The 54,717-nt window shown below is 57.1% G+C and carries 58 protein-coding genes, 2 tRNA genes, 1 pseudogene and 1 riboswitch (1 of these 62 only partly in view); of the genes and pseudogenes, 35 read left to right on the plus strand and 26 right to left on the minus strand.

The features are described from left to right. Positions 1 to 78: 78 nt before the first annotated feature. The 9 genes from AC0TOY_RS16385 to AC0TOY_RS16425 all read left to right on the plus strand — a co-directional run bounded on the left by AC0TOY_RS16385 (position 79) and on the right by AC0TOY_RS16425 (position 7,132). A complete protein-coding gene (locus AC0TOY_RS16385; protein WP_061714437.1) occupies positions 79 to 672 on the plus strand; it encodes a recombinase family protein in 594 nt (197 codons plus the stop codon). A gap of 58 nt (positions 673 to 730) precedes the next feature. Then, positions 731 to 1,918, plus strand: coding sequence for a phage tail sheath protein (locus AC0TOY_RS16390; RefSeq protein WP_061714438.1), 1,188 nt, complete (start codon positions 731 to 733; stop codon positions 1,916 to 1,918). Positions 1,919 to 1,929: 11 nt separating this feature from the next. Next, positions 1,930 to 2,448 carry a phage major tail tube protein gene (locus tag AC0TOY_RS16395; protein WP_023309235.1) on the plus strand — a complete coding sequence of 173 codons (519 nt, stop codon included), beginning with the start codon at positions 1,930 to 1,932 and terminating at the stop codon, positions 2,446 to 2,448. Between the two features lie 56 nt (positions 2,449 to 2,504). Then, positions 2,505 to 2,813, plus strand: a complete 309-nt coding sequence (locus tag AC0TOY_RS16400) for a phage tail assembly protein (protein ID WP_024906448.1) — start codon at positions 2,505 to 2,507, stop codon at positions 2,811 to 2,813. A 32-nt stretch (positions 2,814 to 2,845) separates the two neighbouring features. Then, positions 2,846 to 2,965, plus strand: coding sequence for a GpE family phage tail protein (locus AC0TOY_RS16405; RefSeq protein ID WP_023616176.1), 120 nt, complete (start codon positions 2,846 to 2,848; stop codon positions 2,963 to 2,965). Continuing rightward, positions 2,958 to 5,231 (plus strand): phage tail tape measure protein, encoded by a 2,274-nt coding sequence (locus tag AC0TOY_RS16410; RefSeq protein WP_473722180.1) that lies wholly within the window; start codon positions 2,958 to 2,960, stop codon positions 5,229 to 5,231. The genes AC0TOY_RS16405 and AC0TOY_RS16410 overlap by 8 nt, the downstream gene beginning before the upstream one ends. Positions 5,232 to 5,248: 17 nt before the next feature. Further along, the gene (locus tag AC0TOY_RS16415; RefSeq protein WP_473722181.1) at positions 5,249 to 5,713 is read left to right on the plus strand and encodes a phage tail protein; all 465 of its coding nucleotides are present in this window, start codon (positions 5,249 to 5,251) and stop codon (positions 5,711 to 5,713) included. Next, a complete protein-coding gene (locus tag AC0TOY_RS16420; RefSeq protein ID WP_473722183.1) occupies positions 5,710 to 6,864 on the plus strand; it encodes a phage late control D family protein in 1,155 nt (384 codons plus the stop codon). Before AC0TOY_RS16415 ends, AC0TOY_RS16420 begins: the two co-directional genes overlap by 4 nt. Positions 6,865 to 6,931: 67 nt before the next feature. Further along, positions 6,932 to 7,132 carry an ogr/Delta-like zinc finger family protein gene (locus AC0TOY_RS16425; protein ID WP_029741756.1) on the plus strand — a complete coding sequence of 67 codons (201 nt, stop codon included), beginning with the start codon at positions 6,932 to 6,934 and terminating at the stop codon, positions 7,130 to 7,132. Between the two features lie 82 nt (positions 7,133 to 7,214). On the opposite strand, the gene AC0TOY_RS16430 is transcribed toward AC0TOY_RS16425, so the two are convergent. Beyond that, a tRNA-Ile gene (locus AC0TOY_RS16430) sits at positions 7,215 to 7,368 on the minus strand. An 8-nt stretch (positions 7,369 to 7,376) separates the two neighbouring features. Then, a complete protein-coding gene (locus tag AC0TOY_RS16435) occupies positions 7,377 to 7,628 on the minus strand; it encodes a DUF2542 family protein (protein WP_148768800.1) in 252 nt (83 codons plus the stop codon). A 72-nt stretch (positions 7,629 to 7,700) separates the two neighbouring features. On the opposite strand from AC0TOY_RS16435, the gene AC0TOY_RS16440 reads away from it, so the two are divergent. Continuing rightward, complete coding sequence (locus tag AC0TOY_RS16440; protein WP_081112021.1) at positions 7,701 to 7,874, plus strand: PerC family transcriptional regulator; 174 nt, start codon at positions 7,701 to 7,703, stop codon at positions 7,872 to 7,874. A gap of 150 nt (positions 7,875 to 8,024) precedes the next feature. Here AC0TOY_RS16440 and AC0TOY_RS16445 read toward each other — a convergent pair whose 3' ends face one another. After that, on the minus strand, positions 8,025 to 8,516 hold the full coding sequence (locus tag AC0TOY_RS16445) for an Hcp family type VI secretion system effector (RefSeq protein ID WP_473722184.1): 492 nt from the start codon (positions 8,514 to 8,516) through the stop codon (positions 8,025 to 8,027). Positions 8,517 to 8,810: 294 nt separating this feature from the next. Here AC0TOY_RS16445 and AC0TOY_RS16450 point away from each other — a divergent pair, with 294 nt between their 5' ends. The 6 genes and pseudogenes from AC0TOY_RS16450 (at position 8,811) to AC0TOY_RS16475 (ending at position 12,359) form a co-directional block, all read left to right on the plus strand. Continuing rightward, on the plus strand, positions 8,811 to 9,113 hold the full coding sequence (locus tag AC0TOY_RS16450; RefSeq protein WP_228117504.1) for a polymorphic toxin type 44 domain-containing protein: 303 nt from the start codon (positions 8,811 to 8,813) through the stop codon (positions 9,111 to 9,113). Beyond that, positions 9,091 to 9,564, plus strand: coding sequence for a hypothetical protein (locus tag AC0TOY_RS16455; RefSeq protein WP_473722186.1), 474 nt, complete (start codon positions 9,091 to 9,093; stop codon positions 9,562 to 9,564). The genes AC0TOY_RS16450 and AC0TOY_RS16455 overlap by 23 nt, the downstream gene beginning before the upstream one ends. A 218-nt stretch (positions 9,565 to 9,782) precedes the next feature. Continuing rightward, positions 9,783 to 10,514 (plus strand): annotated as a pseudogene (locus AC0TOY_RS16460) (hypothetical protein); the annotation flags it as partial. A 186-nt stretch (positions 10,515 to 10,700) separates the two neighbouring features. After that, positions 10,701 to 10,916 (plus strand): hypothetical protein, encoded by a 216-nt coding sequence (locus AC0TOY_RS16465; protein WP_407820989.1) that lies wholly within the window; start codon positions 10,701 to 10,703, stop codon positions 10,914 to 10,916. Between the two features lie 305 nt (positions 10,917 to 11,221). Continuing rightward, positions 11,222 to 11,671, plus strand: coding sequence for a hypothetical protein (locus AC0TOY_RS16470; RefSeq protein ID WP_407820990.1), 450 nt, complete (start codon positions 11,222 to 11,224; stop codon positions 11,669 to 11,671). A 76-nt stretch (positions 11,672 to 11,747) separates the two neighbouring features. Then, a complete protein-coding gene (locus AC0TOY_RS16475; RefSeq protein WP_407820991.1) occupies positions 11,748 to 12,359 on the plus strand; it encodes a BRO family protein in 612 nt (203 codons plus the stop codon). A 94-nt stretch (positions 12,360 to 12,453) separates the two neighbouring features. Here AC0TOY_RS16475 and AC0TOY_RS16480 read toward each other — a convergent pair. Further along, positions 12,454 to 12,529: transfer RNA gene (locus AC0TOY_RS16480), tRNA-Ile, on the minus strand. Positions 12,530 to 12,654: 125 nt separating this feature from the next. Between AC0TOY_RS16480 and mug the strand changes: the two genes are divergently transcribed. Then, the gene (gene mug / locus AC0TOY_RS16485; protein ID WP_024906471.1) at positions 12,655 to 13,161 is read left to right on the plus strand and encodes a G/U mismatch-specific DNA glycosylase; all 507 of its coding nucleotides are present in this window, start codon (positions 12,655 to 12,657) and stop codon (positions 13,159 to 13,161) included. A 96-nt stretch (positions 13,162 to 13,257) separates the two neighbouring features. Here mug and rpoD read toward each other — a convergent pair whose 3' ends face one another. The 3 genes from rpoD to rpsU all read right to left on the minus strand — a co-directional run bounded on the left by rpoD (position 13,258) and on the right by rpsU (position 17,336). Then, entirely contained in the window at positions 13,258 to 15,105 is a 1,848-nt protein-coding gene (gene rpoD, locus AC0TOY_RS16490) for an RNA polymerase sigma factor RpoD (protein WP_023309228.1), read from the minus strand. Between the two features lie 154 nt (positions 15,106 to 15,259). Further along, positions 15,260 to 17,005 carry a DNA primase gene (dnaG, locus tag AC0TOY_RS16495; RefSeq protein WP_023294585.1) on the minus strand — a complete coding sequence of 582 codons (1,746 nt, stop codon included), beginning with the start codon at positions 17,003 to 17,005 and terminating at the stop codon, positions 15,260 to 15,262. A 115-nt stretch (positions 17,006 to 17,120) separates the two neighbouring features. After that, on the minus strand, positions 17,121 to 17,336 hold the full coding sequence (rpsU, locus tag AC0TOY_RS16500; RefSeq protein WP_001144069.1) for a 30S ribosomal protein S21: 216 nt from the start codon (positions 17,334 to 17,336) through the stop codon (positions 17,121 to 17,123). Between the two features lie 236 nt (positions 17,337 to 17,572). Between rpsU and tsaD the strand changes: the two genes are divergently transcribed. Beyond that, on the plus strand, positions 17,573 to 18,586 hold the full coding sequence (gene tsaD, locus AC0TOY_RS16505) for a tRNA (adenosine(37)-N6)-threonylcarbamoyltransferase complex transferase subunit TsaD (protein ID WP_032650276.1): 1,014 nt from the start codon (positions 17,573 to 17,575) through the stop codon (positions 18,584 to 18,586). An 87-nt stretch (positions 18,587 to 18,673) separates the two neighbouring features. Here tsaD and ureG read toward each other — a convergent pair whose 3' ends face one another. From ureG to plsY, 10 genes are all read right to left on the minus strand, one after another. Continuing rightward, positions 18,674 to 19,291 (minus strand): urease accessory protein UreG, encoded by a 618-nt coding sequence (gene ureG, locus AC0TOY_RS16510; RefSeq protein WP_024906473.1) that lies wholly within the window; start codon positions 19,289 to 19,291, stop codon positions 18,674 to 18,676. Between the two features lie 9 nt (positions 19,292 to 19,300). After that, the gene (locus tag AC0TOY_RS16515) at positions 19,301 to 19,975 is read right to left on the minus strand and encodes an urease accessory protein UreF (protein ID WP_473722188.1); all 675 of its coding nucleotides are present in this window, start codon (positions 19,973 to 19,975) and stop codon (positions 19,301 to 19,303) included. Next, positions 19,975 to 20,514 (minus strand): HupE/UreJ family protein, encoded by a 540-nt coding sequence (locus AC0TOY_RS16520; protein ID WP_473722190.1) that lies wholly within the window; start codon positions 20,512 to 20,514, stop codon positions 19,975 to 19,977. The genes AC0TOY_RS16515 and AC0TOY_RS16520 overlap by 1 nt, the downstream gene beginning before the upstream one ends. Positions 20,515 to 20,523: 9 nt before the next feature. After that, complete coding sequence (ureE, locus tag AC0TOY_RS16525; protein ID WP_045909994.1) at positions 20,524 to 20,988, minus strand: urease accessory protein UreE; 465 nt, start codon at positions 20,986 to 20,988, stop codon at positions 20,524 to 20,526. 9 nt (positions 20,989 to 20,997) lie between these two features. After that, a complete protein-coding gene (gene ureC / locus AC0TOY_RS16530; protein ID WP_407820992.1) occupies positions 20,998 to 22,701 on the minus strand; it encodes an urease subunit alpha in 1,704 nt (567 codons plus the stop codon). Beyond that, entirely contained in the window at positions 22,694 to 23,008 is a 315-nt protein-coding gene (locus tag AC0TOY_RS16535; protein WP_267215636.1) for an urease subunit beta, read from the minus strand. Before AC0TOY_RS16535 ends, ureC begins: the two co-directional genes overlap by 8 nt. Positions 23,009 to 23,018: 10 nt before the next feature. Next, positions 23,019 to 23,321, minus strand: coding sequence for an urease subunit gamma (locus AC0TOY_RS16540; protein ID WP_006811999.1), 303 nt, complete (start codon positions 23,319 to 23,321; stop codon positions 23,019 to 23,021). Positions 23,322 to 23,331: 10 nt separating this feature from the next. Beyond that, entirely contained in the window at positions 23,332 to 24,159 is an 828-nt protein-coding gene (locus AC0TOY_RS16545; RefSeq protein WP_473722192.1) for an urease accessory protein UreD, read from the minus strand. Between the two features lie 117 nt (positions 24,160 to 24,276). Next, on the minus strand, positions 24,277 to 25,743 hold the full coding sequence (locus AC0TOY_RS16550; RefSeq protein WP_473722194.1) for an MFS transporter: 1,467 nt from the start codon (positions 25,741 to 25,743) through the stop codon (positions 24,277 to 24,279). An 84-nt stretch (positions 25,744 to 25,827) separates the two neighbouring features. Then, positions 25,828 to 26,448 carry a glycerol-3-phosphate 1-O-acyltransferase PlsY gene (plsY, locus tag AC0TOY_RS16555; protein ID WP_023309216.1) on the minus strand — a complete coding sequence of 207 codons (621 nt, stop codon included), beginning with the start codon at positions 26,446 to 26,448 and terminating at the stop codon, positions 25,828 to 25,830. Positions 26,449 to 26,555: 107 nt separating this feature from the next. Between plsY and folB the strand changes: the two genes are divergently transcribed. Together folB and bacA are read left to right on the plus strand one after the other, a co-directional pair. Continuing rightward, positions 26,556 to 26,924 carry a bifunctional dihydroneopterin aldolase/7,8-dihydroneopterin epimerase gene (folB, locus tag AC0TOY_RS16560; RefSeq protein ID WP_032645073.1) on the plus strand — a complete coding sequence of 123 codons (369 nt, stop codon included), beginning with the start codon at positions 26,556 to 26,558 and terminating at the stop codon, positions 26,922 to 26,924. A 105-nt stretch (positions 26,925 to 27,029) separates the two neighbouring features. Further along, positions 27,030 to 27,851 carry an undecaprenyl-diphosphate phosphatase gene (bacA, locus tag AC0TOY_RS16565; protein ID WP_290093947.1) on the plus strand — a complete coding sequence of 274 codons (822 nt, stop codon included), beginning with the start codon at positions 27,030 to 27,032 and terminating at the stop codon, positions 27,849 to 27,851. A 10-nt stretch (positions 27,852 to 27,861) separates the two neighbouring features. On the opposite strand, the gene AC0TOY_RS16570 is transcribed toward bacA, so the two are convergent. Beyond that, positions 27,862 to 29,103, minus strand: coding sequence for a multifunctional CCA addition/repair protein (locus AC0TOY_RS16570; RefSeq protein ID WP_473722196.1), 1,242 nt, complete (start codon positions 29,101 to 29,103; stop codon positions 27,862 to 27,864). Positions 29,104 to 29,163: 60 nt separating this feature from the next. Continuing rightward, complete coding sequence (locus AC0TOY_RS16575) at positions 29,164 to 29,784, minus strand: TIGR04211 family SH3 domain-containing protein (protein ID WP_024906484.1); 621 nt, start codon at positions 29,782 to 29,784, stop codon at positions 29,164 to 29,166. Between the two features lie 229 nt (positions 29,785 to 30,013). Here AC0TOY_RS16575 and AC0TOY_RS16580 point away from each other — a divergent pair, with 229 nt between their 5' ends. The 3 genes from AC0TOY_RS16580 to hldE are packed head-to-tail and all read left to right on the plus strand — an operon-like array spanning position 30,014 to position 35,663. Next, entirely contained in the window at positions 30,014 to 31,315 is a 1,302-nt protein-coding gene (locus AC0TOY_RS16580) for a CYTH domain-containing protein (protein WP_473722197.1), read from the plus strand. 21 nt (positions 31,316 to 31,336) lie between these two features. After that, complete coding sequence (glnE, locus tag AC0TOY_RS16585) at positions 31,337 to 34,192, plus strand: bifunctional [glutamate--ammonia ligase]-adenylyl-L-tyrosine phosphorylase/[glutamate--ammonia-ligase] adenylyltransferase (RefSeq protein ID WP_473722198.1); 2,856 nt, start codon at positions 31,337 to 31,339, stop codon at positions 34,190 to 34,192. Between the two features lie 40 nt (positions 34,193 to 34,232). Further along, entirely contained in the window at positions 34,233 to 35,663 is a 1,431-nt protein-coding gene (hldE, locus tag AC0TOY_RS16590) for a bifunctional D-glycero-beta-D-manno-heptose-7-phosphate kinase/D-glycero-beta-D-manno-heptose 1-phosphate adenylyltransferase HldE (RefSeq protein WP_061714460.1), read from the plus strand. Between the two features lie 80 nt (positions 35,664 to 35,743). Here the strand turns inward: hldE and ubiK are convergent, their stop codons facing one another. Continuing rightward, positions 35,744 to 36,040, minus strand: a complete 297-nt coding sequence (ubiK, locus tag AC0TOY_RS16595; RefSeq protein WP_014071796.1) for a ubiquinone biosynthesis accessory factor UbiK — start codon at positions 36,038 to 36,040, stop codon at positions 35,744 to 35,746. Positions 36,041 to 36,159: 119 nt separating this feature from the next. After that, positions 36,160 to 36,310: riboswitch (FMN riboswitch) on the plus strand. Positions 36,311 to 36,416: 106 nt separating this feature from the next. Here ubiK and ribB point away from each other — a divergent pair. Beyond that, entirely contained in the window at positions 36,417 to 37,070 is a 654-nt protein-coding gene (gene ribB / locus AC0TOY_RS16600; protein ID WP_010435670.1) for a 3,4-dihydroxy-2-butanone-4-phosphate synthase, read from the plus strand. Between the two features lie 32 nt (positions 37,071 to 37,102). Here the strand turns inward: ribB and zupT are convergent, their stop codons facing one another. Next, a complete protein-coding gene (zupT, locus tag AC0TOY_RS16605) occupies positions 37,103 to 37,876 on the minus strand; it encodes a zinc transporter ZupT (protein WP_024906487.1) in 774 nt (257 codons plus the stop codon). A 196-nt stretch (positions 37,877 to 38,072) separates the two neighbouring features. On the opposite strand from zupT, the gene ygiD reads away from it, so the two are divergent. After that, positions 38,073 to 38,861 carry a 4,5-DOPA-extradiol-dioxygenase gene (ygiD, locus tag AC0TOY_RS16610; RefSeq protein ID WP_473722200.1) on the plus strand — a complete coding sequence of 263 codons (789 nt, stop codon included), beginning with the start codon at positions 38,073 to 38,075 and terminating at the stop codon, positions 38,859 to 38,861. 93 nt (positions 38,862 to 38,954) lie between these two features. On the opposite strand, the gene AC0TOY_RS16615 is transcribed toward ygiD, so the two are convergent. The 3 genes from AC0TOY_RS16615 to tolC all read right to left on the minus strand — a co-directional run bounded on the left by AC0TOY_RS16615 (position 38,955) and on the right by tolC (position 42,468). Continuing rightward, complete coding sequence (locus AC0TOY_RS16615) at positions 38,955 to 40,115, minus strand: glutathionylspermidine synthase family protein (protein ID WP_473722202.1); 1,161 nt, start codon at positions 40,113 to 40,115, stop codon at positions 38,955 to 38,957. Positions 40,116 to 40,117: 2 nt separating this feature from the next. Then, complete coding sequence (locus tag AC0TOY_RS16620) at positions 40,118 to 40,786, minus strand: DUF1190 family protein (protein WP_024906490.1); 669 nt, start codon at positions 40,784 to 40,786, stop codon at positions 40,118 to 40,120. Between the two features lie 194 nt (positions 40,787 to 40,980). Further along, a complete protein-coding gene (gene tolC / locus AC0TOY_RS16625) occupies positions 40,981 to 42,468 on the minus strand; it encodes an outer membrane channel protein TolC (protein ID WP_024906491.1) in 1,488 nt (495 codons plus the stop codon). Between the two features lie 204 nt (positions 42,469 to 42,672). Between tolC and nudF the strand changes: the two genes are divergently transcribed. The 5 genes from nudF to parE are packed head-to-tail and all read left to right on the plus strand — an operon-like array spanning position 42,673 to position 47,080. Continuing rightward, positions 42,673 to 43,305, plus strand: a complete 633-nt coding sequence (gene nudF, locus AC0TOY_RS16630) for an ADP-ribose diphosphatase (protein WP_024906492.1) — start codon at positions 42,673 to 42,675, stop codon at positions 43,303 to 43,305. Then, the gene (locus AC0TOY_RS16635; RefSeq protein ID WP_014833293.1) at positions 43,302 to 43,724 is read left to right on the plus strand and encodes a DUF1249 family protein; all 423 of its coding nucleotides are present in this window, start codon (positions 43,302 to 43,304) and stop codon (positions 43,722 to 43,724) included. The genes nudF and AC0TOY_RS16635 overlap by 4 nt, the downstream gene beginning before the upstream one ends. Positions 43,725 to 43,751: 27 nt before the next feature. Continuing rightward, the gene (gene cpdA, locus AC0TOY_RS16640) at positions 43,752 to 44,579 is read left to right on the plus strand and encodes a 3',5'-cyclic-AMP phosphodiesterase (RefSeq protein WP_024906493.1); all 828 of its coding nucleotides are present in this window, start codon (positions 43,752 to 43,754) and stop codon (positions 44,577 to 44,579) included. Then, positions 44,579 to 45,160 (plus strand): esterase YqiA, encoded by a 582-nt coding sequence (gene yqiA / locus AC0TOY_RS16645; protein ID WP_473722204.1) that lies wholly within the window; start codon positions 44,579 to 44,581, stop codon positions 45,158 to 45,160. The genes cpdA and yqiA overlap by 1 nt, the downstream gene beginning before the upstream one ends. Positions 45,161 to 45,187: 27 nt before the next feature. Continuing rightward, a complete protein-coding gene (parE, locus tag AC0TOY_RS16650; protein WP_032650257.1) occupies positions 45,188 to 47,080 on the plus strand; it encodes a DNA topoisomerase IV subunit B in 1,893 nt (630 codons plus the stop codon). A gap of 83 nt (positions 47,081 to 47,163) precedes the next feature. Here the strand turns inward: parE and AC0TOY_RS16655 are convergent, their stop codons facing one another. After that, entirely contained in the window at positions 47,164 to 49,305 is a 2,142-nt protein-coding gene (locus AC0TOY_RS16655; RefSeq protein WP_208763261.1) for a TonB-dependent siderophore receptor, read from the minus strand. A gap of 382 nt (positions 49,306 to 49,687) precedes the next feature. Between AC0TOY_RS16655 and AC0TOY_RS16660 the strand changes: the two genes are divergently transcribed. From AC0TOY_RS16660 to AC0TOY_RS16680, 5 genes are read left to right on the plus strand one after another with little or no spacing between them, the layout of a single operon-like run. Next, positions 49,688 to 50,500 (plus strand): ABC transporter ATP-binding protein, encoded by an 813-nt coding sequence (locus AC0TOY_RS16660; protein ID WP_473722205.1) that lies wholly within the window; start codon positions 49,688 to 49,690, stop codon positions 50,498 to 50,500. Next, complete coding sequence (locus AC0TOY_RS16665; protein WP_473722207.1) at positions 50,497 to 51,480, plus strand: FecCD family ABC transporter permease; 984 nt, start codon at positions 50,497 to 50,499, stop codon at positions 51,478 to 51,480. Before AC0TOY_RS16660 ends, AC0TOY_RS16665 begins: the two co-directional genes overlap by 4 nt. Then, positions 51,477 to 52,517: a FecCD family ABC transporter permease gene (locus tag AC0TOY_RS16670; protein ID WP_473722208.1), complete on the plus strand. Its 1,041-nt coding sequence runs from the start codon at positions 51,477 to 51,479 to the stop codon at positions 52,515 to 52,517. The genes AC0TOY_RS16665 and AC0TOY_RS16670 overlap by 4 nt, the downstream gene beginning before the upstream one ends. Positions 52,518 to 52,526: 9 nt before the next feature. Continuing rightward, positions 52,527 to 53,477 (plus strand): iron-siderophore ABC transporter substrate-binding protein, encoded by a 951-nt coding sequence (locus AC0TOY_RS16675; RefSeq protein WP_473722209.1) that lies wholly within the window; start codon positions 52,527 to 52,529, stop codon positions 53,475 to 53,477. Continuing rightward, on the plus strand, positions 53,474 to 54,349 hold the full coding sequence (locus AC0TOY_RS16680; RefSeq protein ID WP_090418692.1) for a MurR/RpiR family transcriptional regulator: 876 nt from the start codon (positions 53,474 to 53,476) through the stop codon (positions 54,347 to 54,349). Before AC0TOY_RS16675 ends, AC0TOY_RS16680 begins: the two co-directional genes overlap by 4 nt. A gap of 88 nt (positions 54,350 to 54,437) precedes the next feature. On the opposite strand, the gene AC0TOY_RS16685 is transcribed toward AC0TOY_RS16680, so the two are convergent. Next, positions 54,438 to 54,717: the 3' portion of a putative quinol monooxygenase gene (locus AC0TOY_RS16685; protein WP_032640570.1), read on the minus strand. Its footprint extends 35 nt past the window's final position; only the last 280 of its 315 coding nucleotides appear in the window; its start codon lies off the right edge, out of view; its stop codon occupies positions 54,438 to 54,440.

Below are 54,717 nucleotides of genomic sequence, written 5' to 3' on the forward strand. Positions count from 1 at the left end.
CTCCCAAACCAAGGTTTTCGAAAATGCGTGTTTATCAATTAAGTGGCATGATTTCCGGTTTTGACGGAGAGAAAGACCATGCTTATTGGATACATACGCGTGTCAACAAATGAACAAAACACCGCCTTACAGCGTGACGCGCTGCAGCGTTCAGGATGTGAGCTCATTTTTGAAGATAAAATCAGCGGTAAATCGACAAACAGACCAGGGCTCAATCGTGCCCTCAGACAGCTGAATGCGGGCGATACTCTCGTTGTATGGAAACTCGATCGGCTCGGGCGCAGTATGCGCCACCTTGTTTCAATGACCGAGGAACTACGCCAGCGAAGCATTAATTTCCGCAGTTTGACTGACAGCATTGATACCTCAACGCCAATGGGGCGTTTCTTCTTCCATATTATGGGAGCGCTTGCTGAAATGGAGCGTGAACTCATTGTCGAGAGAACGTGCGCCGGGCTGGCCGCAGCGCGGGAACAGGGACGTATTGGTGGCAGACGCCCTAAATTGACGCAGGAGGAATGGGCTCAGGCTGGAAGACTGATTGCTGCCGGAGAATCCCGGCAGCGCGTTGCGTTAATTTTTGATGTGGGTGTTTCCACGCTTTATAAAAAATTCCCCGCCACGGTAATCGGACAATCGTTGTGCCAGTCACCGCTGGACGGTGACAGTTAGCCCATAACAACTCCAACCGCGACAATATCACTCACCAACTAACCAAGGAGTTAAACGGATGAGTGATTTTCACCACGGCGTGGAAGTTATCGAAATCAACGATGGCACCCGCACCATTTCCACCGTCTCGACGGCAATCATCGGTATGGTCTGTACGGCCAGCGATGCTGACGACAAGACATTTCCTTTAAACGAGCCCGTGCTCATTACCAACGTGCAAGCTGCGATTGCGAAAGCCGGTAAGGCGGGGACGCTGTCCGCTTCTCTGCAGGCGATCGCTGACCAGTGTAAACCGGTTGTCGTTGTTGTTCGCGTGGCTGAAGGCACCGCTGAAACACCGGAAGAGGCGCGCAAGCAGACCGTTTCCAACATCATCGGTACCACCGACGAAAACGGTAAATATACCGGCCTGAAGGCGCTTCTGACTGCGAAAACGGTAACCGGCGTTAAGCCACGTATTCTCGGCGTCCCGGGGCTGGATTCTCAGGAAGTGGCGACCGCACTGGCCGCGATGTGCCAGAGCCTGCGCGCGTTCGGCTACGTCAGCGCATGGGGCTGTAAAACCATCTCTGACGCGATCAACTACCGCAAAAACTTCAGCCAGCGCGAGCTGATGGTTATCCATCCTGATTTTCTGGCATGGGATACCACCACGAACGCAACGACGACGGCCTGGGCAACCGCCCGCGCGCTTGGCCTGCGCGCCAAAATCGACCAGACAATCGGCTGGCATAAAACCCTGTCAAACGTTGGCGTCAACGGCGTTACGGGCGTAAGCGCCTCTGTCTCCTGGGATCTGCAGGAACAGGCTACCGATGCGAACCTGCTTAACCAGGCGGGCGTCACCACGCTGATTCGCAACGACGGCTTCAAATTCTGGGGTAACCGTACCTGCTCAGACGATCCGTTATTCGTCTTTGAAAACTACACCCGTACCGCGCAGGTGCTGGCCGATACCATGGCGGAAGCGCACGCGTGGGCGATGGATAAACCCATCACGCCAACGCTTATCCGCGACATCGTTTCTGGTATTAATGCCAAGTTCCGCGAGCTGAAAACCAACGGCTATATCGTCGACGGCTCCTGCTGGTATGACCCTGAGTCTAACGATGCATCAACCCTGAAAGCGGGGAAACTGTATATCGATTACGACTACACCCCTGTCCCGCCGCTGGAAAATCTGACCCTGCGCCAGCGCATCACCGATACCTATCTGGCAGACCTGTCAGATTCGGTTAATAGCTAAGGAGCTGCAGCATGGCGTTACCACGCAAACTTAAATACCTGAATATGTTCAACGATGGCCTGAGCTATATGGGCGTTGTTGAGTCTGTGACCCTACCGAAGCTTACCCGCAAGCTGGAGAAGTATCGCGGCGGCGGTATGCCGGGCTCGGTCTCTGTCGACCTCGGTCTGGACGATGATGCCCTGGCGCTGGAGTGGACCGTTGGCGGTCTGCCGGACGCCGCGCTGTGGGCGCAGTATGCCTCTCCGGGCGCGGACAGCGTGCCGCTGCGCTTTACCGGCTCTTATCAGCGCGATGATACCGGCGAAATCTCCGCCGTCGAAATCGTCATGCGCGGCCGTCATAAAGAGTTCGATGGCGGTGAAAACAAGCAGGGCGAGAGCGGCACCACCAAGATGTCCACCGAGTGCGCGTACTACCAGCTGACCATTGATGGCAAAGAGATCATCGAGATCGACATCATCAACATGGTGCTGAAAGTCGACGGCGTCGATCGTCTGGCAGAACACCGTAAGGCCATCGGCCTGTAACCCTTTAACCGGCCGGGATTACCGGCCGGTGAGTTAACTTTCTGAAGAGTAAAGAAATGGAAAATATCAACGAGACCGCCATGCACGAAAGTGAAAACCCACATATCGTCACGCTTGATAGCCCCGTTCAGCGCGGTGAGCAGAAAATTGAACAGGTGACGGTTTCTAAACCCAATGCGGGAACCCTGCGCGGGGTATCGCTGGCGTCGCTGGCGCAATCTGACGTCGATGCGCTGATTAAGGTGCTGCCGCGAATGACCTCTCCGGCCCTGACCGAGCATGAGGTTGCGCGCCTGGATGCCTGCGATCTGCTCTCTTTTGCAGGTAAGGTGATCGGTTTTTTGTCACCGGCTTCGGCTCGCTGAAATTTCCAGAAAATCTGTCGGTCGACGATCTGATGGCGGATATCGCGGTGATCTTTCACTGGCCGCCGTCAGAACTGTACTCCCTGAGCGTGACCGAACTCCTCTTATGGCGCGAAAAAGCGCTGCAGCGAAGCGGAAACCACCATGAGTAATAATGTCAGTCTTCAGGAGCTGCTTAAGGCAGTCGACCGGGCAACCCGACCGCTTAACGCTCTCCAGAACGCCAGCGTCACTCTCGCAAGCGATATCCACGATTCGCAGACGGCGTTGGGGGCGCTTGATGAGCAGGCGGGGCGTATTAACGGCTTCAGGAAAGCAAACGCCCAGCTCTCCGTGACGGAGCAGTCGCTTGCTCAGGCGAAACAGCAGGCAGCGGCGCTGGCGGTGCAGCTTAAAAACACGCAAAACCCTACCCAGGCACAGGCTGATGCGCTGTCCGCAGCCCGAAAATCGGCGGCCGACCTTAAGCTTGAGTACAACAGCTTACGCTATTCGGTACAGCGCCAGCGCACTGAACTTGCCCAGGCGGGAGTCAACACGCGTACGCTCTCGTCGGATGAGCGTCGTTTACGAACTCACATCAGCGAAAAAACGCAGCAGCTTAACCGACAGCGTGATGCGCTGGCCCGCGTCAATCAGCAGCAGGAGCGGCTGAGTACCGTTCAGAATCGCTACGAGTCAGGCAAACGCGTTACCGCGCGGGTGCGCCAGCTTGCGAATGCGGGGGTGGGAATGGCCAAAGCGGGCTTTGACCAGACGTCCCGGTTTATGGCGCCAGGCATCAGCGTTGAAAAGCAGATGTCGGCCATTCAGGCAAACCTTGGCCTGGCGAAGGGGGATTCCCGGCTTGAGGCGATTCGCCAGCAGGCGCGGGAGGTCAGTGCCAGGACCGGAGTACCTGCAGATACGGTCCTCCGGGCACAAACCGAACTGACTCGTTCAGGCTTTGATGCCGATGGGCTGCTTGCGGCCACCGCGCCAACGGTCAACCTCAGCCTGGCGGGGAATGTCGACGCGGTTAAAGCGGCCGATATGATCGCCAGCACGCAGGCCGCGTATAGCCTGGCCGATGCGGATGCGGGACGCATCGCAGATGTGCTTACACGCGGTTTTACCTCCTCGAATACTAGCCTCGCTGAGATGGTGGCGGCAGTCACCTCTGCAGCGCCCGCTGCGGATGCCGCCGGTATGGGGATTGAAGAGACCACCGCGCTGCTGGGCGTTCTGGCGGAAAAAGGGATGAAAGGCGCCGCCGCCGGGGACGCGCTCAGCGCGATGTTGCGCCATGTTCAGACTCCGGATGCCATAAAAGCCTCGGGGGCGCTGGCTTCCGCCGCGGGTGATGGATCGCTTGATGAAAAACGCCAGCAGTTGCGGGGGGCGAAGGGGAGTACCGCGCTCGCGGCTTCCGTGCAGACCGATAATCTTGACGGCGATATCAACCGATTCCAGGCCGCGTGGAACGGGTTGAAGATTGATGTATTTGATAAAGCGGATGGCGCTCTGCGTAACCTGATAACAACCGCAACCGGCTGGCTTGGCACGGCCTCCTTTTGGGTGAATGCCAACCCTGAGCTGACGCAGACCCTCGCCAGCGTTGTTGTCGGCGCGCAGGCGTTTGCTGGCGTACTGGGTGGCGTAGGCACGCTTCTCGGCCCGGTTCTGACGGGCGTCAATATGGTTATCACCGCGGCCGGGATGTTAGGAACGGTATTCAGCGTGGTGGGCGGCGCCATCATGACGGTGCTGGGTGCCCTTAGCTGGCCGGTGATTGCCCTTGGCGCGGCGATTGCCGCCGGCGCCTTACTGATTTTCAAATACTGGGAGCCCATCAGCGCCTTCTTTGGCGGAGTGATGGAAGGGCTTTCAACGGCTTTCGCACCGCTGGGTGCGCTGTTCTCACCGGTGATGGCGGTATTTGACGCTATCTCGGAGAAGCTGGGCGGTATCTGGCAATGGTTCACCGACTTAATCACGCCGATCAAGGCGACGCAGGAAACGCTGGATGGCTGTAAAAACGCTGGCGTGATTTTTGGACAGGCGCTGGGTGATGCGTTAATGGCACCGCTTAATCTCTTTAACAGCCTGAGCGGCAAGGCTAGCTGGCTGCTGGAGAAACTCGGTCTTATCAAAAACGAGTCGGGTAATCTCGATGCCGCGGCGGAAAAAGCAGGCGCGACATCCTCTTCTGCGGGCAGTTCGTCCATTCCGGTGGCGGGGATCTCTGGCGTCGGCCTGGGGTATCAGCCAACCCTCGTGCCGGGAGGACGCTCTTACGTCGATCAGAGTAAAAGCGAATACAACATCACGCTGCAGGGGGGCACGGCTTCAGGAACGGATCTGACGCGTCAAATCCGGGAGACAATAGATAGCATTGAACAGGATAAAGCGAGACGGCAGCAAGCCAGCTTTATGTAAGGTTGAGGAGAGAGAAAATGTTAATGGTGCTGGGTCTGTTTGTCTTTGAACGACGAACCTTACCCTATCAGACAATGCAGTTTACAAAGGATTATCGCTGGGCGTCCAACAATCGGATCGGGAAACCTAAAGCCTGGCAGTACCTTGGCGAAGGCGAGACATCTTTTACCCTCTCCGGACTGCTTTACCCTGAGCTCACGGGAGGGCGGCTTTCCCTCAAGGCGGTTGAGCTGATGGCGAATGAGGGGCGGGCATGGCCGTTGATAGACGGTACCGGCATCATTCACGGCATGTTTATCATTGAAAAAGTCACGCATACGCATTCGGATTTTTACAGTGACGGTACCGCCCGAAAAATTAATTTTACGCTGGAACTGAAACGCGTGGACGAATCGCTGATGACGATGTTTGGCGATCTGAGAACCCAGGTCGAAGAGCTGGTGACGAGCGCACGTAATAGCATTGGAGGGCTGGTGGGATGATTACGGAAATGAATATCCGGGCGGGTGGGAAAATCACCCCTGATTTTATGCTTAAGCTTGACGATCGCGATATCACACAAAATTTCAGCCATCGTCTTATCAGTCTGAGCATGATCGACAAACGTGGACTGGAAGCCGATCAGCTGGATATTCAACTGGATGATTCCGACGGGCTGTTAAACTTGCCGGCCCGGGGGGCAAAGCTCTCCTTATGGCTGGGATGGGAGGGAACCCCGCTCCAGCCGAAAGGGAACTTTACGATCGATACAATTGAATTTCGGGGCGCGCCGGACACGCTGACCATTCGGGGATGCAGCGCTGATTTTCGTGGAAAGCTAAACGTGCGGCGCGAACAGTCGTGGCATGACACGACGATCGGCGCGATAGTCAATACTATCGCTCAGCGTAACCAGTTAACTGCCAGCGTTGCGGCGGGACTTTCATCGATTGCTATTTCTCATATCGATCAGTCTCAGGAGACCGACGCTGCATTTCTCACCCGACTGGCCGAACGTAATGGTGCCTTTGTTTCAATCAAAGCCGGCAAGGTTATTTTTATGAAATCGGGGCACGCCGTGACGGCCAGCGGTACGCCGATTCCCTTAATGATGATTGAGCGTGGGGACGGCGATAAGCACCTTTTTTCCGTCGCAGACCGTGAAAACTATTCCGGCGTGACGGCCAAATGGCTGCAAACGCGCGACCCAAAACAGCAAAATCCTCAATTGAGTATTTTCCGTCAGTCAGGGGGGCAGCCGATAGAAGCACTTCAGCACCCGGATGCCGCCGCACCGGTAGCGGGAGCTGAAGGCAAGGAGCAGAAACCGCAAGAGAGGCTGGTGGGATCGGCGGAAAACGTATTTGAGCTCACCACGGTGTATGCCTCTGAAGAGCAGGCTCTCAGGGCCGCAGAGGCGAAGTGGCGCGCGCTGCAGCGGGGTACCGTGAATTTTTCTATCCAGCTGGCGCTGGGGCGAGCCGATCTGTACCCCGAAACGCCGGTATTAGTAAACGGTTTTAAACGCGTCATTGACGAGCAGGCGTGGATCATCAGCGAGGTGGTGCATACCCTCAACGATAGCGGATTTACCACGCAGCTTAAGCTTGAACTGAATGCCACTGACGAAAAATTTATTGTTGATAGTGAGTAATACAGTTGCTATTGGTTTTATTTTGGGTATTATCGATTCACAAAATGTGAATCAAGTGGAGGGGTACATGTTTCATTGTCCTAAGTGCAAGCATTCAGCGCATGCGCGTACCAGTCGCTATTTAAGTGAAAATACCAAAGAGCGCTATCACCAGTGCACCAACGTGGACTGCAGCTGTACGTTCGTGACGATGGAGTCCGTGGAGCGCCTGATTGCGACCCCCGGTGCCTCTGAACGTGTCCGAACGGCTTCGCTGAACCACGGTTAGCGGCTGCGTCATCGGCTCAAAAAAGCCAATAAAAAAGCCACTCAATTGAGTGGCTTAATCATATGATTCTAAAACTAAAATTTGGTGGCCCCTGCTGGACTTGAACCAGCGACCTGGCGATTTTGAGTCCCAATTTAAAGACTTATAAAACAAGAAATTACTTTTTAATGGGTTTTTGCATCGAATAATTTCAAATATGAAAGCATAGTGAATAGGTCTGCTGCCATTTTGCTGCCAATGATGCCTATAAAAAATGATAATCGCCATTCAAGAGGTAGAGGGCTAAACCAATCATAAAGGAGCCGAACAGCGAAAACACAGTGTTATACCAGTAGAAGTAGATAGGTGTTTCGGATCGGTAGATGTAGTAATTTTCATATGTGCCTTTATACCAGCCGACGAAGACCCCACTTCTAAGAGCTTTTGCTGAATGAAAAATCATCCACAATCCGCAAAGAAGTACACAGGTCAATACTAATAATGTATCCCATTCCATAGCTTGTCTTATAAAAATAACGCCTTAAAAAAGTGTTAGTGGGTTGAGCAATGTCGCTTCATTCAGGTGGTCATGTGCAAAGTGAGCGTAGCCGAGAAACTCGAAAATTTGGAGCTATGGAGACGCGCAGCAACGCGCTGGCTTGAGGTGATGTATTTGCCAGACCAGACCGATAAAACGCGCGCAGCGGCAGCGGTACGCCGCAATAACTGCCAGAGAATGCTTAACAGCATAAAGCATGATTAAAATACCCCAAACGTATAAGAAGTGCGGGGAGCCGGCACCGGGTGATCGAGCGGGGTATTGCTATCGAGGGAGGCTACGTGCTGGCAGACCCAGGGGGCGAGAGAATTGGCACTAAAAACAATATAGGGCGGATTAACCGCCCCCTTTTTTTTACGCTGTTACACGCTCGTTCCATGCGTCTGAATATTGGACGTTCCCATCGCAATACTTCCAGGTGATCCGCTCATAGCGCAGCTGTACGCCCTCATTATGATTATGCATCTGTAAACCTGGCTCTTTGCAGTTATGCATAACTGAGTTAATGCTGACTACCCGCACATTCTCAAGCAGCATGTTGAAATACTCGACCTCTTGCCCCGCGTCGTTGATTCTGTACCACTTAATTTCAACGCTTTTAAGCGTCTGGCCGGTTGCTACCGCTTTATAGAGATACGGGCTGGAGCTATCAAATTCTTTCTCGATCATAAGCGGCGCATGTAAGCGTGTACCCGTGATTTTGCCCGTGTTGCTATCGGTTGGAACAAGCAAGCCGTGACTAAAAGAGAGAATTTCTACGCTACTTTCACGATCCTGAACATCTACAGACCCCCTGATCAGGTTGCCGCCATCGTCTTTAAGCCACATGTAAGCTGGAATAGCCATTTTAAAACTCCATTTTATGAGGGTAAACCCTCATTAAACGGCTAAAACCGGATCGCAGGTGATACAAATTGTGTTATCGGTATGAGTGATTAAAACGCGTTAAGCATTGATATTAATAATAAAAATGATTGATTGATCTCAAACAGTACCGTGCAGCGCCGTTGCTCTTATGTTGCTGGTTTTGCCAGGCAAAAGGGAATAACGATGGCATGTATACCGATTTACCCGCCCCGCGGGCTGGAAATTTTGCGCGAACACATTAGGCTCGCGCGGGCGCGTCACGGAGTCCAGGATATGGCTACCCCGCTTACGTATACGTGGTTTTATGAGCGAGTAAGAAACGGCGGGGTGTGGGATTACAAACAACAAAAACGGGCTTACGCTGACTTCGGGAATTTTCATTACGGCGCAGTGGGTTATGCAGCGTGCATACCTGCAAAGATTTTGCTTATTGCCGCCGGCGCGGCGCAGTGGAAAGCCGGCACATCAAGACCAGAGTGGGGGAATTTCACGGGGGCCCCGCCGTTTGGTGATGATCCGATGGACCAATTTTGGATAAAGCAAGGCATAGACTATGTTAAGCAGCACCACTATTAAGGCGTTTAAGGCGTTGCATTGGGTGGCTACAATTACGATGGCCATCGTGATCGCTGGGTACTGTTATTTCCAGCATATACAGCGTTTAACTGTTAGTGATCGGCTTTATGAAGTTCGCCAGCTCACGCCCCGGACCTGGTTATACATTACTGAGTATGACGGCTCGAACATGACCACGGGGGAAGTGTATCGTTATTTTTTAGCGAGCAAGATTGACGGCGATCCGCTGGTGGCTCTCGAAAAACAACATATCGCGCCCACGCTTACAGCGAACACCGCCCGCGCGAAAGTTGACGGCATAGGCAACAATATCTCATTTACTGTTTATGGCACCGTGTACAGCTTTACAACGTCCGCATTTTTTTATGATGCTGAGGGAATAGCGGCCGCGCCGTCAATCGACTTAACGGCCCGTGGCGAGGGCTGGGACAAGGGGAAATTTAGTCGATAGTAAAAATCCCTTGCAGTCGGGTCAATGACCCGATTAGCCGCGTGTAAGTTTTCACGGCGTACCCGTAGCGGTTCATGGATCAAAAGTACATTGTGATTGCCCGCCGGGCACAAATTGGGTTATTGCCCCGGCAGGTCAATGGCTGGGGTGTGGGTGAGATCCGGTTGATGTTGCCAGGGAAGAACTTCCCTGCAAAAATTACAGCCAGAATCACCCATAACGATTCAGGGATGTTCCAGTTTCCCCCTGAAGGGACGCTGCTTGAAGTTGCTTTTACTGGCGGAAGGCCGGATAAGCCCTTTGTGCGGCAGACCGTGCCGGAGGGAACCAGCTTACCGGATATCCAGCCAGGCGAGCAGCTGCAACAGCAGCGTGCGGAAGTGTCGCAGCGCGTCACCCAGGCGGGCGACTGGGTGAGGCAGACAGACCAGACGATCAGTGAAACATCTATGACGCGGATGGTTAAGGCCGATACGGAACAGCGGGAGCTGGTGAGCCGGAAAACTACCATTAAGGCAACGGACAAAGTTACGGTGCTGGGCACGTCTACGCTGATGGCCGGAGCCATTCAGCAGGTATGTACAGGCGATTACAGCCAGGCAGTCAATAACCGCGTTGCGAGTATCGGCGGCAATGATGAAACGGACATTGCCGGGAGCCATACAGTCACAACGGGTAAAGACCTGATCGAGAAAATTGGCCAGATACGTAAAAGCGTGGCGGCAGTACAACAGCAGATTATTGCCCCGGTAGTGTGGATTGGCTCTGGCACAATCAACGTGGCGCAGTTGATGCTCGACACGCTCGATGTGGTGAAAGAGCTGGCAGAGCAAACGGCAAGCCACACGCACAGCAATACGGGAGCACCGACCAACGCGGGAGCCATCCGGAACACCGGAACGAAAGCGGACACGCTGAACGGTAAATACTCCCCGGTGATTGGCAAATAAACCATTTAAGACCTGAGCCCGCGCAAGCGGGTTTTTTTATGCCCTTCATCCCCTGGCGGGGCGTCTCTTCTCTATCCTCACAAACAGACTTTACCACGCGCACCCAGTAGCGCTCTGTCGTGTTCCAACCTTTCAGGCAGTCAGCGCCACCCTTAAAGCAGATCGCACCCACAGCAGGGCGCTGGCGTGTCACAGCATGGCAAAAAAAATCTCTCGCAGACAAAAATCGCACTACACCGCACCCGCCTGCGGTTTTTGGATCGTAAAAATTTTTCAGTTGGATTTTTTTACAAACGACCCCGCCAGCCCGCGCCGCTGCTGGGGCGTTGCAGTGAGGTGCAAACTGAAAAGTGTGAAAAGAATTTCAGTTTTTTCAGTGAAAAGGATCTGCGGAGGATCTAATGAAAACTACAACAAACAGATAAATAAGGATATTTTGTGTTTTATGTGAGTCGAAAAGATCAAATTGTGTGAGAGTCGACAGACAAAGAAAAAAGCGAAAAGCCTTGGCTGGCGTGGGTTTCAGAAGATGCAGATGCTTATCAGATAATGAAATTTGTTTCTGTGTAGTTCTGTGTGTAGTTCGCAAAGTATGAACTACACGCAGAGCTACACGGTAAGCAAGGGTCTATAGATTCGTTATTGTCTTGTGGTGAGTGATAGGGTATAACAGCAAGCGTAAGGTTAATAAAATAGAGAGGTATCAGATGAATAGTGGTTTCTTTATATCTCGCTCCGACTTCCAAAAAATGTCGGAACGAACACAAGATGAAATTTTGAGTGCAGTAACTGGCGAGGATAGCTCTCAACAACCAACCACTGACTATAGCGGTCTGGCTGCTGATCTTTCTTCTTTACAGGCAACCCAATTTGTTAAAGGTTTAAGTGGTAAATCCAGAAGTGTTTTGAAAGCGATACTTGAAATTAAAGGTGTTGAATCAGGATTTTGGATGTCCACACTCGCCTTAACCTTAATGGTTAGCGCTGACTCATTAACAGGAGTTTGGTCGGGGCTGACTCGCAGAAGCAGGACTGTGACTGGAGATGAAAACGCCTATCTGATTGATTGGGTGTGGCATGAGGCTGAAAGTGATTACTTTGGCACTCTTAACACGGTGACGATTAAGAACCTTAAAAAAGCGATGAATATTCGATGAATATAAATGGTGAAGCCCCGACTGTTCGAGCAGTCAGGGCTTCGGTTTTGCTAAATCCCCAGCAAGGAATTCAGACATGCACAATGTATCAAAGAAGGAACTGACTTTCCACGAAACCCCGCTTGCCGCTATTAATCGGAACGGTCAAATCTGGTTTACATCCTCTGATATAGCAAAAGCATTGGGATACAGCAGCGATGATTCGGTGAGTCGGATTTACCGGAGGAACATAGACGAATTTTCAGCGGGTATGTCTCAGACGGTCAAATTGACCGCCTCAGGAAATTACCAGAAGACGGCGCGAATATTTACCCTGCGCGGCACACATCTGCTGGCTATGTTCGCTAGAACGCCAGTTGCGAAAGAGTTCCGCCGTTGGGTGCTGAATATTCTTGATCGTGAATGCCATCCGCGAAGACTGCCCACACCGGAAATATTGACTGCTATTTGTCCGTGCTGTGGAAGGTCAGCAACCATTATTGACAGCAGATACATTACCCGGCATCGCACAGAAATTATTGCGCGGTGTGATCAAGCGGATTGTCCAGACCAGCAATTTAAATCTGAGGTTACTTTCTCACATTACATTGAGAAAAATGGTAACGACCAGACTCTGAGGGGCATGATTCGTTCGTTATCAATGCATCAAAAGCAGACCCTCATCCGAATGCTGTCTGACTCTGCCTGATCCTTGAGGGGACAAAAAGGGGACACTGGCAAATCAGCTAACAAAAAGGCCACTCGCAAGAGTGGCCTAACTTTATGTATTTACTGCTTAAATTTGGTGGCCCCTGCTGGACTTGAACCAGCGACCAAGCGATTATGAGTCGCCTGCTCTAACCACTGAGCTAAGGGGCCGTGGCGGTGAATTATAAAGTAACTCCCCGCAGCAATCCAGCCATTCACACCTGCCTGCTGTTTTTATAAACAACGCATAATCAATCCTTTATACTTCCCTGACGATGTATCGAGCGGGAGTAAAGATGATCAACGATATTCTGGCCCCAGGCCTGCGGGTGGTGTTCTGCGGAATCAACCCGGGCAAGTCCTCGGCGCACACCGGTTTTCACTTCGCCCATCCGGGCAATCGCTTCTGGAAGGTAATCTACCAGGCCGGGTTTACCGACAGGTTACTCAAGCCCGAAGAGGAGCAGCATCTGCTGGACACGCGCTGCGGGATCACCATGCTGGTCGAGCGGCCGACGGTGCAGGCGAGTGAGGTCAACCTGCATGAGCTGCGCAGCGGCGGGCGGGAGCTGATCAAGAAGATAGAGGATTATCAGCCGGCCGCGCTGGCGATCCTCGGCAAGCAGGCCTACGAGCAGGCGTTTAGCCAGCGCGGGGCTAAGTGGGGTAAGCAGAGCATCATGATTGGCGTTACGCAGGTGTGGGTGCTGCCAAATCCAAGCGGGCTCAACAGGGCGACGCTGGATAAGCTGGTAGAGGCGTATCGGGAGCTGGATGAGGCCCTGATGGTTCGGGGGCTTTAATCCTCTGCGGCCTGATGCCCTCACCCTGGCCCTCTCCCACAGGGAGAGGGAATAAAAAAAGCTCCCCGAAGGGAGCTTTTTCACGGTCAGGACAGGTTAGTCGTCCAGGAAGCTACGCAGCACTTCAGAGCGGCTTGGATGACGCAGCTTACGCAGCGCCTTCGCTTCGATCTGACGGATACGTTCGCGGGTAACGTCGAACTGTTTACCCACTTCTTCCAGCGTGTGGTCGGTGTTCATATCAATACCGAAACGCATACGCAGGACTTTCGCTTCACGGGCGGTCAGGCCGGCCAGGACGTCGTGCGTTGCGGCACGCAGGCTCTCGGTGGTGGCAGAGTCCAGCGGCAGCTCGAGGGTGGTATCCTCGATGAAATCACCCAGATGCGAATCTTCATCATCACCGATTGGTGTTTCCATGGAGATTGGCTCTTTGGCGATCTTCAGCACTTTACGGATCTTGTCTTCCGGCATCAGCATGCGCTCGGCCAGCTCTTCCGGCGTCGGCTCGCGGCCCATCTCCTGCAGCATCTGGCGGGAAATACGGTTGAGCTTGTTGATGGTCTCAATCATATGCACCGGAATACGGATGGTGCGCGCCTGATCCGCGATAGAGCGGGTGATCGCCTGACGGATCCACCAGGTTGCGTAGGTGGAGAACTTGTAACCACGACGGTATTCAAACTTATCTACCGCTTTCATCAGACCGATGTTGCCTTCCTGAATCAGATCCAGGAACTGCAGACCGCGGTTGGTGTATTTCTTGGCGATAGAGATAACCAGACGCAAGTTCGCTTCAACCATCTCTTTCTTCGCACGGCGGGCTTTTGCTTCACCGATGGACATACGACGGTTGATATCTTTAACCTGCTCGATGGTCAGGCCGGTCTCTTCTTCAATCTGATGCAGTTTCTGCAGGCCGCGATGCACATCGTCCTTCACGTCGTGCAGTTTTTCAGACCATGGCTTGTTCATCGCGATAGCCGCGTTGAACCAGGTTTCGCTGGTTTCGTTGCCGGTGAAGAGGGTGATGAAGTTCTTCTTCGGCATTTTGCACTGCTCAACACACAGCTTCATGATGATGCGTTCCTGGGTACGTACGCGATCCATCATCACGCGCATGCTGTTTACCAGGTAGTCGAACTGTTTTGGCACCAGGCGGAACTGTTTGAATACTTCAGACAGTTTCAGGATCTCTTCCTGTGCGGCAGCATGGCTGCGGCCTTTCGCTTTGATGGTGTCACGCGTCACTTCGTACTGGGTACGCAGCTCGGCAAACTTCTCACGCGCCAGCTCCGGGTCGATGCTGTTGTCATCGTCCGCAGTATCGTCGTCGCTCTCTTCCTCATCTTCGTCTTCGTCATCATCCATCTCTTCCTGAGACAGTTCAGAACCGACGTGAGTGGCGGTAGGCGCCATATCTTCTTCAGCGTTCGGGTCGACAAAACCGGTGATCAGGTCAGACAGGCGCGCTTCTTCCGCTTCAACGCGATCGTACTGCTCCAGCAGATAGGTAATCGCTTCAGGGTACTCGGCAACAGAGCACTGAACCTGGTTGATCCCGTCTTCGATGCGTTTTGCGATGTCAATTTCGCCTTCGCGGGTCAACAGTTCAACGGTACCCATTTCGCGCATGTACATGCGGACCGGGTCAGTGGTACGCCCGATTTCAGATTCCACGCTGGACAGTACCTGTGCAGCAGCTTCTTCCGCATCTTCGTCAGTGTTGTTGGAGGTTTCAGCCAGCAACAGATCATCGGCATCCGGTGCTTCTTCCATCACCTGAATGCCCATGTCATTGATCATTTGGATGATGTCTTCGATTTGATCTGAATCGACGATATCTTCCGGCAGATGGTCATTGACCTCGGCATAGGTCAGATAGCCTTGCTCCTTACCACGTTGGACAAGAAGTTTCAGCTGTGACTGCGGGTTTTGCTCCATAAGACGGTATCCACACTTAATTCGTTTGATTGGTGTCGGCGATGGGGCTGCCAACCTTTAAAGCGAGGGCGTACTTATATTTTTGCCGCTGCCTCTCAGTGCGGCTGCCGGGGGCTTCCCGATCGATATTCGGCACTTAAGCCGTTAAATTTCTTTATTTCTTCGCCAGTTCCTGGTTAATCATCCAGAGCTCCCGGCGTTCTTCGCTGCTTAAACCGTGTGTGCGCTCGCGAGCTATCAACTCTTCCTGGCGCAGCTCAAGCATCGAATCAAACATATGGTTGAGTGAGTCGGTGAACGTTTTTTCTGCAATATCCTTATCTGCTATATCGTCCCACATCGACAATTTTTCAAGGGTAGCGGCCTCTTTTGTACCGCGATAATGTTCTAAAAGTTGTCCGGTGGTCAGACCTGGCTGTGATAAACACGTGTTGACCAGTTCTGAAAATAAGCCAAGTCCGGGCAATTTTTCGTGGTTCAAACCCGCCAGCGACGGCACCTGTGGCGCCAGTTCGGGGTTTTGCACCAGTAACCCTATCAGTATACGCATGGTTGTGCGTTTTAGCTGAGGCGCGGGGCGAACCGCGCCGTTTTCAGCCTGTTTAGGCATTAAACGTTCAAGCTGGCTGTCATCCAGAATGCCGAGCTTGTTGCCTAACTCCTGACGCAGGTAAATGCGCAGCGTTTCGCCGGGCACCTGGCTGATTAACGGCAGCGCCAGCGTGCTGAGCTGCGCGCGCCCGTCAGGGGTACTCAAATCGACCTGCGGCATCAGGCTGTTAAACAAAAACGTGGAGAGCGGCTGAGCCTGCTCCATCCGCGCTTCAAACGCCGCTTTGCCCTCTTTACGCACCAGCGTATCCGGGTCTTCACCGTCGGGTAGAAACATAAAGCGTAGCTGACGCCCGTCGGTCATATAGGGTAGCGCGGTTTCCAGCGCGCGCCAGGCGGCGTCGCGTCCTGCGCGGTCACCGTCGTAACAGCAGATGACGTTGTTGGTCACCCTGAACAGCAGTTGAATATGATCGGCGGTGGTGGACGTTCCTAACGATGCAACCGCGTAGTTGATGTCGTACTGCGCCAGTGCCACGACGTCCATATACCCTTCGACGACCAGAAGACGCGGAGGTTCCGCGTTATCCTGCTGCGCCTCATAAAGACCGTAAAGTTGGCGGCCTTTATGGAAAATATCGGTTTCCGGGGAGTTGAGGTATTTCGGCAGGGCATCACCCAGCACGCGACCACCAAAACCAATTACCCGGCCTCGCTTGTCGCGGATTGGGAACATCACCCGTTCGCGGAAGCGGTCGTAGCTTCGTCCCTGGTCATTGGTGACCAGCATGCCTGCATCGATAAGAGACTTACGATCTTCGCTATTGCCGCCAAAACGCTTTAACACGTTGTCCCAGCCGGGCGGGGCGTAGCCAATAGCGAAACGCGCAATGACATCGTCGCTCAGTCCGCGCTTGTTCAGATACTGACGCGCAGGCTCAGCCGCAGAGTGCTTAAGAGACTGTTGGTAAAACGAATTCAGGCCATCCATCAGTTGATACAGCGTTTGCCGTTGATGGCGCTCGATCTGACTTGGCCCACTGCCTGCTTCATACGGCACTTCAAGGTTATGCATCGCCGCCAGCTCTTCGACGGTTTCAACGAACTCGAGCTTGTCGTAGTTCATCAAAAAATCGACGGCATTACCGTGTGCGCCACAGCCGAAGCAATGGTAGAACTGCTTTTCACCGTTTACGGTGAAGGAGGGGGTTTTTTCGTTATGGAACGGACAGCACGCATGGTAGTTCTTGCCCTGCTTTTTCAGCTTTACCCGCGCGTCGATGAGATCGACGATGTCGGTTCTGGCAAGCAGGTCATTGATGAAAACGCGTGGGATTCTTCCGGCCATATGCCCCAAAATTTTAAGCGACTTATAAACGAAAACAAGCCGCGCATTCCTTCCGGAAGCACGGCCTTACGACTATTACTCTGTCTGTCAATTGAGGGCTGAGGCCCTCAACCAATTAGTACAGACGAGTACGGCGTGCGTTTTCGCGAGCCAGTTTCTTCGCGTGACGTTTCACAGCGGAAGCTTTAGCGCGCTTACGTTCGGTCGTTGGTTTTTCATAAAACTCACGACGACGAACTTCAGCCAGAACACCTGCTTTCTCGCATGAACGTTTGAAGCGACGCAGTGCTACGTCGAACGGCTCGTTTTCACGTACTTTAATTACCGGCATGTAACTCTCACCTTTAATAAATTCGGTTTGCCGCTGGCATCAACGCCAGCTTATTTCAAAATGGTGCGGAATTTTACTGCAAATGCTGCTGCTTTGTAAAGCACCGATGCGATTTTGAAAGGGACTTTAATAAGGGTGAGGAGTATACACGAGCCTTCTTCCTGGGGCGAACAAAGTTTTACATCAACCCGCCCAGGCTCTACACTGCGCGGTATTGAAACGAGGTAAAACAAGTCATGCGTGTACTGGGTATTGAAACATCCTGCGATGAAACCGGCATCGCCATTTACGACGACGAAAAAGGGCTTCTGGCCAACCAACTGTATAGTCAGGTGAAATTGCACGCTGACTACGGCGGCGTCGTGCCTGAACTGGCCTCTCGTGACCACGTGCGTAAAACGGTTCCCCTGATTCAGGCGGCGCTGAAAGAAGCAGGATTAACGGCAAAAGAGATTGATGCAGTGGCGTATACCGCAGGCCCGGGCCTGGTCGGTGCGCTGCTGGTTGGCGCAACGGTTGGCCGTTCGCTGGCGTTCGCGTGGGATGTGCCAGCGATCCCGGTTCACCATATGGAAGGGCACCTTCTGGCGCCGATGCTGGAAGAGAATCCGCCTGAATTTCCGTTTGTGGCGCTGCTGGTCTCCGGCGGTCACACGCAGCTGATTAGCGTAACGGGCATTGGCAAATACGAGCTGTTGGGCGAGTCGATCGACGACGCCGCCGGCGAAGCCTTCGACAAAACCGCCAAGCTGCTGGGACTCGATTACCCTGGCGGGCCGATGCTGTCGAAAATGGCGTCACAGGGAACGGAAGGGCGCTTTGTCTTCCCGCGCCCGATGACAGACCGTCCGGGGCTGGACTTCAGCTTCTCCGGGCTGAAAACCTTCGCGGCCAACACGATCCGCAATAACGATGACAGCGAGCAGACCCGCGCCGATATCGCCCGCGCGTTTGAAGATGCGGTGGTGGATACGCTGATGATCAAGTGCAAGCGCGCGCTGGATCAGACCGGCTTCAAGCGTCTGGTGATGGCGGGCGGCGTGAGTGCCAACCGTACGCTGCGCGCGAAGCTCGCCGAGATGATGCAAAAGCGTCGCGGGGAAGTGTTCTATGCCCGTCCGGAATTCTGTACCGATAACGGGGCAATGATCGCCTACGCGGGTATGGTGCGCCTGAACGCTGGCGCAACGTCCGACCTGAGCGTGTCCGTGCGTCCGCGCTGGCCGCTGGCGGAACTGCCTGAGGCGTGAGTTTTTTTGTCCGGTGGCGCTGCGCTTACCGGGCCTACGGTTTTGTAGGCCGGGTCAGGCGAAGCCGCCACCCGGCAACAAACCGCACTACACCCGCAGCATCCCTTTCTCTTCCAGAAACGCAATAATCGTCGCTAAACCGTCCCCCGCCTTCAGGTTGGTAAACGTCCACGGACGCTCGCCGCGCATGCGGTTGGTATCGCGCTCCATCACCTCCAGCGACGCCCCCACGTACGGCGCGAGATCGGTTTTGTTGATCACCAGAAAATCGGACTTAGTGATCCCCGGCCCGCCCTTGCGCGGGATTTTTTCCCCTTCGGCCACGTCGATCACGTAAATAGTCAAATCCGCCAGCTCCGGGCTGAACGTCGCGCTCAGGTTATCCCCGCCGCTTTCAACGAAGATCAGATCCAGATTGCCGAACTTCTCACTGAGCGCTTCCACCGCCGCCAGGTTCATTGAGGCGTCTTCGCGGATAGCGGTATGCGGACAGCCGCCCGTCTCCACGCCCACAATGCGCTCCGGCGCCAGCGCGCCCGCCTCGGTCAGAATGCGCTGATCCTCTTTGGTGTAGATATCGTTGGTCACCACCGCAAGATGATAGGTATCGCGCATCGCCTTGCAGAGCGCTTCCAGCAGCGCGGTTTTGCCCGACCCTACCGGGCCGCCTACGCCCACGCGCAGGGGATGTTTGTAATCAGCCATATTGACTCCTCAGGAACGGAATAGTCGAGAATATTGGGTTTCGTGGCGCGCGGAGGCGATGGCGGACAGCGGCGTTGCTGCCCCCAGCGCGTCGTCGCGACGTAAAAATGCCTGTTCAAAACCAGCGGCGTAGTGGTCGCTCAGTTCGATAATCAGCTGCTGTGCGGCCTGCTGCCCAAACGGCACCAGCTTGACGCCTGCCATCACCGCGCTCTCAATCCAGCTGTAGCCAAGGCTCAGCGCCAGCTCGCGCACGCTAATGCCCCAGCGTACGCCGAGCCAGGCCATGCCGCAGAGCTGGCTTTGCATAAACAGCGGCAGCCATTCGGGCGGACAGTCAGGTTCCCAGCTCTTAATCAGTCGCGTAAAGGCCGCCCCACGGTTGCGCTCCTCTTCGCGCAGCTCGCGCGTTTCACGGCAGGCGAGCAGGTATGCCGTCCAGCGTTTGGCCGTTGCCAGATCGTGCCGATCGCAGGCCTGACAGAGACGGATAAACAGCGGCAGATCGACGCAGAAAAAGCTCTGCTCCATCTGCTGTATTTGCCAGCGTTTAAAGGCCCCGGCGTCCGTGACCCAGCCCGCCTCAACGGCCCACTCCAGCCCCTGGGACCAGGTAAACGACCCGACCGGCAGGCTGCTGCTGGAGAGCTGCATCAGGCGCAGCCTCTGGCGAGCGTGCTCCATCAGCTCATCAGCGCCAGCAGGGCGGAGACAATCAGCCCGCCGCCGAAGGTTTTACGCAGGCCGTCGTGACGGCGCAGCAGCAATCCTGCGGCGAAACTGGCGCACAGCACCGCGGCGCTGGCGAACATAAACCCGCTGGTGAAGAGCCAGAAGTTATGGCCGGACATCTCCACGCCGTGCGCCCAGCCGTGGAACATCGCCAGGGCAGGCACCGCCAGCAGCAGGCGATTTTCGGTTTTAAACATCATCACGCCGCTGACCGCCAGCGAGGCAATAATCAGCATCTCCATGCCGCTAAAGCCGCCGAGCAGACTGCCCGCAACGGCACCGACAAGCATCATCCCGAGGGTGGCAAACGGCAGCAGGAGCTTGCGGCCGCTCAGCGCCGACAGCACGCCTGCACCGGTCAGCATCAGGAGATGATCGAGCCCGGTCAGCGGGTGGAAAAAACCGGCCTGAAAGCTGTCGGCGCCGTGGCCGGGATGCGCGAGCGCGGGAACGGAAAAGGCCAGCAGTAACAGGGGGAGTAACTTGCGCATGATGGATCCTTAATGTGAATGGGTATGAGCGTGGCTATGGCTGTGGGCATCGCTGGCATACGCGCCCGCTTCCGGTTCAAACGGCAGGCTGGCGTAGGTTACCTCCAGCCCAAACTGGCGCAGCATGTCGTCGAGAACGTGATCGTGGTGATAGCGCAGTTCGCCGGGCATGACCTGCAGCGGCACGTGGCGGTTGCCCAGGTGGTAGCAGGCGCGGGCGAGCAGGAACGGATCGGCGCAGCGCACCACGGAGACCGACTCCGGGGCGGCGATCACTTCAATCACCTCGCTGCCGTCGTCGGTAGTCAGCAGGTCGCCCCCGCGCAGCAGCAGGCCGCGCGGCAGCATCAGCCCGGCTTCGCGGCCGTCGTTCAGCGCCACGCGGGCGCGGCTTTTCACCCGCACGTCAATCGGCAGCGTGACGCTGGCGGTAGTCTGATGCGCATGGTCCAGGCGTTGGGTTAAATAGATCATCATCACTCCTCAAAACAGGAAATAGCGTTGCGCCATCGGCAGAACGTCAGCCGGTTCGCTGGTAATCAGTTCGCCGTCGACGCGCACCTCGTAGGTTTGCGAGTCGACGGTGATATTCGGCTGCAGCCCGTTGTGGATCATGTCCGCCTTTTTCACCGTCCGGCAGCCTTTTACCACCGCGGTGGCGCTTTGCAGGTTGAGCTGCTGCGGGATACCGTTCGCACTGGCCGCCTGCGAGACAAACGTCAGTCGGGTGGCGTGGCGCGCGGCGCCCAGCGCGCCAAACATCGGGCGGTAATGCACCGGCTGCGGCGTGGGGATTGAGGCGTTGATATCCCCCATCGGCGCGCAGGCGATCATCCCGCCCTTGACGATGGTGGCGGGTTTGACGCCGAAGAACGCCGGAGACCAGACGACCAGATCCGCCAGCTTGCCCGCCTCAATCGAACCGACCTCATGGGCGATACCGTGGGTCAACGCCGGGTTGATGGTGTATTTGGCGACATAGCGCTTCACGCGGAAGTTATCGTTCTCGCCGGTCTCTTCCGGCAGCGCGCCGCGCTGGACCTTCATGCGGTGCGCGACCTGCCAGGTGCGGATAATCACTTCCCCGACGCGGCCCATGGCCTGAGAGTCTGACGAGGTGAGCGAGAACGCGCCGATGTCGTGCAGCACGTCTTCGGCGGCGATGGTCTCCCGGCGAATGCGGGATTCGGCAAACGCCACGTCCTCGGCGATATCCGGATCGAGGTGATGGCAAACCATCAGCATGTCGAGATGCTCGTCGATGGTATTCACCGTGTAGGGCAGGGTCGGGTTGGTGGAGGAGGGCAGAATATTCGGGTGCGCACAGGCAGTGATGATATCCGGCGCGTGGCCACCGCCCGCCCCTTCGGTGTGGAAGGTGTGGATTGTGCGCCCGCCAATGGCGGCCAGCGTATCTTCGACAAACCCGGACTCGTTCAGCGTGTCGCTGTGCAGCGCCACCTGAATGTCCATCTCTTCGGCCACCTCCAGCGAGCAGTTGATCGCCGCAGGCGTCGCGCCCCAGTCTTCGTGGATTTTAAGCCCGATGGCACCCGCGGCAATCTGCTCGCGCAGGGCATCCGGACTGGAGCCGTTACCTTTGCCGAGCAGGCCGATATTCACCGGCAGCGTATCGGCAGCCTGCAGCATGCGGGCGATATACCACGGCCCCGGCGTACAGGTGGTGGCGTTGGTGCCCGCCGCCGGTCCGGTGCCGCCGCCGATCATGGTGGTGACGCCGGAGACCAGCGCCTCTTCCGCCTGCTGCGGGCAGATCCAGTGGATGTGGGTGTCGATCCCGCCGGCGGTGACGATCTTCCCCTCGGAGGCAATCACTTCCGTTGCCGCGCCAATCGGGATCGTCACGCCGGGCTGAATGTCCGGGTTTCCGGCTTTGCCAACGGCGAAGATCCGCCCGTCCTTGACGCCGATATCGGCTTTTACGATCCCCCAGTGATCGACGATCAGCGCGTTGGTGAGAACCAGATCCACGCAGCCGTCAGCGGTCATCTGCCCCTGGCCCATTCCGTCGCGGATCACCTTTCCGCCGCCGAATTTGACCTCTTCGCCGTAGACCGTGAGATCGTCTTCCACTTCGATCCACAGCTCGCTGTCGGCCAGCCGCACTTTATCCCCGGTGGTGGGGCCAAACATATCGGCATAGGCCCGGCGCGAAATCTCAGCCATGTTTCACCTCGCCCATCACCTCGCCGCGAAAGCCGACAATGCGCTGCGCCCCCGCGACCTGAACCAGCGTGACTTCCCGCTTCTGGCCGGGCTCGAAGCGCACGGCGGTACCCGCCGGGATGTTCAGCCGGTAGCCTCGGGTCACCTCACGATCAAACTTCAGCGCCGGGTTGACCTCGTAAAAGTGGTAGTGCGATCCGACCTGGATCGGCCTGTCGCCGTGGTTTTCAACAATCACGGCTTGGGTTTCGCGCCCGACGTTGATCGCAATCGCGCCGGGCTGGATCTGATATTCGCCAGGGATCATCATGTGCTCCTTAGACGATCGGGTTATGGACGGTGACGAGCTTCGATCCGTCCGGGAAGGTGGCTTCGACCTGAATATCCGGGATCATCTCCGGCACGCCCTCCATCACCTGGTCGCGCCTCAGGACGTGGCGGCCTGCCTCCATCAGCGAGGCGACGGTTTCACCATCGCGCGCGCCTTCCATGATGAAGGCGCTGATCAGCGCGACTGATTCCGGGTAATTGAGCTTTACCCCGCGCGCAAGGCGGCGTTCGGCAACCAGCGCGGCGGTGAACAGCAACAGCTTGTCTTTTTCTCTGGGGGTCAGTTCCATAACGTTTCTCTTATGTCTGCCAGATACGCGGCGAACAGGCGGTTTTGGTGGTGAGAAGCGGGCGAAGCGACTGCCAGACGTCGCGCATCACCCGCTGACAAATCAGGTTATCGTGGGAGAGAAAACGCACCGACAGCAGGCCATCGGTGAGCGTTGCACCTGCATAATTTTCCAGCGGTGCGAGGCGTTCACGCACCGCGTCGAGATGTTCTTCCCGGGCAGGGTAGAACAGCAGCGTGCCGAGCCACGGATGCCCGGCGACGGGCGTGAGATCGCCGTCGCCAAGGTGCTGACGCTCAATCAGGCGCGGCTCGTCATCTACCCACACCTCAAGACGGCTCTCCAGCGTGCCGTGACTGAAGGTTTCGTTTATCACCGGGCGGCCCAGGCAGTACAGCTCCCACGCCAGCAGCGTGCTGGAGGCCTTCAGATGAAAAACGGAGCGCAGCGCGGCATTCGCGCCGGGAAAAATAATCGTGTCCTGCGGCAGCCACTCCAGGGTGGAATTTTCCTCGAGATAAAAATGCTGATTCAGGCGAGCCTGTGGGCCGCTGCTGCGATAGAACTTGCTGGCACCGGGCATGGTGATAAGCGCATGGCTTTTGGCGTCCAGACGCACGGTGATATCCAGCGTATCGCCGCCCACAACCCCGCCCGGCGGGTGCAGCAGATAAAGGTGGCAGGTTTCCCCTTCGGGGTAAAACGGACGTTGAACGGTGAGCGGCCCGACGTGGTGGGCGGAGTGCAGGAGGGTTTTCTCAGAAGTGTGACAAAACTGCAGGGCAAGCGATGCCTGCCAGCCTTTGTACGAATTATCAGTGACCTGAGCTGCTAACATGCTGCATCCATTTCCACACCATCGGGATACGTTTCAGTATGCCCTGGCGGAAATGAAGGCTGTCATATGAGTCGCTTATGGATAAAAAAGCCGGCTCTTGTGAGCCGGTTTGCGGGACTAGCGGTAATCCTCCGCATCCACATCATACCCGGACGGCTCCCAGCGGATTGCCAGCAGCGATGCCAGGCCAATAAACGGCGCCAGCGCAATTACCCAGAACACGGCGGTATCCAGCGAGGCGACCAGTAGCGGGAACAAGAACAGCGACAGCGTCGAGCTGCTGCGCATCAGCGTCTGGTTAAGGCCGACGCCAACGCCGCGCAGCGAGGTCGGGTAGCTCAGCGAGGCGAACGTCATGGTATGCGCGCCCGGGCCAAAGCCTTGACCGAACAGGAATAGCGCCAGCATCGCCACGGCGAGAACGCCCGCGGTGGCGCCTTCAGGGCGACCAATCAGCGCCAGTCCCAGCAGCGCGACCAGCTGGCAGGCATAACCCGCAAGCGACATCCGCCAGGCGCCGAAGCGCGGTACGTAGCGTACCGCCAGCAGTCCGCCAACGAAGGCAAACAGCAGGTTAAGCGCCAGAGATATCAGGATGGTGGTGAGCATCGACTGGACAAAGAAGCTGGAGATGATCACCGGCAGGCCAAACGCCACGGCGTTATAGGCAAACGAGGAGACGACGGACAGCAGCGTGGCGAGCGTCGTGCGGCGTAAGTAGATGCCGCGGAACAGGTTCAGATAGTTTGACCATTTCGCTTTATTCACGACAGGTGCGGGCTGGCTGAGCGCGTCCTGCGGCACGTGGGCATTGATGTTATACGACTGGCGTAAAATGGACGCCGCCTCTTTCAGGTTGCCCTGATTCGCCGCCCAGACCGGCGATTCGCTCATGTAGCGGCTGCGGATGGCGATAATCACCAGCGCGGGCACCGCGCCAAAGCCGAGAATCAAACGCCACAGCCAGTCGCTGTGGCTTTCCGGCAGCACGGCGTAGAAGAAAAGCACCAGCAGGTAGGAGATGCTGATGGCGGCATACCAGGTGGGGCACCACATCGCGACGCTGGAGGCCTTATTACCGGGCCCTTTCAGCCTGGCGAACTCGCTTAAAAACGCCATCGCCACGGGAAGATCGATCCCGACCCCGAGCCCCATCACAAAGCGGGCGCCCGCGAGCACATATTCGTTCGGGGCCAGTGCACAGGCGATGGCGGCCACCACGAAGAACACCATATCAGCCATAAAAACGCGGTAGCGCCCGATTTTATCCGTGAGATAGCCGCCAAGCAGCGCCCCGACAATGGCGCCAAAGGTAATCGCCGAGGCCACCATACCGGTACCGGTGGGCGTCAGGTTAAATTCGCGGGTGATGTCTTTAATGCCAAATGCCAGCGCGCCCAGATCGTAGGCATCGAGGAAAATGCCGCCCAGCGCGATACCGACTACGATACGGGCGTTTGCCCGGCCCTGAGAACCGTCATTAACGAGGCGTGATACATCCGATGCACTGCGCACCCACTGGATGTCGCCATCAGGGGGAATACCTGCCGTTGAAAGGGGAGTAGATTCTGTGATTTCAGTCATTTTTTTCTTATGTGGTTGTGTTGTGTTCCTAACAGTTACCACAGGCAGAAGGTGACCAAAATCACATTTGGCTATAAGGCATAACTAACCCTTCGGAGCGTCTTTTTTCTTTCTCTTGAGCTTCGTCCAGATTTTGGTCTCCTGACGACGCCACAGGCGCTGGATATTGTCGTGATGACGCAGCAGGATAAGGCAGGAGAGCATCGACACCGGGAAGGTAAACTGGGGTTTAAACCACCAGACGTAGAATGGGGCGATCAGCGCGCTGACGATGGCGCCCAGCGACGAATAGCCGCTCAGAAGAATGGTCAGAAGCCAGGTCCCGGCCATCACGCCGGTTAAGTCCCAGCCAATGGGGGCAATGGCACCAAAGGCGGTCGCCACACCTTTACCACCTTTGAAGCCGAAGAATACGGGCCAGATGTGGCCGACGCAGGCAGCAATAGCAATGAGCCCCAGCCAGAACGGCGTGACGCCCAGCGCATACGCGCCCCAGACGGGTAGCATCCCTTTCAGAACATCAAAAATCAAAACCGCTACGGCTGCTCCCTTGCCGCCAATTCGTAGTACGTTGGTCGCCCCCGGATTCCCGGAACCATTTTCACGCGGGTCAGGTAACCCGGCAATGCGGCAGACCAGAATGGCGCTGGAGATTGAGCCGCAAAGATAGGCGAGGAGGATCATTCCAGGCGCGATTGCACTCATAACGCTGTTCCGTTTTGAAAATGTATCTGTATTCTCAGCATCTGTGGATAATACGCATAATTCGCCGGAAGTGGTATCCGGTTTAGCCAAAAAGCAGGCAGGTCGTGATGGATATTGTATTTATAGAGCAACTTTCGGTAATCACCACTATTGGTGTTTACGACTGGGAACAGACCATCGAGCAGAAACTGGTGTTCGATATCGAAATGGGCTGGGATAACCGCAAATCGGCAAAAAGCGATGACGTGAACGACTGTCTGAGCTATGCCGACATCAGTGAAACGGTCATCAACCATGTGGAAGGGCAACGTTTTGCGCTGGTCGAACGGGTGGCTGAAGAAGTCGCAGAATTGCTGCTGAAAAAATTCAACTCACCGTGGGTGCGCATCAAGCTGAGCAAGCCGGGCGCGGTGGCGCGCGCCGCCAACGTTGGCGTCATCATTGAGCGTGGCACAAATCTGAAAGGCAAGAATTAACGTCATAATTGCTAAACCAATTTAGGTTATACCGGTCTCAGGACTGTATCTTATCGGTTGTCCATATGGGACACCGTTTTTTTATATCTTTTTAGGGGTTTATAGATGAGCGATATGCACTCGCTGCTGGTGGCGGCAATACTGGGTGTGGTCGAAGGATTGACGGAGTTTTTGCCGGTGTCCAGTACGGGCCATATGATTATCGTTGGCCATCTGCTGGGCTTTGAAGGCGATACCGCCAAAACGTTCGAAGTGGTGATCCAACTGGGGTCTATTCTGGCGGTGGTGGTGATGTTCTGGCGCCGTCTGTTTGGTCTGATCGGCATCCATTTTGGCCGTCCGCCGCAGCACGAAGGGATGAGTAAAGGTCGCCTGTCGTTGGTCCATATTCTGCTCGGGATGGTCCCGGCGGTGGTGCTGGGCCTGGTTTTCCACGACGCTATCAAATCGCTGTTTAACCCGATTAACGTGATGTACGCGCTGGTGGTGGGCGGCTTCCTGCTGATCGCTGCGGAAGTGCTGAAGCCAAAAACGCCGCGCGCGGAAGGTCTGGACGATATGACGTATCGTCAGGCGTTTATCATTGGCTGCTTCCAGTGTCTGGCGCTGTGGCCGGGCTTCTCGCGTTCAGGTGCAACCATCTCCGGCGGGATGCTGATGGGCGTAAGCCGTTACGCCGCGTCAGAGTTCTCGTTCCTGCTGGCGGTGCCGATGATGATGGGCGCCACCGTACTCGACGTCTATAAGAGCTATCACTTCCTGACGGCTGGCGACATTCCGATGTTCGCCGTTGGCTTCATCACCGCGTTTATCGTGGCGCTGATTGCCATCAAAACCTTCCTGCAGTTGATTAAGCGTATCTCGTTTATTCCGTTCGCGATCTATCGCTTTATCGTGGCGGCTGCGGTGTACGTGGTCTTCTTCTGACCGATGGCCCTCAGTCTTTTGGCTGAGGGCAATGCTTTTCTTTCCAGTCAGACACCGCCTGAATTCGCCGTTTCGTGAGTTCTTCGCGAATTTCCGGTCCTTTGAATCCCGCCTCGACAACGTCCTTCGTGGGCACCGCTTTCGCCACCTCCCAGGCTTTACGCAGTAAACGTCCCTGCGGGTAGTCGCACGCTTCAAACCCGGTACGCCCGCGCACGTCAGCTTCGCTGGTCAGCGCGATTTGCTCTACGCGCTGGGGTTTGCGCCAGGCGTCGATGTTATCGAAAAGCTTAACGATGGTGGCCGGTTTCAGGATCGGGAAGGTGTGGATCAGATCGTGGAATTCGGCCACCAGTTTCGCCAGATCGCGGATCTCGTTCGGCACGCGCAGACGCTGGCACAGCCCCTCGACCAGCTTCACCCCTGCCGGACCGTGTCCGTGGTGGCGAGGCCAGAATTCTTTTGGCGTTAAGCCTTTGCCGAGATCGTGGCACAGGGTGGAAAAGCGCACGTCCACGTCAGGGCTGAGCATGGCCGCCATGCTCAGGGTCATCAGCGTGTGTACGCCGGTATCAATTTCCGGGTGCCATTTTGCCGGGGCAGGTACGCCAAACAGCGCGTCTATTTCCGGGAACAGCACCTTCATCGCGCCGCAGTCGCGCAGGACCTGGAAAAAGACCTGCGGGTTACGCGTGGTGAGCGCATTTTCCGTCTCTTTCCAGACGCGCTCTGGCGTCAGGTGTTCAAGCTCGCCCGCCTCGGTCATGGCGGTCATCAGCGTCATTGTCTCATCGGCAATACGGAAACTGAGATGGGCGTAACGCGCGGCAAAGCGTGCCACGCGCAGCACGCGGAGCGGATCTTCAGAAAACGCCGGGGAGACGTGACGTAAAAGACGGTTGCGCAGATCGTCCTGACCGCCATAGGCGTCAACGATCTGCCCGTGCTCGTCCTGCGCCAGCGCGTTGATGGTGAGATCGCGGCGCAGGAGATCTTGCTCCAGCGTCACGTCCGGCGCGGCATAGCAGGTGAAGCCCGTATAGCCCGAGCCCGATTTCCGCTCGGTACGCGCCAGGGCATACTCTTCACGGCTTTTCGGGTGCAGGAACACGGGAAAATCGCGGCCTACCTGCTGGTAGCCCGCGTCGAGCATCTCTTCAGGGGTGGCGCCAACCACCACCCAGTCTTTATCTTTGACCGGCAGACCTAACAACGCATCACGTACCGCACCACCGACCAGATAACTCTTCACGCCCAACTCTCCCGTTTTCTCTTTTCCAGAATGATACGTAAGTCTGGCAGAGAAGACGAATTAGTTCATCCAGCGGTCTTTACGCTTACGGCTTGGGATCAGATGCGGCAGGACCAGACCCAGTACCAGACCCACGCCCAGCACGCCACCGCCATACATAAACCACTGCATGATAATGGTGCGCTGTTTGTCGTCGAGCTGCAGGTTGGCGGCATTCACTTTCTTCTGCGCGACAATCAGCTCGTTTTTCAGTTTCTGGTTCTCTTCTTTCAGGCCGTTAATCACACCGTCGCTTTGCGCCACTTTCTGCTGCATTTCAGCGGTGCGCTGGTTCCAGGTGCCGTCGATGTTGTTCAGCTTGTCGGTCAGGGTCTTCACCTGGTTTTCCAGATCCGGCACGCGCGTGCGCAGGCTTGGCACGGTGCTCAACTCTTTCAGCGGGATCCAGGAAGTACGACCGGTACTGTCGCGAACCTGACCGTAGTTGGTGTCCGCATTGGTTTGTAACAGGGTGACTTCCTCGCCGGCATTTACCGTGCCCACGAGGCGATAATTATCTCCGGGGCCACTGCGTACCCAGGTGTTCAGTTCGTCAGAAACGTAACGCTTTTCTTCAGCGTGCACGGCGGTTGCGGCGCTAAAAGCGAGTAAAGTAAGTCCAATCAGGCGTAATTTAAGCATCATTAGTCGTTATTTTCATAAATAGTGGAACGATAGTAGTGGCAACAGTGTCTCTACGCAAAGCATTCGTCAGCAATCAGAATCATCTGTGTCACGACTCTACACATTTACGCCCGACAAATTGCTCATTGCATGGCAATTTGGCGCAAAATACTATGTACTGACAAACAAATGGCGAGGAAGTTCGCCCTCATTGACGCGTCTGTGACGCACGCAAAAGTACAAGGCTATGGCACAAGAAATCGAATTAAAGTTTATCGTCGAAAAAGACAGCGTTGACGCACTCCGCCAGCATCTGCATACGCTTTCCGGCGAACACCATGCACCGGTACAGCTGCTTAATATCTATTACGAAACGCCAGACAACTGGCTGCGCCGCCACGATATGGGGCTGCGTATCCGGGGCGCGGGCGGGCGCTACGAGATGACGATGAAAATTGCCGGCCGCGTGATCGGCGGGTTACATCAGCGCCCGGAATACAATATCGACATCAGCAAGCCAGAACTTGAGCTGGAACGTTTCCCGGCGGAAGTCTGGCCGGAAGGCGAGCTGCCTTCCACGCTGGCGGAACAGGTGCAGCCGCTGTTCAGCACCGATTTCTGGCGCGAAAAATGGCTGGTGACGGAAGGTAAAAGCCGCATCGAAATTGCCCTCGATCTGGGGGACGTGAAGGCGGGTGAGTTCCAGGAACCGATTTGCGAACTGGAGCTTGAGCTGCTGGAAGGGGACGCCAACGACGTGCTGAAGCTGGCGCGCAGGCTGGTGAACCAGTCCGGATTACGTCAGGGAAGCCTGAGTAAAGCCGCGCGAGGTTACCATCTGGCCGCCGGAAATGCGCCGCGCGTGCTGAAAGAGACGACCATTTTGCACGTTGCGCCGAAAGCCAGCGTTGAACAGGGTCTGGAAGCCGCGCTGGAGCTGGCGCTTTCTCAGTGGCAATACCATGAAGAGCTGTGGGTGCGGAATGTGAAAAACGCCAAATCCCACGTGCTGGCGGCGATTGCTCTGGTGCGCCATACCCTTGCGCTGTTCGGCGGTATTGTTCCTCGCAAAGCGAGCGCTCACTTACGTGACCTGCTGACGCAGACCGAAACGCTGATGCTCTCCGATGTCTCGGCGCAAACGGCGATCTACAGCCCGCAAACCGCCACGGCAAAACTGGCGCTGACCGAGTTTCTGGTGACGCGCGGCTGGCGCGCCTTCCTGGATGCGAAAGCAGAGGCCAAAATCGCGGAAAACTTTAAGCGTTTCGCGGATATTCATCTTTCCCGTCATGCCGCTGAACTGAAGAGCACCTTTGCCTATCCGCTCGGCGATAAGTATGGCGATCAGCTTCCCCGTCTGTCGCGCAACATCGACAGCATGCTGCTCCTTTCCGGTGCCTACGACGGGCCACAGGCGCAGGCGTGGCTGGAAAACTGGCAGGGGCTGAAGCATGCCATCGAAACCCGCCAGCATATTGAGATTGAGCATTTCCGTAACGAGGCCATTTCGCAGGAGCCGTTCTGGCTGCACAGCGGAAAACGTTAACTCTGGCAAGGAACCCCTAAAATGCCGCTTTCTTCACCTTTACAGCAGCAGTGGCAGACCGTGTGCGAACGTCTGCCTGAGTCATTACCGGCGTCATCGTTAAGCGAGCAGGCGAAAAGCGTACTCGCCTTCAGTGATTTTGTGCAGGAAAGCATCACCGCCTACCCGGACTGGCTGATGGAGCTTGAGAACGCACCGCCGCAGGCGGACGAGTGGCGGCACTATGCCGGCTGGCTGCATGCCGCACTCGAAGACGTAGCGGATGAGACGACGCTGATGCGCGTCCTGCGTCAGTTCCGCCGTCGGGTGATGGTGCGCATTGCCTGGGCTCAGGCGCTGGAGCTGGTGAGCGAAGAGAGTACGCTGCAGCAGCTAAGCGAGCTGGCGCAAACGCTGATTGTCGCCGCGCGCGACTGGCTCTACGCCGCCTGTTGTAAAGAGTGGGGCACGCCGTGCAGCGAGGAAGGGGTTCCTCAGCCGCTGTTGATTCTGGGGATGGGCAAGCTGGGTGGCTGCGAGCTGAACTTCTCCTCCGATATCGACCTGATTTTTGCCTGGCCCGAGAACGGCTCCACGCGCGGCGGCCGTCGCGAGCTGGACAACGCCCAGTTCTTTACCCGTCTCGGGCAGCGTCTGATTAAGGCGCTGGATCAGCCCACGCAGGACGGCTTTGTTTACCGCGTGGACATGCGCCTGCGGCCGTTCGGTGACAGTGGCCCGCTGGTGCTGAGCTTTGCCGCGCTGGAAGATTATTACCAGGAGCAGGGGCGCGACTGGGAGCGTTATGCGATGGTTAAAGCGCGGATCATGGGCGACAGCGACGACGCCTACGCCAACGAGCTGCGCGCCATGCTGCGCCCGTTCGTGTTCCGTCGCTATATCGACTTCAGCGTCATCCAGTCCCTGCGCAATATGAAAGGGATGATCGCCCGTGAGGTTCGCCGTCGTGGGCTGAAGGACAACATCAAGCTTGGCGCGGGCGGCATTCGCGAAATCGAATTTATCGTCCAGGTCTTCCAGCTGATTCGCGGCGGGCGTGAGCCGTCGTTACAGTCCCGTTCACTGCTGCCGACGCTGAGCGCCATCGAGCAGCTGCACCTGCTGCCGGACGGCGACGCGCAAACCCTGCGCGAGGCCTATCTATTCCTGCGTCGTCTGGAAAACCTGCTGCAAAGCATCAACGACGAACAGACCCAGACCCTGCCGGGGGATGACCTTAACCGGGCGCGTCTGGCCTGGGGGATGCGGGTGAACGACTGGTCAACGCTGACCGAACGGCTCGATGCCCATATGGCAGGCGTGCGCCGCATCTTTAACGAACTGATCGGTGATGACGAAAGCGAATCGCAGGACGATGCGCTTTCCGAGCACTGGCGCGAGCTGTGGCAGGATGCGCTCCAGGAAGATGACACGACCCCCGTGCTGGCGCACCTGAGTGACGATGCCCGGCATCGCGTGGTGGCGCTGATCGCTGATTTCCGTCTCGAACTGAACAAACGCGCCATCGGCCCGCGCGGCCGTCAGGTGCTGGATCACCTGATGCCGCACCTGCTGAGCGAGGTCTGCTCGCGAGCGGATGCGCCGGTGCCGCTGTCGCGCATGATGCCGCTGCTGAGCGGGATCATCACGCGTACCACGTACCTTGAGCTTTTGAGCGAGTTTCCGGGGGCGCTGAAGCATCTGATTACGCTCTGCGCCGCCTCGCCGATGGTGGCCAACAAGCTGGCGCGCTATCCGCTGCTGCTGGATGAACTGCTCGACCCGAACACCCTGTATCAACCCACGGCGACGGATGCCTACCGGGACGAGCTGCGTCAGTATCTGCTGCGCGTGCCGGAAGAAGACGAAGAGCAGCAGCTGGAGGCGCTGCGCCAGTTTAAGCAGGCCCAGATGCTGCGCGTGGCGGCGGCGGACATCGCCGGAACGCTGCCGGTGATGAAAGTGAGCGATCACTTAACCTGGCTCGCGGAGGCGATCATCGACGCGGTAGTGCAGCAGGCGTGGGTGCAGATGGTGGCCCGCTACGGCCAGCCGAAGCACCTTGCTGACCGTGAGGGGCGAGGGTTTGCCGTGGTCGGTTATGGCAAGCTTGGCGGCTGGGAGCTGGGATACAGCTCCGATCTGGATTTAATCTTCCTGCACGACTGCCCGGTTGACGTGATGACCGACGGCGAGCGCGAAATTGACGGGCGTCAGTTCTACCTGCGCCTGGCTCAGCGCATTATGCACCTGTTCAGCACCCGCACCTCGTCGGGCATTTTGTATGAAGTCGATGCGCGCCTGCGTCCGTCCGGCGCGGCGGGCATGCTGGTCACCTCAACGGAATCCTTCGCCGATTACCAGAAGAATGAAGCCTGGACGTGGGAGCATCAGGCGCTGGTGCGCGCCCGCGTGGTGTATGGCGATCCGCAGCTCAAAACGCAGTTCGATGCCATTCGTAAGGACGTCATGACCACCCAGCGCGAGGGCAGTACGCTGCAGACCGAAGTGCGCGAGATGCGCGAGAAAATGCGTGCGCACCTGGGTAATAAACACCGCGATCGCTTTGATATCAAAGCCGACGAGGGCGGGATTACCGATATTGAGTTCATTACCCAGTATCTGGTGCTGCTCCACGCGCACGACAAGCCGAAGCTGACCCGCTGGTCCGATAACGTGCGCATTCTGGAACTGCTGGCGCAAAACGACATCATGGACGAGCAGGAGGCGCAGGCCTTAACCCGCGCCTACACGACGCTGCGCGACGAGCTTCATCACCTGGCGCTGCAGGAGCAGCCGGGACACGTGGCGCTGGACTGTTTTGTCGCAGAACGCGCTCAGGTAACGGCCAGCTGGCAGAAGTGGCTGGTGGAACCGTGCGTAACAAATCAAGTGTGATATTATCGCGCGCAAATTGTGAATCTTTCTGGAGTCAGGAATGAAAGTAACACTGCCAGAGTTTGAACGTGCTGGGGTAATGGTTGTTGGGGATGTGATGCTGGATCGCTACTGGTATGGGCCGACCAGCCGCATCTCTCCGGAAGCACCGGTACCGGTGGTAAAGGTCGACACCATTGAAGAGCGTCCCGGCGGCGCGGCAAACGTGGCGATGAACATTGCCTCTCTGGGCGCGCACTCGCGTCTGGTTGGCTTGACCGGCATCGACGATGCGGCGCGCGCGCTGAGTAAGTCGCTGGCGGACGTGAACGTGAAGTGCGACTTCGTTTCTGTTCCGACCCACCCGACCATCACCAAGCTGCGCGTGCTGTCTCGCAACCAGCAGCTGATCCGCCTCGACTTTGAAGAAGGGTTCGAAGGCGTTGATCCCGAGCCGCTGCACGAGCGCATTAACCAGGCGCTGGGCAATATCGGCGCGCTGGTGCTGTCCGACTACGCGAAAGGCGCGCTGGCGAGCGTGCAGACGATGATCCAGCTGGCGCGTAAAGCCAGCGTGCCGGTGCTGATCGACCCGAAAGGCACCGACTTTGAGCGCTATCGCGGCGCGACGCTGCTGACGCCAAACCTCTCCGAGTTTGAGGCGGTGGCGGGCAAGTGCAAAACCGAGGAAGAGCTGGTTGAGCGCGGCATGAAGATCATTGCTGACTTTGAGCTGTCCGCGCTGCTGGTGACCCGCTCCGAGCAGGGGATGACGCTGTTGCAGCCGGGCAAGGCGCCGCTGCATATGCCAACCCAGGCGCAGGAAGTGTACGATGTGACCGGTGCCGGTGATACGGTGATCGGCGTGCTGGCGGCGACGCTGGCCGCAGGAAACTCCCTGGAAGAGGCGTGCTACTTCGCTAACGCCGCGGCGGGTGTGGTCGTTGGTAAGCTCGGTACCTCAACCGTTTCCCCAATCGAGCTGGAAAACGCGGTGCGCGGCCGTGCGGACACCGGTTTTGGCGTCATGACCGAAGACGAGCTTAAAGTGGCCGTTGCCGCCGCGCGCAAGCGCGGTGAGAAAGTGGTGATGACCAACGGCGTGTTTGACATCCTGCACGCGGGCCACGTCTCCTATCTGGCGAATGCGCGCAAGCTGGGCGATCGCCTGATTGTGGCGGTCAACAGCGATGCGTCGACGAAACGCCTGAAGGGTGAAACGCGTCCGGTGAACCCGCTTGAGCAGCGGATGATCGTGCTCGGCGCGCTGGAAGCCGTGGACTGGGTGGTGTCGTTTGAAGAAGACACACCGCAGCGCCTGATTGCCGGTATTCTGCCGGATCTGCTGGTAAAAGGCGGGGATTACAAGCCGGAGCAAATCGCGGGCAGCGAAGAGGTCTGGGCCAACGGCGGCGAGGTGATGGTGCTCAACTTTGAGGACGGGTGTTCCACCACCAACATCATCAGGAAGATCCAGAAAGACAGTCAGTAAAATAAACGGGCCAGCTGGCCCGTTTATTTTTTCACCCTCTCCCTGTGGGAGAGGGCTGGGGTGAGGGCATCAGGCCGCACTTACTCCTGGTCATCCACCGGTGGAATGGCCGGTGCTGGCTTCACTTCTTCCGGCGCATTGCGGTTTTCCAGCTCGGTCAGACGCTGTTCCAGCAGCGCCAGCTTCTCGCGGGTGCGCAGCAGAACCTGGGTCTGCACGTCAAACTCTTCGCGGCTGACTAAATCAAGGCGAACCAACTGCGCCTGCAGCGTCTGGCGGATTTTCTTCTCAACGTCATCACCAAATTCACGAATGCCTTTTGGCATGGATTCATGAACCTGACGCGCGATCTGCTCAATTTTCTTCGGGTCAATCATTGTCGTTTCCCTTGATGGAAAGGTGTTAGTGTCCATTGTAGCGCGTCATGCCCGGGGTAAACAAAATTGTTTGATGCTTATGCATTGCCCAGGATAATCAATAGCGTTATAGTTATCTCGCTTATTCTCAGGGCGGGGCGAAATTCCCCACCGGCGGTAAATCAGCGTGACGCTGAAAGCCCGCGAGCGCTTTGGGTGAAAACTCAAAGGTCAGCAGATCCGGTGTAATTCCGGGGCCGACGGTTAGAGTCCGGATGGGAGAGAGTAACGATCCAGTCGGGCATGGGCCCGCTCACGTTATCTTTTTGCCGCTTATACGGCGCTCCTAAGACTGCCCTGATTCTGGTAACCATAATGTTAATGAGGTTTTTTTACCATGAATCAGACGCTACTTTCCTCTTTTGGCACTTCAACTCAACGTGTTGAACATGCACTGGATGCACTGCGCGAAGGCCGCGGTGTGATGGTGCTTGACGATGAAAACCGTGAAAACGAAGGCGACATGATTTTCGCCGCCGAAAACATGACCGTTGAACAGATGGCGCTGACCATCCGTCACGGCAGCGGCATCGTATGCCTGTGTATTACCGAAGATCGTCGTAAGCAGCTCGAGCTGCCGATGATGGTCGAAAACAACACCAGCGCCTTTGGTACCGGTTTTACCGTGACTATTGAAGCGGCGCATGGCGTGACCACCGGTGTGTCTGCGGCTGACCGTCTGACCACCGTACGTGCCGCGATTGCTGACGGTGCGAAGCCATCCGATCTGCATCGTCCAGGCCACGTCTTCCCACTGCGCGCGCAGGCGGGCGGCGTCCTGACCCGCGGCGGTCACACCGAAGCGACCATCGACCTGGTGACGCTGGCGGGCTTCAAACCTGCGGGTGTGCTGTGTGAACTGACCAACGATGACGGCACTATGGCGCGCGCGCCGGAGTGCATCACCTTTGCGCGTCTGCACAACATGCCGGTGGTAACGATTGAAGATCTGGTGGAGTATCGCCAGGCGCACGAGCGCAAAGCCAGCTGATAATAAAAACGCCGGGATATCCCGGCGTTTTTTTACCCGATTCCTGCGGTCTGCAGCAGAACCAGGCTTAATCCCATCACCGACATTCCGCACAGCACGCCATAGCTGGGGTTGTTGTTAGGATCTATCTCCTTCGCCAGCGGCATCAGTTCATCCACCGAAAGTGCAACCATGATCCCGGCTACCGCTGCCATAATCGCCGCCATCACTACCGGAGAGACCAGGCTACCAAGGATCAGCCAGGCCAGCACGCCGCCAAGGATTTCGGCCATCCCGGAAATACCTGCCCAGAACACCGCGGTGCGTTTCGAGCCCGTGGCGGCATAGACCGGTCCGGCGACGGCCAGTCCTTCAGGAATATTGTGTAAGGCCACCGCCAGTGCGATGCCAAAGCCCATTTCCAGATTGCTGCTGGCCGTCACGTAGGTGGCGACCCCTTCCGGGAAATTATGCAGGCTGATGCCCAGCGTCAGCAGAACCGCCGTTCGCTTAATATTCCGCGGCATGGGCGTTACGTTTTTCTGCATTAAATCCTGCGGATGCGCGTGCGGCAGCATCCGGTCGAGGGCAAAGTATCCCAGCAGGCCAAAGACAAACATGCCGTAGCCCAGCAGCGGAGACATGCCTTCTGTGCCCAGCGCGGCAGGCAGCATCTCCATCAGGGAGATGAGCAGCATGATCCCGGCAGCAAAGCCCAGCGAGAAGGCCAGCACGCGGTTAGAGGGCTTTTGACCAAGTACGCCGAGGATCGCACCGATAAAGGTCGCAGCACCCGCGAGTATGGTCAGGATCAAGGGGACTGACATGCATAACTCCTTGTGATAATGATTCTCATTAATATAAATGATTCATTTCTGGCAAAGCGAGGGGCGAACCCCGGCTTTACACATTCCTTACATTCAAATTTCCTGATGATGATCTTCACGCTTATCTGCGTTCATCTTTGCCGGATTGCGCGTAATGTAGCACCATTAAATTGACACCTTCTGTAAGGATATCATCATGACTTCTTCCCGTATGCCAGCCCTGTTTTTAGGCCACGGCAGCCCAATGAACGTTCTGGAAGACAACGTCTATACCCGCGCATGGCGTAGCCTGGGCGAGACGTTGCCGCGTCCAAAAGCGATTGTGGTGGTATCCGCGCACTGGTTCACCCGCGGCACGGGCGTGACCGCCATGGAAGCGCCAAAGACCATTCATGATTTTGGCGGCTTCCCGCAGGCGCTGTATGACACGCACTATCCAGCCCCCGGCTCGCCTGAGCTGGCACAAAGGCTGGTGGATCTGCTGGCGCCTGTTCCTGTAACGCTGGATAAAGAAGCCTGGGGTTTTGACCATGGCTCCTGGGGCGTGCTGATTAAAATGTATCCTGATGCGGATATCCCGATGGTGCAGCTGAGCATCGACAGCACCAAACCGGCCGCCTGGCATCTGGAGATGGGCCGCAAGCTGGCAACGCTTCGTGATGAAGGCATCATGCTGGTGGCAAGCGGAAACGTGGTGCACAACCTGCGTACGGCGCGCTGGCACGGTGAAAACACGCCATATCCATGGGCGACCGCTTTTAACGACTACGTTAAAGCGAACCTGACGTGGCAGGGTCCGGCTGAGGAGCATCCGCTGGTGAACTATCTGGATCATGAGGGCGGTTCGCTCTCTAACCCGACGCCGGAACACTTCCTGCCGCTGCTGTACGTGCTTGGCGCGTGGGATGGTCAGGAGCCGGTTACGATCCCGGTCGACGGGATTGAGATGGGAAGCCTGAGTATGCTGTCGGTGCTGGTGGGGTAATAAAAGCAAAACGGCAACTTCAGGTTGCCGTTTTTAGTGTGTGCACCCTCTCCCTGTGGGAGAGGGCTGGGGTGAGGGCATCAGGCCGCAGTCTTACTCCACAAAAATATGCGGATAGAACCGCGACAGATCCTGCGTGATCAGCGCGCGATCTTCGCGAATGCCAATCCCGGCCGGTTGATCGTTGACGAGCCAGCTGCCAATCAGCGTATAGCTGTCGCCAAACTTCGGCAGTGGATAGAATTCCTGGACGATCATCCCTTCTTCGCCGTACGGCCCTTCAACCGCTTCCAGCGTCTTACCGTTTTCGATAATCGACACGTTCGCACCTTCGCGGGAGAAGATCGGCTTAACGACGTATTTCTCCATTTGCGGGTAATCATCTTCCGCAAAATATGCTGGCAGCAGGTTAGGGTGATTCGGGAACATCTCCCAGAGCATCGGCAGCAGGGCTTTGTTAGAGATAATGCTCTTCCAGGCCGGTTCCAGCCAGCGCACGCCCGCGTCTTCCAGCTTGGTGGAGAACATCTCGCGCAGCATATACTCCCACGGGTAGAGCTTGAACAGGTTGCTGATCACCTGATCCTGCGTATCCGTAAACTGACCTTTTTCACCCAGGCCGATATCCTCGATATAGAGGAACTCGGTCGCCACCTCCGCTTCGGCAGCGCAGTCCTGCAGATACTGAACCGTGCCACGGTCTTCTTCCGTGTCGCGGCAGCAGGCAAGATGCAGCAGGTTGAAGCCAAACTGCTCGCGCAGCTCGGCGAAGCGCTCGATCAGCTTCTCCTGCAGGCTGTTGAACTGGTCGCTGCCTTCCGGCAGGTTTCCGGCATTGGCCTGGTCTTCCAGCCAGATCCACTGGAAGAACGCCGCTTCGTACAGGGACGTTGGGGTATCGGCGTTGTTTTCCAGCAGCTTAGGCTCGCCTTTGCCGTCCCACGCCAGATCCAGGCGAGAGTAAAGCGAAGGCTGATTCGTTTTCCACGACTGGCGGACAAAGCTCCAGGTGTGCTTCGGAATGCGGAACTTTGCCATCAGCTCGTCGCTGTCGATGACCTTTTCCACGACCTTCAGGCACATCTGATGCAGCTCGGCCGTCACCTCTTCCAGCTTCTCAACCTGGGCCAGCGTGAGCTTGTAGTAAGCGTCTTCACACCAGTACGGCTCGCCGTACATGGTATGGAAGTTAAAACCGTACTCGGTGGCTTTTTCGCGCCAGTCCGGGCGCTCGGTGATACTGACTCGTTCCATGATCAGCCGCCCATTGAGCGAGTAGAGGAGGTGCCTGTCGCGCTGCGCTGCATGCTGGTCTGCTTCGCCACCGATTCACCAAACCCGCCGCGGGTGATGGTGCTGGTCGTCGCAGGCTTCGGCGCCATTGCCGTTTTCGGTACCGTCACGGTGCGGCCAGGCGTCGCTGCGCCGTAGCCTTTACCGCTGGCATCGGTATATTGACCGTAAGCCGGGCTGGCCGGGTTTTTCGAGCTAAACAGCGGCTGCTGCTGGTAGCCTGCACCGCCGCCCATCAGGCGACCCATCATGTAGCCTGCCATCAGCGGCATCCAGAAGCTGCCGCTGGACTGCGCCTGCGCCTGATTTTCAGGTGCGGTGCTGGCCTGGGCCGGTGCCTGCTGGCACTGACCTTCACCGAATTCCGCCACGCAGTCTTCGCGTGAGGCATATTTCGGCGCGGTACGTTCTGCTTCTTTCAGCGCGCTCGTATAAGCCGTTTTACACTCGGCGGCTTTGCCGGTTGCGGCAGAGCAGTCGTCTGCGTTTTGATACAGCGAAACCGTTTCGTCATTTTTCTCACAGCCTGCCAGCATAAAGACAGCCGTGACCGCCAGCGCAACAGGGGTGAGGTGACGCGCGTTCCAGCTCTTGCGGAACGAAGCGTGATTTATAGATTTTGTCCGTTTCATCTTTGTCTTCCAGGACCCAGTGGTAATAACGCTCAGGATAGAGGATGAGTGGTTGAAAATGAAGCGAAGAGGGGCGGAATCAGGGGGATCTTTACGTTGGCTTACGTTCGGATGTGATTCAGATGCGCCCTCTCCCTGTGGGAGAGGGGCGGGGTGAGGGCATCAGGCCGCAGCAGGCCTGATGGCACTCACTCTTAGTTACGGAACGGATTATTGCCCTTGCTGGCAGGCGCTGTGGTGCGTGCGGCAGCGGGCTGTGCAGCAGGGGTGTTGCTGTTAGCGTTGAAGTTATCAACCGCGGCAACCTGGTCAGGATTCTCAGGTGCAACGCTCTCCGGAGAGGTGGAGACCGGCTTGCCCAGTGCGCTGTTCAGCATCTGCAGGTCTTGCTCGTTCAGCGTACCCAGAGCCTGCTTAATGTTCAGCTGGTTAATCAGGTACTGATAACGCGCGCTGGAGAGCTGCTGTTTCGCGTTGTACAGCGTAGTGGTCGCATCGAGCACGTCAACGATAGTACGTGTACCGACCGAGTAACCCGCTTCCATCGCGTCCAGGGAGCTCTGTGCAGACACAACGGCCTGTTTATAGGCGTTGATGCTGCTGATAGAGGCGTTCACGTTGTTGAAGGATGAACGTACGGTCTGCACCACGTTACGATGCGCGCTTTCCAGCTGCTCGCTCGCGCCAACAAAGTTGTACTGCGCCTGTTTCACCTGAGAGTTGACCTGACCGCCCTGGTACAGCGGCAGAGAGAAGCTCAGGCCCACCTTGTTCTGGCCCATATTGCTGTCATTATAACCCTGCGAATTGGCACCATTCGTTTTAGAGCCACTGTAGGTGGTGTCAGAGATACCGGTAGAGGCGCTCAGGCTCAGGGTTGGCAGATGACCGTCCTGCGCCTGACGAATTTGCTCGCGGGCCAGGTCCTGGCTCAGACGCGCCTGTAGCAACGTCAGGTTGCGGTTTTCCGCCTCTTTCAGCAGGGCGTTAACGGCCTGCGGTTTATCCGTTTTAAAGCTGTCGACGTTCAGAGACGCCAGCTCAGGATAATAATTCCCGGTGACCTGACGCAGGGATTCCAGCGCGTTGTCGAGGTTGTTACGCGCAGTCACTTCGTTGGCCAGCACGGTGTCGTACTGTGAACGGGCGTTCTGCACGTCGGTGATCGCCACCAGGCCCACGTTGAAGCGCTGGGTAGTTTGATCTAACTGGCGGTAAATCGCCTGTTTCTGCGCTTCGGTGTAGGAGAGCGCGTCAATCGCGCTCAGCACGTTGAAATACGCCGTGGCCGTGTTCAGGATCAGCGTCTGCTGGTCGGTCTGATAGGTCACATCCTGGATGCCTGCGCTCTTTTCCTGCAGGGTCAGGGCACGCCATTTGGACATATCAAACAGCGTCTGTGTTAATTGCAGTGAGGCGCTGGTAGCATTGGAGTTTACGCCGTTAGCGTCGCGGAAACCGTTGCTGTAGGTATAATCTGCACCTAACCCTAACTGTGGCAGCAAGGGGCTACGCGCTTCGTTAATCTTTTCAAACGCAGCATCACGATCGGCCGCTGATTTACGTAAATCAGGGTTGCCCAGACGTGCCTGCTGGTAGACCTGTAACAGGTTTTCCGCCTGGCTCATTGCACTGAAGCCCGTCAGGCTCAGGCCGATAAGGATGGGGAGCAATTTCTTCATTTGCATTCCTTGTTGTGAAGCAGTATTAGCGCTGATCTAATTAAAAAATAATTGCCGATTCTAACAGAATCTTCCATACCAAAAGGTTGGCGTTACGTGCCATCTGGCGGTAATTTGCACCAATCTACCATATAGCCTTACAAACGGCAGCCAAACAGCCTTGAAATTCACAATTTCATCACCATTGCTACCAGGACTCGACTCATGCAAAAACCAGATAAGTTGCCCGTGACTTTCGCCAAAAACGATGTAGAAATTATTGCACGAGAAACGCTTTATAGCGGTTTTTTTTCAATGGATCTTTACCGTTTCAGGCATCGCCTGTTTAACGGGGAAATGAGCGGCGAAATCAGACGCGAAATTTTTGAGCGCGGGCATGCGGCAGTCTTGCTACCCTTTGACCCAGTGCGTGACGAAGTTGTGCTGGTGGAGCAGATCCGCATCGCCGCTTATGACGTCAGTGAGAGCCCGTGGCTGCTGGAGATGGTGGCCGGGATGATCGAAGAAGGCGAGTCGGTCGAGGACGTCGCCCGGCGCGAGGCGCTGGAAGAGGCGGGGCTGGTGGTCGGCCGCACAAAACCGGTGCTGAGCTATCTGGCAAGCCCGGGAGGCACCAGCGAACGCTTATCCATAATGGTGGGCGAAGTGGACGCCACGACCGCAGAAGGCATTCACGGTCTGGCTGATGAAAACGAAGATATTCGGGTTCATGTGGTAAGCCGGGAACAGGCTTACCAGTGGGTAGAAGAGGGGAAAATCGACAACGCAGCGTCTGTCATCGCCCTGCAATGGCTACAGCTGCATTATCAGACATTACGAAACGAGTGGAAAAAATGAAGCGCTATACGCCTGACTTCCCAGAAATGATGCGCCTGTGCGAAACCAATTTCGCACAATTGCGCCGCCTGCTGCCGAAAAACGACGCACCCGGCGAAACGGTAAGCTATCAGGTGAGCAACGCGCAGTATCGATTAACGATAACAGAATCAACGCGCTACACTACGCTGGTGGAGATTGAGCAAACGGCACCCAGCATTAGCTACTGGAGCCTGCCGTCGATGACGGTACGTCTCTATCACGACGCGATGGTCGCTGAAGTGTGTTCAAGCCAGCAGATCTTTCGCTTCAAGGCGCGGTATGATTACCCGAATAAAAAGTTGCATCAACGCGACGAAAAGCATCAAATTAACCAGTTTTTAGCCGACTGGCTAAGATATTGTTTAGCACATGGAGCAATGGCGATTCCGGTTTGTTAGCGTCATAAACCTACCTAAGGACACCATTTGGAAAGCCTGTTGAACCTGACTGTTGCTGGTGGCGCGCCAGTCAGGATATTACAAATCACCGATACCCACCTTTTTGCCGAAAAGCATGAAACGCTGCTGGGGGTGAATACCTGGGAGAGTTATCAGGCGGTACTGAGCGCCATTCACGCTGAAAACCGTGCATGCGATCTGATTGTCGCAACGGGCGATCTGGCGCAGGACCAATCTTCCGCGGCCTACCAGCATTTTGCTGAAGGCATCGCGAGCTTTAGCGTGCCTTGCGTCTGGCTGCCGGGAAACCATGACTTCCAGCCTGCCATGTACAGTTCTCTTCAGGATGCGGGTATTTCTCCGGCGAAATGTGTTTTTGCGGGTGAACAGTGGCAGATCCTGCTGCTGGACAGTCAGGTGTTTGGCGTCCCGCACGGTGAATTAAGCGAGTTTCAGCTCGACTGGCTTGAGACCAAACTGGCTGCTGAACCTGAACGTCATACGCTGCTGTTGCTTCATCATCACCCTCTGCCGGCGGGCTGCAGCTGGCTCGATCAGCACAGCCTGCGCAACTCCGCGGCGCTGGATCGCGTGCTGGCGAAGTTCCCGCGGGTGAAAAATCTGCTGTGTGGGCATATTCACCAGGAGCAGGATCTCGACTGGAACGGGCGCCGCATGCTGGCGACGCCGTCGACCTGCGTTCAGTTTAAGCCGCACTGCGCCAACTTTACGCTGGATACCATCGCGCCAGGCTGGCGCTGGCTGGAACTGCATGCCGACGGCACGCTGACCACGGAAGTCTGCCGTTTGACCGGTGCAAAATTCCGCCCTGATACCGCTTCAGAAGGCTATTGATGTCTACGCTCCTTTATCTGCACGGATTCAACAGCTCGCCACGCTCCGCAAAAGCGACACAGTTTCGCCAGTGGCTGAGCGAGCATCACCCCGACGTTGAGATGATTATCCCTCAGCTGCCGCCTTACCCGGCAGAGGCCGCGGAGATGCTGGAATCCATTGTGCTTGCGCACGGCGGCGAAACCTTCGGTGTGGTCGGTTCATCCCTGGGCGGGTATTACGCTACCTGGCTCTCGCAATGCTTTATGCTGCCCGCCGTGGTGGTTAATCCGGCGGTACGGCCATTTGAGCTGCTGCGGGACTTTCTTGGCGAAAACGAGAACCCCTACACCGGCCAGCAATATGTGCTAGAGTCACGCCATATTTACGATCTCAAAGTTATGCAGGTCGACCCGCTCGAGGCGCCGGATCTCATCTGGCTGCTGCAGCAGATGGGAGATGAAGTGCTGGATTACCGCCAGGCAGTGGCGTATTACGCCTCCTGCCGCCAGACTATAGAAGAGGGCGGAAACCATGCTTTCACGGGCTTTGAGAATCATTTCACCCAGATTGTCGATTTTCTTGGACTGCACAGCCACTGACAATCAATGCGAATTGCTAGTTAAATCATGACGCAAACCTATAACGCTGATGCCATTGAGGTCCTCACCGGGCTTGAGCCGGTTCGCCGCCGCCCGGGGATGTACACCGATACGACGCGCCCAAACCATCTGGGCCAGGAAGTTATTGATAACAGTGTGGACGAAGCGCTGGCGGGCCATGCCAAACGCGTTGACGTCATCCTGCACGCCGATCAGTCGCTGGAAGTCATTGACGACGGGCGCGGCATGCCGGTGGATATCCACCCGGAAGAGGGCGTCCCGGCCGTTGAGCTGATCCTCTGTCGTCTGCACGCGGGCGGTAAGTTCTCCAACAAAAACTACCAGTTCTCCGGCGGCCTGCACGGTGTGGGGATTTCCGTCGTCAACGCCCTGTCAAAACGCGTGGAAGTGAACGTCCGTCGCGACGGTCAGGTGTACAACATCGCGTTTGAAAACGGCGAGAAGGTGCAGGATCTGCAGGTTGTCGGGACGTGCGGCAAACGCAACACCGGCACCAGCGTTCACTTCTGGCCTGACGAAAGCTTCTTCGACAGTCCGCGCTTTTCCGTTTCCCGCCTGACGCACCTGCTGAAAGCCAAAGCGGTGCTGTGCCCGGGCGTGGAAATCACGTTTAAAGACAACGTCAACAACACCGAGCAGACCTGGCGCTACGAAGATGGCCTTAATGACTATCTGTGCGAAGCGGTAAACGGCCTGCCGACGCTGCCGGAAAAACCGTTCGTCGGCAATTTCACCGGCGACACCGAAGCGGTGGACTGGGCGCTGCTGTGGCTACCGGAAGGCGGCGAGCTGCTGACCGAAAGCTACGTTAACCTGATCCCGACCATGCTGGGCGGTACGCACGTCAACGGCCTGCGTCAGGGGCTGCTGGATGCGATGCGTGAGTTCTGCGAATACCGCAACATTCTGCCGCGCGGCGTGAAGCTGTCGGCGGAAGATATCTGGGACCGCTGTGCCTACGTGCTCTCCGTGAAGATGCAGGATCCGCAGTTTGCCGGTCAGACCAAAGAGCGCCTGTCGTCACGCCAGTGCGCGGCGTTCGTTTCCGGCGTGGTGAAAGATGCGTTTACCCTGTGGCTGAACCAGAACGTGCAGGCGGCAGAAATGCTGGCGGAAATGGCCATTTCCAGCGCCCAGCGTCGTCTGCGCGCCGCCAAGAAAGTGGTGCGTAAAAAGCTGACCAGCGGCCCTGCACTGCCGGGCAAGCTGGCGGACTGTACCGCGCAGGATCTCAACCGTACCGAACTGTTCCTTGTGGAAGGGGACTCGGCGGGCGGGTCGGCCAAGCAGGCGCGCGATCGTGAATATCAGGCGATCATGCCCCTCAAGGGTAAGATCCTGAACACCTGGGAGGTCTCGTCTGATGAAGTGCTGGCCTCGCAGGAAGTCCACGATATCTCGGTGGCGATCGGCATCGATCCGGACAGCGACGATCTGAGCCAGCTGCGCTACGGCAAGATCTGTATCCTCGCGGATGCGGACTCCGATGGTCTGCACATCGCCACGCTGCTGTGCGCGCTGTTTGTGAAGCACTTCCGCACGCTGGTGAAAAACGGTCACGTCCACGTGGCGCTGCCGCCGCTGTACCGGATCGACCTCGGCAAAGAGGTTTACTACGCGCTGACGGAAGAAGAGAAAGCGGGCGTGCTGGAACAGCTGAAGCGTAAGAAGGGCAAGCCTAACGTGCAGCGCTTTAAAGGGCTGGGCGAGATGAACCCGATGCAGCTGCGCGAAACCACGCTGGATCCGAACACGCGCCGCCTGGTGCAGCTGACGATCAGCGACGAAGACGAACAGCAGACCAACGCTATGATGGATATGCTCCTTGCCAAGAAACGTTCGGAAGACCGACGTAACTGGCTACAGGAGAAAGGCGATATGGCGGATATTGAGGCCTGATGCCCTCACCCTAACCCTCTCCCACAGGGAGAGGGAATGGATCGTAGGCCCGGTAAGCGTTAGAGCCACCGGGCTTTTTTACGTCAAAACTCCATCTTCACCGTCAGCTGCACTTCGCGCGGGTCGCCAATCTGGTTACCCAGATTGTTGGTGGCGATAGATGAGGTGTAGTAGGTCTTATCAAACAGGTTTTTCACGTTCACCTGCAGCGTCACCGGATACTGCAGCTTCATCTTATACGCCGCAAACGCATCCGCCACGAAATAGCCCGGCAGATAGTAATCCGCACCGTTGGTTGCGGAACGACGACTCACGCCGTGCCCGCCGCCGCCCAGCGTCAGGGTATTCCCGGCAAACGCATTATGAATGTCGTAGGTCAGGAACAGGGAGCCGGTATGGCGCGGCACGTTCGGCAGCGGTTTTCCCGCATAGTCCGGGTCTTCCAGCACCTTCGCGTCGGTATAGCCATAGCTGGCGATGATATTGGTGTTCTCGGTCAGCGATCCGGCAAGATCCACCTCCACGCCCTGGGAGCGCACGCGGCCCGCCGTTTTGGCGATGGTTTCACCCCCCACGCTTTCGTTGTACAGCACGTTGCGTTTATGAATATCAAACAGCGCGATATTGGCGGTAACCCCGTCGAACAGGTCGAACTTTGCGCCCACTTCGTAAGCATTCGACGTTTCCGGCGGCAGGTCGCCGATGTAGCTCGCAATGGACGACTGCGGCATAAACGTCTGCGAGTAGTTGGCAAACAGCGAGACCGCTGGCGTGAGCTTATAGACCAGCCCCAGCTTCGGCGTCCACTGTTCGTCACGGCTGTCGGTGTTGACGTTGAACGGGCGGCCTTTGCCCGCGTACTGGGTGTAATACTGATAGCGCATCCCGGCGACGGCGATCCACTTATCGGTCAGGTACAGGGCATCCTGCGCGTACGCAGAGTAGCTTTCCTGCTTGAGCGTCTGGTCGCTGTCGGACGCCGACACGGTGGTGCATTTGCCGAGATTGCCATACGTCGGGTGATAGATATTGAAATCCTTCACGTTTTTACAGCGCATCATATCTGTGCGCAGCAGATCGTAATTCTCATACGACACGCCGGTCAGGATCTCATTGTAAAAGCCCGCAATATCGACATTCCCCTGCAGATCCGCACGGGTGCTGTGCATGCGCTGGGTCGAGCCCTGGGTCGCATCCACGCGGCGGGTCAGGTTGCCGGTTTTTGAATCGTAGGCCATCACGCGGGCCTGGTTATCGCTGTATTTGTCCTGGCTGTAGCTGTAGTCAAACTTCGCGGTCCACTGGCTGTTGAGGCGATATTCCGCGTTGAGCTGAGCGAGGTCGGACTGGCCGTCGGTGATGTTAAACGGCTCGTCAAAGCGGGTTTTGCGATCGACATCGACGGCCTTTTTAGTGTTGAGATCGAAGATCGTTCCGCGATCGAACGGCGTCTTATAGTCACGATGCGAATAGAGCACGGTCACGGTGGCATCGTCGCCAAACCAGGTGAGCGACGGAGCGATAAAGGTGCTGCGTTCGGTGCCGAAATTACGCCAGTAATCCTCGTCCTGATATTCGCCCGTGAGGCGATACGCCAGGCGCGTGCCGTCAATCGGGCCTGTCACATCGACCTGTCCGGTGCCGCCGCCAAAGCTGGAAGAGGTGGCAGAAATCGAGCCGCCGAAGGTTTTCTCCGGGCGTTTGGTGACGACGTTGATCAGGCCGCCCGGGTCGAGAATGCCGTACAGGGTCGAGGCCGGGCCTTTCAGCACCTCCACGCGCTCCGTTGCGGCATTGAAGCTGCGCGGCAGGACGGTGCGCAGACCGTTGGTCATGATTGACCCGTCGCGGTTCGCGCCAAACCCGCGGCGCACAAAGGCATCCTGCGTGCCGCCCAGGGTGTTGGTCTGCACCACGTTGCTGACGTTATAGAGCGCTTCGTCCAGCGTGGTGGCGTGCTGATCCTCCAGCACTTTATCGCTGACGGTATTCACCACCTGCGGGATATCCAGCATCGGCATGTTGGTTAACGTCGCGGTGGAGGTATTCAGCGGCTGGTAGCCGTTGGTGGCTTCCGCGGCAGTATTTGGATCGGCGGTGACGGTAAGCGTTTCGCCGTCTTTAGCCGCGGTGGTGTCTGCTGCCTGCACCAGCGGCGCCATAAACAGCAGTGAAAAGAGCGCGCGCCCTTTTACCCCAGAGAGTGAAGGTGTGAACGTAGCCATTACATCTGTTATCCCGAAATATACCGCGAATGCGTTCGCGGCAAACTGTGTGAGTCATTGCCCTTTACGGTCTGTCCGTTAGCCGGAAGTGGCATCGGACATGTAATTGAGAATCATTCAATCATGCGGGGATGTAGTAGTAAATCGAAAAAAGAAAAAATCGACTACAGCGTTTAAATGTGCAGATAAGCGCATAGGGATGTGAATTAACTTATTGAAATTAATGTTCTTATAAACCTTAATGCGTTCATCTTTACTCTGGGTTACCCCTGATTTATTCAGGGTGTTTCTTCGCTTGACTACTACATGGCGCAGCGTCAAACTCTCAAAAGAGAATGAGTTTTATTTTTATTTGTTGGTTTTTCATTACGTTGGCGTTCACGTGGCTCACAACACACACAAACCGGGTCTGGTTCTGGAGAACCTCTCTGCGGGCTATCAGAAAAAAATCATCGTTGATGATATCTCCCTTGCCATCCCGCAGCAGAAAATGACGGTGCTGGTAGGGGCGAACGGCTGTGGGAAATCCACGCTGTTGAGCACTATCGCGCGGCTGCTGCAGCCGCTGGGGGGAACCGCGCTGCTGGACGGTAAAGCCATTCATGAGCAGCCCACCAAAGCGGTCGCCCGTCAGCTTGGCATTCTCCCGCAGTCTCCGCTGCTGCCGGAAGGGTTAACCGTTTTTGAGCTGGTCTCGCGCGGGCGTTTTCCCTGGCAGAACTTTATGCGCCAGTGGAGCGACGAGGACGAGCGGGCGGTGGAAGAGGCCCTGCGTCTGACCGGCACGGCAGAGTTTGCCCATATGCTGGTGGAAAGCTTGTCCGGCGGGCAGCGTCAGCGCTGCTGGATCGCCATGGCGCTGGCGCAGCAAACGCCGTATATCCTGCTTGACGAGCCGACGACGTATCTCGATCTCCGCTACCAGGTGGAGATCCTGGAGCTGCTGCACGCCCTGACCCGCCAGCACGGGCGTACGGTGGTGGTGGTGCTGCACGATCTCAACTTCGCCGTGAACTACGGCGATTCGCTGGTCTTTTTACGCCAAGGGAAAGTTGAAGGCGTATTGCATGAGGGCGATGCCTGCACGCCGGAGCTGATCAAAGCGGTGTTTGATGTGGACGTGCATATGTCCATCAACCCGTTGACCGGCAAGCCGTTCTTTATGCCGTTTCGCCAGAGCATCGAACAGCCATGATGCGTGCTTCTCTGGCCTTCCTGATTTTTACATTGCTGCTGGCACTGGGCGCGATTGTGCATCTTGGCATCGGGGCGCGGTTTATCCCTCCCCGAACGGTAGTAGAGGCATTCTTCCATTTCGAACCGCGCAATTTCGACCATAACGTCATCATCAGACTACGACTGCTGCGCCTCTGCGCCGCGATGGTGACCGGCGCCGTGCTCGGCGTGGCGGGCGTGCTGCTACAGTCCGTGATCCGCAACCCGCTCGGCGAGCCGCATATTCTGGGGCTCAACGCCGGGGCCGCGCTGGCGGTAGTGATTACCAGCGCGCTTGGGCTGTCGCTGCCGTTTGGTCGCCCGCTGATTGCCGCCGCCGGTGCCGCCGCGCTGTTTCTGCTGGTGCTGATGTTCTCCTCGTCCGGTCGCACCGGGCTCACGCCGATGAAGGTCACCCTGTGCGGCGTGGCGATGTCGGCGTTTGCATCGTCGATTACCGCCGCGGTGTTAATCCTGGATGAACAGACGCTGCTCGCCCTGCGCACCTGGCTGGCGGGCGATATCGCCGGAGTCAACGCGCAGACGCTCCAGAGCGCCCTGTGGGCGGCATCCGCCGGTTTTGTTCTCGCTATCGGGCTGTCGCCCTCGCTCAACATGCTGGCGTTGGGCGACAGAATGGCCCAGGGGCTTGGCGTGTCGCTGCTGAAAACTCGCCTGCTTGCCCTGCTGGCCATCGCGCTGCTCTGCGGCGCGGCCGTCTCTGTCACCGGGCCGATTGGCTTTATCGGCCTTGTGGTGCCGCAGCTCATCCGCCGTCTGGTGTCGGTCGATTTACGCGTGATGGTGCCGCTGTCGGCCCTGTGCGGCGCGCTGGTACTGCTGCTGGCGGACATCGCTGCCCGCACGCTGTTTACCCCCTGGGAGCTGGCAACCGGCATCATGACGGCCCTGGTCGGCGCGCCCGTGTTCATCTTTATGGCGTCGAGGATGTTCAAATGAACCGGGCCGGACTCCGCGCGATCCGCGTTGGCTACCTGTCGGCGCTGGTTCGTCCGAAGGCGCTGGCGTACCTGTCGCTTTTCGCGCTGGCGGCGCTAAGCCTGCTGGGCTTTGGCCTGACGCACGGTTCTCTACCCATTCCCGCCTCTGCCATCGGGCGCGCGCTCTTTTATCCAGAAAGCCTGGCGGCCGACACGCGCTACGTCGTGATGGACATCCGCCTGCCGCGCCTGCTGATGGCGATACTGTGCGGCGCCATGCTCGGCATGGCAGGGGCGACAATGCAGTCCATCACCCGCAACGGTCTGGCTGACCCCGGGCTTATCGGCGTGAAGGAGGGCTGTAGCGCGGCGGTACTGCTGCTGATTTTTCAGTTCCCGGCGCTGGGCCTGGCCTGGCGTCCTCTGGTCGGCATGGCCGGCGGGCTGCTCACCGCGCTGCTGGTCATCGCCCTGGCGCGCGATATCTCGCGTCCGCGGTTCATCCTGATCGGTATCGGCGTGTCATGGGCGTTTGCCGCGGCGATGGGCGTCTTTATGACCACCGCCGACGTGCGCGACGTGCAGACGGCGATGCTGTGGCTGGCGGGAAGCCTGCACGCGGCCAACTGGACGTTGGTGGGGCTGGCCGCGCTCTGGACGGCTCCCGCGTTTGCGCTGCTGCTGTTTACCGCGCGGGCCGCGGACGTGGCGTTGCTTGGCAATCAGGCCGCCGCAGGTCTTGGCGTGCGCACAACCCGGCTGGCGCTGCTGCGGGTTCTCGCCCCGGTGGTGCTGACGGCGGCCTGCGTCTCCTGCGTGGGCAGCATTGGCTTCGTGGGGCTGATTGCCCCGCACATGGCGCGCCTGCTGCTGCGCGGTGGGCAAACCGCGCTCCTGACGGGAAGCGCCGTGCTGGGGGCGCTGCTGGTGCTGCTGGCGGATAACGTCGGACGTCTGGCATTCCTCCCGCTGCAGCTGCCGGCGGGGATTGTAATTTCATTGATTGGCGGACCGTTTTTCCTGCTGCTGCTCTGGCAGCGTCGGGACAGATTTTAGGGGACTATGATGCGCGTACTGTTTTCGATGCTGTTGCTGGTGGGGTTCGCGGTGAGCGCGGCGGAGCCGACGCAGGTATTTACCGACGATTTGGGACGCGAAGTCGTTGTGCCGGTTCATCCGAAGCGGATTGTTTCATTACACGATCTGGATATCACCATTCCGCTGATTGAGCTTGGCGTGCCGCCTGTGGCGAGCCATGGCCGCACGCGGCCGGACGGCAGCCACTTTCTGCGCTCCAGCGGCATGTTAACCGGCGTCGACTTCGATAATTCCGATATTAAATTTATCGGCACGGCCGATATCGACATAGAGGCCATCGCCGCCGCAAAGCCTGACCTGATTATCACCGAGCCGACGCGCAACACCCCGGTGGAACAGCTGGAAAAAATTGCCCCGACGGTAAGCATCGATCATCTCGACGGCGGCGCGCCGGAGATCTACCGCAAGCTGGCTCAGCTGACGGGAACGCAGGCGAGGCTCAAGGTTCTGGAGCGGCGCTATCAGGAGCAGATTAAGGCGCTGAAGGCGACAATTGATACCAGCAAGGTGACCGTGTCCGTGATCCAGGCTAATCAGGGGAAAATCAACGCCATGCATAGCTACCACTCGCTGGGCCGCGTGCTGCGTGACGCCGGATTCAAATTCCCGCCGCTGATTGAGTCCATCCCGGAAGGGGGGCGGATTGACGTCAGCGCCGAGCGCCTGCCGGAGCTGGATGCCGATTTCGTCTTCGCCACCTGGCGCGGGGATACGGGCGGTAAACCGCAGGACGAGCTGGCGGCGATGGATGCGGTCATGCCGGGCTGGTGTCAGTTCCTGAATGCCTGCCGAACCAGGCACTACGTGCTGATCTCGCGTGAAGAGGCGATCTCGAATTCGTTCGCGTCATTAGGGCTGATGGCCGCGCAGGTGCAGTCGCAGATTGCCGGGCGTCCGCTGCCGGAGGCGTCACGGTGATCCGAAGAGTCGATGTTTACGGTGAGCGATTCCGCTCGCGGGCGCATCAGTTGACGCCGCGTCTGCTGCAGGTCGCACGCTATATTCATGACAACCGCGAGGTGGTAATGGAGCAGACCGCCATGGAGATTGCCGCCGTATTGAAAACCTCGGACGCCACGGTAGTCCGCGCCATTCAGGCGCTGGGTTTCGCCGGGCTGCGCGATCTCAAGCAGACGCTGGAGCAGTGGTTTGGCCCGGTGGTCACCTCCAGCGAAAAGATGTCCACCACGGTGAATACGCTCGCCAGCGACGTCAATGCGAGCATTGATTTCGTGCTTGAGGGGCATCAGCACACCTGCGAGGTGTTATCCGAGCCCCACAACCGCTACGCGATGGCGCAGGCGGTCTCTCTTCTGGCGCAGGCGAGGCAGGTCGCCATATTTGGTATTGGGGCCTCCGGCATTCTGGCCGAGTACACCGCCAGGCTGTTCAGCCGTATGGGATTACCCGCCACGCCGCTCAACCGTACCGGGATCGGGCTTGCCGAACAGCTGATTGCGCTTCAGCGCGGCGACGTGCTGGTGATGATGGCGCAGAAATCCGCGCACCGGGAGGGGCAAACCACCCTGCGTGAAGCAAAACGTCTGGGCATTCCCACCATCCTGCTGACCAACGCCCTTGATTCGCGTTTCAGTAAGGAGGCCAGCGTGGTGATCCACGTTCCGCGCGGCGGCGAAAAGGGCAAAATCCCGCTCCACGGCACGGTGCTGCTGTGTCTGGAGATGATCATTTTATCCGTTGCCTCCACCGAGCCGCAGCGCACCATTAAGTCAATGAAGCGCATCAACGAGCTACATCGCGGGTTAAAGCCGGGGAAGAAAAGCAGCTAAAAACAACAAAGCCCGGTGGCGCTAGCGCTTACCGGGCCTGGATCTGTTCTCCCTCTCCCTTGGGGAGAGGGCCGGGGTGAGGGGAAACTTAAACCCCTTGCTCCAGAATGCGGATGTGGGTTTCCAGCACGTCACCCTTCACCGCGTCGCTCCACGCTTTCATGTGCGGGGTCTGCAGATGCGCTTCAAGATGCGCGACGGTTTCCCACTGCTCAACCATGATGATCGAGTCCGGCGCGGTCGCCTGGAAGCTGGCGTCAGTGGCGGCATCCACCATCGGCGCGTAGCCGTGGCAGCCTTCTTCTTTCAGTACGGTCGGGATAATTTTCGCGAACTGATCCAGCACCGCCTGGCGGTGATGTTGACCT

This window comes from Enterobacter sp. PL_is379 (assembly GCF_055817355.1).

Excerpts from the sequence above, each read along its gene's own strand:
- AC0TOY_RS16440 (WP_081112021.1), top strand. The coding sequence starts at position 7,701 with ATGTGCAAAGTGAGCGTAGCCGAGAAACTCGAAAATTTGGAGCTATGG.
- rpsU (WP_001144069.1), bottom strand. The coding sequence starts at position 17,336 with ATGCCGGTAATTAAAGTACGTGAAAACGAGCCGTTCGACGTAGCACTG.
- AC0TOY_RS16470 (WP_407820990.1), top strand. The coding sequence starts at position 11,222 with ATGAATAGTGGTTTCTTTATATCTCGCTCCGACTTCCAAAAAATGTCG.
- tolC (WP_024906491.1), bottom strand. The coding sequence starts at position 42,468 with ATGAAGAAATTGCTCCCCATCCTTATCGGCCTGAGCCTGACGGGCTTC.
- AC0TOY_RS16400 (WP_024906448.1), top strand. The coding sequence starts at position 2,505 with ATGGAAAATATCAACGAGACCGCCATGCACGAAAGTGAAAACCCACAT.
- AC0TOY_RS16405 (WP_023616176.1), top strand. The coding sequence starts at position 2,846 with ATGGCGGATATCGCGGTGATCTTTCACTGGCCGCCGTCAGAACTGTAC.
- AC0TOY_RS16670 (WP_473722208.1), top strand. The coding sequence starts at position 51,477 with ATGAACCGGGCCGGACTCCGCGCGATCCGCGTTGGCTACCTGTCGGCG.
- bacA (WP_290093947.1), top strand. The coding sequence starts at position 27,030 with ATGAGCGATATGCACTCGCTGCTGGTGGCGGCAATACTGGGTGTGGTC.
- AC0TOY_RS16540 (WP_006811999.1), bottom strand. The coding sequence starts at position 23,321 with ATGGAACTGACCCCCAGAGAAAAAGACAAGCTGTTGCTGTTCACCGCC.
- AC0TOY_RS16675 (WP_473722209.1), top strand. The coding sequence starts at position 52,527 with ATGCGCGTACTGTTTTCGATGCTGTTGCTGGTGGGGTTCGCGGTGAGC.
- AC0TOY_RS16635 (WP_014833293.1), top strand. The coding sequence starts at position 43,302 with ATGAAGCGCTATACGCCTGACTTCCCAGAAATGATGCGCCTGTGCGAA.
- AC0TOY_RS16615 (WP_473722202.1), bottom strand. The coding sequence starts at position 40,115 with ATGGAACGAGTCAGTATCACCGAGCGCCCGGACTGGCGCGAAAAAGCC.
- AC0TOY_RS16550 (WP_473722194.1), bottom strand. The coding sequence starts at position 25,743 with ATGACTGAAATCACAGAATCTACTCCCCTTTCAACGGCAGGTATTCCC.
- mug (WP_024906471.1), top strand. The coding sequence starts at position 12,655 with ATGATCAACGATATTCTGGCCCCAGGCCTGCGGGTGGTGTTCTGCGGA.
- AC0TOY_RS16575 (WP_024906484.1), bottom strand. The coding sequence starts at position 29,784 with ATGCTTAAATTACGCCTGATTGGACTTACTTTACTCGCTTTTAGCGCC.
- hldE (WP_061714460.1), top strand. The coding sequence starts at position 34,233 with ATGAAAGTAACACTGCCAGAGTTTGAACGTGCTGGGGTAATGGTTGTT.
- AC0TOY_RS16410 (WP_473722180.1), top strand. The coding sequence starts at position 2,958 with ATGAGTAATAATGTCAGTCTTCAGGAGCTGCTTAAGGCAGTCGACCGG.
- AC0TOY_RS16475 (WP_407820991.1), top strand. The coding sequence starts at position 11,748 with ATGCACAATGTATCAAAGAAGGAACTGACTTTCCACGAAACCCCGCTT.
- AC0TOY_RS16415 (WP_473722181.1), top strand. The coding sequence starts at position 5,249 with ATGTTAATGGTGCTGGGTCTGTTTGTCTTTGAACGACGAACCTTACCC.
- AC0TOY_RS16395 (WP_023309235.1), top strand. The coding sequence starts at position 1,930 with ATGGCGTTACCACGCAAACTTAAATACCTGAATATGTTCAACGATGGC.
- rpoD (WP_023309228.1), bottom strand. The coding sequence starts at position 15,105 with ATGGAGCAAAACCCGCAGTCACAGCTGAAACTTCTTGTCCAACGTGGT.
- AC0TOY_RS16420 (WP_473722183.1), top strand. The coding sequence starts at position 5,710 with ATGATTACGGAAATGAATATCCGGGCGGGTGGGAAAATCACCCCTGAT.
- AC0TOY_RS16515 (WP_473722188.1), bottom strand. The coding sequence starts at position 19,975 with ATGGAGCACGCTCGCCAGAGGCTGCGCCTGATGCAGCTCTCCAGCAGC.
- AC0TOY_RS16385 (WP_061714437.1), top strand. The coding sequence starts at position 79 with ATGCTTATTGGATACATACGCGTGTCAACAAATGAACAAAACACCGCC.
- ureC (WP_407820992.1), bottom strand. The coding sequence starts at position 22,701 with ATGGCTGAGATTTCGCGCCGGGCCTATGCCGATATGTTTGGCCCCACC.
- zupT (WP_024906487.1), bottom strand. The coding sequence starts at position 37,876 with ATGTCAGTCCCCTTGATCCTGACCATACTCGCGGGTGCTGCGACCTTT.
- AC0TOY_RS16435 (WP_148768800.1), bottom strand. The coding sequence starts at position 7,628 with ATGGAATGGGATACATTATTAGTATTGACCTGTGTACTTCTTTGCGGA.
- ubiK (WP_014071796.1), bottom strand. The coding sequence starts at position 36,040 with ATGATTGACCCGAAGAAAATTGAGCAGATCGCGCGTCAGGTTCATGAA.
- AC0TOY_RS16425 (WP_029741756.1), top strand. The coding sequence starts at position 6,932 with ATGTTTCATTGTCCTAAGTGCAAGCATTCAGCGCATGCGCGTACCAGT.
- ureG (WP_024906473.1), bottom strand. The coding sequence starts at position 19,291 with ATGGCTGATTACAAACATCCCCTGCGCGTGGGCGTAGGCGGCCCGGTA.
- parE (WP_032650257.1), top strand. The coding sequence starts at position 45,188 with ATGACGCAAACCTATAACGCTGATGCCATTGAGGTCCTCACCGGGCTT.
- tsaD (WP_032650276.1), top strand. The coding sequence starts at position 17,573 with ATGCGTGTACTGGGTATTGAAACATCCTGCGATGAAACCGGCATCGCC.
- yqiA (WP_473722204.1), top strand. The coding sequence starts at position 44,579 with ATGTCTACGCTCCTTTATCTGCACGGATTCAACAGCTCGCCACGCTCC.
- AC0TOY_RS16620 (WP_024906490.1), bottom strand. The coding sequence starts at position 40,786 with ATGAAACGGACAAAATCTATAAATCACGCTTCGTTCCGCAAGAGCTGG.
- AC0TOY_RS16450 (WP_228117504.1), top strand. The coding sequence starts at position 8,811 with ATGGCTACCCCGCTTACGTATACGTGGTTTTATGAGCGAGTAAGAAAC.
- AC0TOY_RS16520 (WP_473722190.1), bottom strand. The coding sequence starts at position 20,514 with ATGCGCAAGTTACTCCCCCTGTTACTGCTGGCCTTTTCCGTTCCCGCG.
- AC0TOY_RS16655 (WP_208763261.1), bottom strand. The coding sequence starts at position 49,305 with ATGGCTACGTTCACACCTTCACTCTCTGGGGTAAAAGGGCGCGCGCTC.
- plsY (WP_023309216.1), bottom strand. The coding sequence starts at position 26,448 with ATGAGTGCAATCGCGCCTGGAATGATCCTCCTCGCCTATCTTTGCGGC.
- AC0TOY_RS16535 (WP_267215636.1), bottom strand. The coding sequence starts at position 23,008 with ATGATCCCTGGCGAATATCAGATCCAGCCCGGCGCGATTGCGATCAAC.
- AC0TOY_RS16455 (WP_473722186.1), top strand. The coding sequence starts at position 9,091 with ATGTTAAGCAGCACCACTATTAAGGCGTTTAAGGCGTTGCATTGGGTG.
- AC0TOY_RS16545 (WP_473722192.1), bottom strand. The coding sequence starts at position 24,159 with ATGTTAGCAGCTCAGGTCACTGATAATTCGTACAAAGGCTGGCAGGCA.
- ygiD (WP_473722200.1), top strand. The coding sequence starts at position 38,073 with ATGACTTCTTCCCGTATGCCAGCCCTGTTTTTAGGCCACGGCAGCCCA.
- nudF (WP_024906492.1), top strand. The coding sequence starts at position 42,673 with ATGCAAAAACCAGATAAGTTGCCCGTGACTTTCGCCAAAAACGATGTA.
- AC0TOY_RS16665 (WP_473722207.1), top strand. The coding sequence starts at position 50,497 with ATGATGCGTGCTTCTCTGGCCTTCCTGATTTTTACATTGCTGCTGGCA.
- folB (WP_032645073.1), top strand. The coding sequence starts at position 26,556 with ATGGATATTGTATTTATAGAGCAACTTTCGGTAATCACCACTATTGGT.
- dnaG (WP_023294585.1), bottom strand. The coding sequence starts at position 17,005 with ATGGCCGGAAGAATCCCACGCGTTTTCATCAATGACCTGCTTGCCAGA.
- glnE (WP_473722198.1), top strand. The coding sequence starts at position 31,337 with ATGCCGCTTTCTTCACCTTTACAGCAGCAGTGGCAGACCGTGTGCGAA.
- AC0TOY_RS16445 (WP_473722184.1), bottom strand. The coding sequence starts at position 8,516 with ATGGCTATTCCAGCTTACATGTGGCTTAAAGACGATGGCGGCAACCTG.
- AC0TOY_RS16580 (WP_473722197.1), top strand. The coding sequence starts at position 30,014 with ATGGCACAAGAAATCGAATTAAAGTTTATCGTCGAAAAAGACAGCGTT.
- ribB (WP_010435670.1), top strand. The coding sequence starts at position 36,417 with ATGAATCAGACGCTACTTTCCTCTTTTGGCACTTCAACTCAACGTGTT.
- ureE (WP_045909994.1), bottom strand. The coding sequence starts at position 20,988 with ATGATCTATTTAACCCAACGCCTGGACCATGCGCATCAGACTACCGCC.
- AC0TOY_RS16390 (WP_061714438.1), top strand. The coding sequence starts at position 731 with ATGAGTGATTTTCACCACGGCGTGGAAGTTATCGAAATCAACGATGGC.